This is a genomic window from Staphylococcus sp. AC872, assembly GCF_979255425.1.
Window position 1 is genome coordinate 1 of record NZ_CEEDKW010000010.1, and the last position, 45,024, is coordinate 45,024.

40 protein-coding genes and 7 pseudogenes are annotated in these 45,024 nt (G+C 30.2%); 28 read left to right on the plus strand and 19 right to left on the minus strand.

The features are described 5' to 3' along the window. Positions 1-510 precede the first annotated feature (510 nt). From ACZ267_RS11530 to blaR1, 4 genes are all read right to left on the minus strand, one after another. Positions 511-1,119, minus strand: a complete 609-nt coding sequence (locus tag ACZ267_RS11530; RefSeq protein ID WP_002380765.1) for a recombinase family protein — start codon at positions 1,117-1,119, stop codon at positions 511-513. Between the two features lie 130 nt (positions 1,120-1,249). Next, on the minus strand, positions 1,250-1,828 hold the full coding sequence (locus tag ACZ267_RS11535; protein WP_001829991.1) for a recombinase family protein: 579 nt from the start codon (positions 1,826-1,828) through the stop codon (positions 1,250-1,252). 263 nt (positions 1,829-2,091) lie between these two features. After that, positions 2,092-2,472, minus strand: coding sequence for a penicillinase repressor BlaI (gene blaI / locus ACZ267_RS11540; RefSeq protein ID WP_001284653.1), 381 nt, complete (start codon positions 2,470-2,472; stop codon positions 2,092-2,094). Then, positions 2,462-4,219, minus strand: a complete 1,758-nt coding sequence (gene blaR1, locus ACZ267_RS11545) for a beta-lactam sensor/signal transducer BlaR1 (protein WP_001096386.1) — start codon at positions 4,217-4,219, stop codon at positions 2,462-2,464. Before blaR1 ends, blaI begins: the two co-directional genes overlap by 11 nt. Positions 4,220-4,325: 106 nt before the next feature. On the opposite strand from blaR1, the gene blaZ reads away from it, so the two are divergent. The 3 genes from blaZ (at position 4,326) to ACZ267_RS11560 (ending at position 7,198) form a co-directional block, all read left to right on the plus strand. Beyond that, positions 4,326-5,171, plus strand: coding sequence for a penicillin-hydrolyzing class A beta-lactamase BlaZ (gene blaZ / locus ACZ267_RS11550; RefSeq protein WP_000733274.1), 846 nt, complete (start codon positions 4,326-4,328; stop codon positions 5,169-5,171). A 66-nt stretch (positions 5,172-5,237) separates the two neighbouring features. After that, positions 5,238-5,912 carry an IS6-like element IS257 family transposase gene (locus tag ACZ267_RS11555; protein WP_031792704.1) on the plus strand — a complete coding sequence of 225 codons (675 nt, stop codon included), beginning with the start codon at positions 5,238-5,240 and terminating at the stop codon, positions 5,910-5,912. 344 nt (positions 5,913-6,256) lie between these two features. After that, positions 6,257-7,198, plus strand: a complete 942-nt coding sequence (locus ACZ267_RS11560; RefSeq protein ID WP_001831389.1) for a cation diffusion facilitator family transporter — start codon at positions 6,257-6,259, stop codon at positions 7,196-7,198. 40 nt (positions 7,199-7,238) lie between these two features. Here ACZ267_RS11560 and ACZ267_RS11565 read toward each other — a convergent pair whose 3' ends face one another. Then, positions 7,239-7,514, minus strand: a complete 276-nt coding sequence (locus ACZ267_RS11565) for a glutaredoxin family protein (RefSeq protein WP_001831374.1) — start codon at positions 7,512-7,514, stop codon at positions 7,239-7,241. A 174-nt stretch (positions 7,515-7,688) separates the two neighbouring features. On the opposite strand from ACZ267_RS11565, the gene ACZ267_RS11570 reads away from it, so the two are divergent. The 5 genes from ACZ267_RS11570 (at position 7,689) to ACZ267_RS11590 (ending at position 12,049) form a co-directional block, all read left to right on the plus strand. After that, on the plus strand, positions 7,689-7,964 hold the full coding sequence (locus ACZ267_RS11570) for a metal-sensing transcriptional repressor (protein ID WP_001831396.1): 276 nt from the start codon (positions 7,689-7,691) through the stop codon (positions 7,962-7,964). A 14-nt stretch (positions 7,965-7,978) separates the two neighbouring features. Further along, positions 7,979-10,366 carry a heavy metal translocating P-type ATPase gene (locus tag ACZ267_RS11575; RefSeq protein ID WP_001832797.1) on the plus strand — a complete coding sequence of 796 codons (2,388 nt, stop codon included), beginning with the start codon at positions 7,979-7,981 and terminating at the stop codon, positions 10,364-10,366. A 33-nt stretch (positions 10,367-10,399) separates the two neighbouring features. Further along, entirely contained in the window at positions 10,400-10,609 is a 210-nt protein-coding gene (gene copZ / locus ACZ267_RS11580) for a copper chaperone CopZ (RefSeq protein ID WP_001831373.1), read from the plus strand. A gap of 63 nt (positions 10,610-10,672) precedes the next feature. Next, complete coding sequence (locus ACZ267_RS11585; protein ID WP_001831384.1) at positions 10,673-11,329, plus strand: hypothetical protein; 657 nt, start codon at positions 10,673-10,675, stop codon at positions 11,327-11,329. A gap of 192 nt (positions 11,330-11,521) precedes the next feature. Next, positions 11,522-12,049 carry a GNAT family N-acetyltransferase gene (locus ACZ267_RS11590; RefSeq protein ID WP_001831394.1) on the plus strand — a complete coding sequence of 176 codons (528 nt, stop codon included), beginning with the start codon at positions 11,522-11,524 and terminating at the stop codon, positions 12,047-12,049. A 267-nt stretch (positions 12,050-12,316) separates the two neighbouring features. Here ACZ267_RS11590 and ACZ267_RS11595 read toward each other — a convergent pair whose 3' ends face one another. From ACZ267_RS11595 to ACZ267_RS11625, 7 genes are all read right to left on the minus strand, one after another. Continuing rightward, positions 12,317-12,868 (minus strand): type III toxin-antitoxin system ToxN/AbiQ family toxin, encoded by a 552-nt coding sequence (locus tag ACZ267_RS11595; protein WP_002488419.1) that lies wholly within the window; start codon positions 12,866-12,868, stop codon positions 12,317-12,319. Between the two features lie 549 nt (positions 12,869-13,417). After that, on the minus strand, positions 13,418-14,233 hold the full coding sequence (locus tag ACZ267_RS11600; RefSeq protein ID WP_001832799.1) for a hypothetical protein: 816 nt from the start codon (positions 14,231-14,233) through the stop codon (positions 13,418-13,420). A 41-nt stretch (positions 14,234-14,274) separates the two neighbouring features. After that, a complete protein-coding gene (locus tag ACZ267_RS11605) occupies positions 14,275-14,556 on the minus strand; it encodes a hypothetical protein (RefSeq protein ID WP_237643891.1) in 282 nt (93 codons plus the stop codon). Between the two features lie 282 nt (positions 14,557-14,838). Beyond that, a complete protein-coding gene (locus tag ACZ267_RS11610; protein ID WP_001105987.1) occupies positions 14,839-15,513 on the minus strand; it encodes an IS6-like element IS257 family transposase in 675 nt (224 codons plus the stop codon). Between the two features lie 271 nt (positions 15,514-15,784). Continuing rightward, a complete protein-coding gene (locus tag ACZ267_RS11615; protein WP_100206259.1) occupies positions 15,785-15,886 on the minus strand; it encodes a type I toxin-antitoxin system Fst family toxin in 102 nt (33 codons plus the stop codon). Positions 15,887-16,052: 166 nt separating this feature from the next. Next, complete coding sequence (locus ACZ267_RS11620; RefSeq protein WP_002467551.1) at positions 16,053-16,400, minus strand: ArsR/SmtB family transcription factor; 348 nt, start codon at positions 16,398-16,400, stop codon at positions 16,053-16,055. 18 nt (positions 16,401-16,418) lie between these two features. Then, positions 16,419-17,036: a CadD family cadmium resistance transporter gene (locus tag ACZ267_RS11625; protein ID WP_002467537.1), complete on the minus strand. Its 618-nt coding sequence runs from the start codon at positions 17,034-17,036 to the stop codon at positions 16,419-16,421. A 263-nt stretch (positions 17,037-17,299) separates the two neighbouring features. Between ACZ267_RS11625 and ACZ267_RS11630 the strand changes: the two are divergent. Continuing rightward, positions 17,300-17,974, plus strand: a pseudogene (locus ACZ267_RS11630) (IS6 family transposase). A gap of 255 nt (positions 17,975-18,229) precedes the next feature. On the opposite strand, the gene ACZ267_RS11635 reads toward ACZ267_RS11630, so the two are convergent. After that, a complete protein-coding gene (locus ACZ267_RS11635) occupies positions 18,230-20,005 on the minus strand; it encodes an oleate hydratase (protein ID WP_002467542.1) in 1,776 nt (591 codons plus the stop codon). A gap of 121 nt (positions 20,006-20,126) precedes the next feature. Between ACZ267_RS11635 and ACZ267_RS11640 the strand changes: the two are divergent. Continuing rightward, positions 20,127-20,762, plus strand: a pseudogene (locus tag ACZ267_RS11640) (alpha-amylase family glycosyl hydrolase); the annotation flags it as partial. A 229-nt stretch (positions 20,763-20,991) separates the two neighbouring features. Here ACZ267_RS11640 and ACZ267_RS11645 read toward each other — a convergent pair. Continuing rightward, a complete protein-coding gene (locus ACZ267_RS11645; RefSeq protein WP_017636295.1) occupies positions 20,992-21,327 on the minus strand; it encodes a MerR family transcriptional regulator in 336 nt (111 codons plus the stop codon). A 77-nt stretch (positions 21,328-21,404) separates the two neighbouring features. Here ACZ267_RS11645 and ACZ267_RS11650 point away from each other — a divergent pair, with 77 nt between their 5' ends. The 12 genes and pseudogenes from ACZ267_RS11650 to ACZ267_RS11705 all read left to right on the plus strand — a co-directional run bounded on the left by ACZ267_RS11650 (position 21,405) and on the right by ACZ267_RS11705 (position 32,801). Next, a complete protein-coding gene (locus ACZ267_RS11650) occupies positions 21,405-22,088 on the plus strand; it encodes a type 1 glutamine amidotransferase domain-containing protein (RefSeq protein WP_002467549.1) in 684 nt (227 codons plus the stop codon). Between the two features lie 21 nt (positions 22,089-22,109). Further along, positions 22,110-22,775 (plus strand): NAD(P)-binding oxidoreductase, encoded by a 666-nt coding sequence (locus ACZ267_RS11655; RefSeq protein WP_046464509.1) that lies wholly within the window; start codon positions 22,110-22,112, stop codon positions 22,773-22,775. Positions 22,776-22,778: 3 nt separating this feature from the next. Beyond that, entirely contained in the window at positions 22,779-23,783 is a 1,005-nt protein-coding gene (locus tag ACZ267_RS11660) for an NADP-dependent oxidoreductase (RefSeq protein ID WP_046464510.1), read from the plus strand. Between the two features lie 9 nt (positions 23,784-23,792). After that, the gene (locus ACZ267_RS11665; protein WP_129323311.1) at positions 23,793-24,158 is read left to right on the plus strand and encodes a DoxX family protein; all 366 of its coding nucleotides are present in this window, start codon (positions 23,793-23,795) and stop codon (positions 24,156-24,158) included. Between the two features lie 315 nt (positions 24,159-24,473). Beyond that, positions 24,474-24,858: pseudogene (gene isaB / locus ACZ267_RS11670) on the plus strand (immunodominant staphylococcal antigen IsaB family protein); the annotation flags it as partial. Positions 24,859-25,304: 446 nt separating this feature from the next. Beyond that, positions 25,305-26,804: pseudogene (locus tag ACZ267_RS11675) on the plus strand (NAD-dependent epimerase/dehydratase family protein). Between the two features lie 48 nt (positions 26,805-26,852). Beyond that, positions 26,853-27,353, plus strand: coding sequence for a TspO/MBR family protein (locus ACZ267_RS11680; RefSeq protein WP_002467556.1), 501 nt, complete (start codon positions 26,853-26,855; stop codon positions 27,351-27,353). A gap of 4 nt (positions 27,354-27,357) precedes the next feature. Further along, on the plus strand, positions 27,358-27,831 hold the full coding sequence (locus ACZ267_RS11685; protein WP_002467534.1) for a glycosyl-4,4'-diaponeurosporenoate acyltransferase CrtO family protein: 474 nt from the start codon (positions 27,358-27,360) through the stop codon (positions 27,829-27,831). Continuing rightward, a complete protein-coding gene (locus ACZ267_RS11690) occupies positions 27,832-29,322 on the plus strand; it encodes a phytoene desaturase family protein (protein ID WP_002467544.1) in 1,491 nt (496 codons plus the stop codon). 66 nt (positions 29,323-29,388) lie between these two features. Next, positions 29,389-30,432 (plus strand): glycosyltransferase family 2 protein, encoded by a 1,044-nt coding sequence (locus ACZ267_RS11695; RefSeq protein WP_050969637.1) that lies wholly within the window; start codon positions 29,389-29,391, stop codon positions 30,430-30,432. A 55-nt stretch (positions 30,433-30,487) separates the two neighbouring features. Beyond that, positions 30,488-31,299: pseudogene (locus ACZ267_RS11700) on the plus strand (phytoene/squalene synthase family protein). Next, positions 31,296-32,801, plus strand: a complete 1,506-nt coding sequence (locus ACZ267_RS11705) for a phytoene desaturase family protein (protein ID WP_050969635.1) — start codon at positions 31,296-31,298, stop codon at positions 32,799-32,801. The pseudogene ACZ267_RS11700 and the gene ACZ267_RS11705 overlap by 4 nt, the downstream one beginning before the upstream one ends. Before the next feature lie 175 nt (positions 32,802-32,976). Here ACZ267_RS11705 and ACZ267_RS11710 read toward each other — a convergent pair whose 3' ends face one another. After that, a complete protein-coding gene (locus tag ACZ267_RS11710) occupies positions 32,977-33,402 on the minus strand; it encodes a pyridoxamine 5'-phosphate oxidase family protein (protein WP_002467550.1) in 426 nt (141 codons plus the stop codon). A gap of 183 nt (positions 33,403-33,585) precedes the next feature. Between ACZ267_RS11710 and ACZ267_RS11715 the strand changes: the two are divergent. From ACZ267_RS11715 to ACZ267_RS11730, 4 genes and pseudogenes are all read left to right on the plus strand, one after another. Continuing rightward, positions 33,586-34,958 (plus strand): annotated as a pseudogene (locus tag ACZ267_RS11715) (cryptochrome/photolyase family protein). A gap of 21 nt (positions 34,959-34,979) precedes the next feature. Continuing rightward, positions 34,980-35,420 carry an antibiotic biosynthesis monooxygenase family protein gene (locus tag ACZ267_RS11720; protein ID WP_242446745.1) on the plus strand — a complete coding sequence of 147 codons (441 nt, stop codon included), beginning with the start codon at positions 34,980-34,982 and terminating at the stop codon, positions 35,418-35,420. Positions 35,421-36,053: 633 nt separating this feature from the next. Further along, complete coding sequence (locus ACZ267_RS11725) at positions 36,054-38,117, plus strand: heavy metal translocating P-type ATPase (RefSeq protein WP_002467557.1); 2,064 nt, start codon at positions 36,054-36,056, stop codon at positions 38,115-38,117. A gap of 17 nt (positions 38,118-38,134) precedes the next feature. Then, positions 38,135-38,680 carry a YdhK family protein gene (locus ACZ267_RS11730; RefSeq protein ID WP_002467532.1) on the plus strand — a complete coding sequence of 182 codons (546 nt, stop codon included), beginning with the start codon at positions 38,135-38,137 and terminating at the stop codon, positions 38,678-38,680. Between the two features lie 253 nt (positions 38,681-38,933). On the opposite strand, the gene ACZ267_RS11735 is transcribed toward ACZ267_RS11730, so the two are convergent. The 4 genes and pseudogenes from ACZ267_RS11735 to ACZ267_RS11750 form a co-directional block, all read right to left on the minus strand. Then, positions 38,934-39,800: a replication initiation protein gene (locus ACZ267_RS11735; RefSeq protein ID WP_015387286.1), complete on the minus strand. Its 867-nt coding sequence runs from the start codon at positions 39,798-39,800 to the stop codon at positions 38,934-38,936. A gap of 872 nt (positions 39,801-40,672) precedes the next feature. Then, a pseudogene (locus ACZ267_RS11740) lies at positions 40,673-40,954 on the minus strand (type II toxin-antitoxin system PemK/MazF family toxin); the annotation flags it as partial. 116 nt (positions 40,955-41,070) lie between these two features. Continuing rightward, positions 41,071-41,238, minus strand: a complete 168-nt coding sequence (locus ACZ267_RS11745) for an AbrB/MazE/SpoVT family DNA-binding domain-containing protein (RefSeq protein WP_155399947.1) — start codon at positions 41,236-41,238, stop codon at positions 41,071-41,073. Positions 41,239-43,266: 2,028 nt separating this feature from the next. Next, a complete protein-coding gene (locus ACZ267_RS11750; RefSeq protein WP_015387290.1) occupies positions 43,267-43,449 on the minus strand; it encodes a hypothetical protein in 183 nt (60 codons plus the stop codon). 171 nt (positions 43,450-43,620) lie between these two features. On the opposite strand from ACZ267_RS11750, the gene ACZ267_RS11755 reads away from it, so the two are divergent. Both ACZ267_RS11755 and ACZ267_RS11760 read left to right on the plus strand, forming a co-directional pair. Then, positions 43,621-44,427, plus strand: coding sequence for a ParA family protein (locus tag ACZ267_RS11755; protein WP_015387291.1), 807 nt, complete (start codon positions 43,621-43,623; stop codon positions 44,425-44,427). Between the two features lie 126 nt (positions 44,428-44,553). Beyond that, positions 44,554-44,811: a ribbon-helix-helix domain-containing protein gene (locus tag ACZ267_RS11760; protein WP_015387292.1), complete on the plus strand. Its 258-nt coding sequence runs from the start codon at positions 44,554-44,556 to the stop codon at positions 44,809-44,811. Positions 44,812-45,024: the final 213 nt, after the last annotated feature.

Consider the following 45,024-nt stretch of genomic DNA (forward strand, 5'->3'; position numbering starts at 1 on the left):
GTTTATATCTGAAATAGTTCATACAGAAGACTCCTTTTTGTTAAAATTATACTATAAATTCAACTTTGCAACAGAACGAAGACTCACCTACAAAATCAATTGAACATTTAAAAAATATAGTTACGATAACTATAAAGATACACATTCTAAAAAAATATAAATGTTTTAAATACTTATATAGGTACTATATTGTTTATCTTTACATTAGTTTCAAGTATTGCACTTGCAACTAAATTTATTGTGTTTATCGTGATTTTCGTTTTTCTAGTAGTTAACGCTATAATGTAGTATATGATGACAAGGAAGCGTTGAATATAATTTACTTTTACATATTTATATAAAATTACATCATATTTCCTTATTAAAAATTAATATTATTAAGAAAAAATTATAGGAAAAGCGGTAGCGGATAAGCTCTCTCTTTTTTTATGATTAGAACTTGATAATAGTTTATTAACATGTGTTTTAAGATGCTGTGAGAAACCTTAATTTGCATTAAAAAAGCAATTATTAAGTCAAATTATTATCATGTTTAATTCTATAAACTGTTTGTCTTGTTATATTAACTTCTTTTGAAATCTTAGTAATTGATTCACCTCTTTCTAACATTTCCACAACTCGATGATAAATAATACGCTTTTGAGGATCTTTCGCATTAGGTGAATATAGTAATGGCCGTCCTTTATATACCCCTTTTTCTTTTGCTACTTTAATCCCTTGTGCTTGTCTACGTTTACTTTCATTTCGTTCTTGTTCTGAAACCATTGCTAATATTTGAATGATTAAATCTTTCATAAATTTATCTAATAATGGATTACCAATCACTTCATTCATCATAGGTAAGCTAGTAATCATCAATTGAACTTCTTTGTCTTTTAAATAATTAACTGTGTTAATCACCTCATCATAATTACGACCTAAACGGTCAATAGACTCTACAACAAATCGATCTCCCATTCTCACAAAGTTAAGTGCTTCTTGAAATACAGGTCTATTTTCAACTGATTTGCCTGATTGCTTCTCTGTAAATATTTTCTCTACGCCAAATGTTTTCAAATTATCTAGCTGTCTCTCTAGATTCTGATCTATCGAAGATACTCTCGCATAACCTATAATCATTCATTTTCACTCCATAATTAATATACACCCTAATCATACGTTTAAGTTACTATAAATTCAAGAACTTATTCTGTATGATTAGGGTGTATCCTGTCTAACTTTTATCTTTCTTAAAACTCAGTAATATTTTTTATTTATCTTTATTTTCTTGGTTATTTAACTTATTGAGATAACGATAGATTGTTGTACGTGAAACTTTCCATTGCTCTGCAATAGTTTTAATCGGGGTTCCATTATCATAAAGTGTTTTGAGTAAAGTCAAATCTTGTTTATTTAATTTTTCGGGTCGACCTCCATAGCGTCCTCTAGCACGAGCTGCCATTCGCCCCGCTGAAGAACGTTCTAAAATTAAATTACGTTCAAACTCTGCAAATGCTGCGAATAAATGAAATAACAATTGTCCTGTAGAACTTGATTTATCCATTGTTATATTTTCTTCTAAACTATGAAAACTCACGCCTCGATTATTAAGTTCATTAACTAATGTGATTAAATCTTCCATGTTACGTCCTAATCTATCTAGTCTCCAAACAACAATCGTATCTCCTGACCTCGCAAATTCAATAGCTTTATCTAAACCAGGACGTTTACTTCTTGATCCACTTATATGATCGCTAAATATCTTTTCACAACCATATTGATTTAATCGATCTTCCTGCAAATTCAAATTTTGCAAACCAGTTGAGACTCTTGCATAACCTATTTTCAAAATACAAACCTCCTATGTAGATTTTCATTGTACCATAACTTAATTCTAACCATATTTATGAACATATATTTTCTGTTGGGTTATTGAACACTAAAATATGTATACTAGCTATATATCTAGATATAAAAAGAGAGTGTACAGAAAATGGTTATTTTCTGGACACTCTCATATTTAATAAAATATTTTAAATGTTATTAACAAAACTAATTTAATAAGAGTCAAGCATAGTTTACATATGTATTATGTTTGAAACATATCTCTAATTACTTTTTACTAATATCATTTAAAATGTCTCGCAATTCTTCAATTTCTTTGTTATTTAATTCTTCATTTTTCGCAAAATTCAGCACTAAACTTTTCATGTCCCCTCCATACAGTTTATTAAGAAAGGTTTTAGCAGTTTTCATTTTAATATCGTCTTCTTTAATATTTGATGAGTAAAAATAAATATTCTCTGATTTGTATCGTTTTATAATCTCTTTTTTATATAGTCTTGTGATTAATGTTCTAATCGTTTTATCGCTAACTTCTTTATATTTTTGAATTTCAACTACAATTTCATTAGCTGATACTGATTTTTTATCCCATATTATATTCATAACATCCCATTCAGCCATAGATATTTCAACTTGCTTATTGGCCATTTAAAACACCCATTTCTTTTAATATTTTTTCACTGATTAATTCAGCATTTTTCCCAGACGGCTTTCCATCTGATAAATGTGTAGCAAAATAATACTTATCATGATTTGTAATTACGTAACCTACAAACCACCCATTATTATACTTCCCGTTTACTATACCTGTACCTGTTTTCCCATACAGTTCATACTTTTCATTTTTCTTAATCAATAATGAAGAAGATAATTGATTCTTTGCTTTTTTACTAAAATGGTTATTTTGTTCCATCATATTTTTAAAAACTATTACTTGTTCAAGATTAGATATTTTCAAACTATCTTCCATCCAATAGCTTTTATAACTTCCCAAGTTTTCATTACCATAATTTAATTGCTTGAGTTGAGCCGCAGTATAGTTCTTTGGTATTTGATTACTAATACGTTCGAAGTACCAATTAACTGAATTTTGCATTGCTGTATTTAAATCTTGTTCCTTATTCCAAGACTCGAAAGGATAATGTTTATGATTCCATGACATACGTGAATTTTTATCACTTATGATATGATGGTCAAGTCCAAACATCGCTAAATAAATTTTATAAGTTGAATCAGGAGAATATCTCTTTCTACTTTCTTTTTCATTATAAATATAGTATTTGTCTTTCTTCATGCTGTACATGACGAAAGATCCACTATTTGAACCAAAATTTTTACTTTCATCTAAAATTTGGTGATCGTTCTGTAAGGGCTTTTTATAATTATAATCAGTTATGGATTGCCCCATCAAAAACTGGCTTTGAATTACCATGAGCAAAAAAGTAAAAATACAAATAAAAATTGGAATTAATTTGGACTGTTTTTTCAAATTGGCTTCTTTTATATTAATTAATCTTCTTTTGAGTAATGACTTTTTACCATTAAATGAATGGCTTAATATATTTTTATTAAAAAATGGAATATTTAATACGGAGTCCATAATAGATTCCGCATAAGTTTTAAATTCATTTTTGTTAATATTATTAAGAACAAATCTATCGGCTTCTACTTCATTGTCATGAATTATCTTTCTTTTTACAATATGTATTAATGGATTGTAACTCATAACAATAGAGAAGATATTAAAGATAATTAAATGTAAAGTATCTCTATTTTTAGCATGAGCATATTCATGCAATATTATATATTTTAGTCTTTTGTCAATTACACTTTTAAAATATGAACTAGGAATCAAAATAATATATTTCCCATACCAAAAAGTTATTGGAGATTGAATAGTCTCTGCTTTTCGAATCACAATATTTTTTTTATATTGATGGTTGAAAAGTATCGTATCTATTTTATTTTTTTCATTTTCGTTTAGATAAAGTGACTGTCTCTTTAAATATTTAAGATATAATAAGGATTTCAAAAATTTAAAACTTAAAATAATAACCAAAACTATCCAAATAACTGTGCAGATATTATCAATTGAATCCCAATTAAACTTATGGATATCTGTTGTGAACTCTTGAACAGGTTTGGTGGTATTTATGTTATGGTTCAAGTCGTGTGACCTACTTTCAACTGTGGGCGATTGATTATTCACATTATTAAATTTTATAAAAGAGAATTTAATTGGGATAAAAGGAATTAATCCAGCAAGCACAGTTAGATACCAAACTTTATAATTTAAACTATAATTAAAATAGCGTTTTAATATATACCTAAAAAATACTAACAATAGAAATATAAAACAAAAGCTTACTACGCTCATTATTAGTAATTTAGCCATTTTGACACCTTCTTTCAATTATTTATAATAAACAATTGACACCAATATTACAATTGTAATATTATTAATTTGTAAAAATTACAACTGTAATATTGGAGGGTTTATTTTGAAAAAGTTAATATTTTTAATTGCAATTGCTTTAGTTTTAAGTGCATGTAATTCAAACAGTTCACATGCCAAAGAGTTAAATGATTTAGAAAAAAAATATAATGCTCATATTGGTGTTTATGCTTTAGATACTAAAAGTGGTAAGGAAGTAAAATTTAATTCAGATAAGAGATTTGCCTATGCTTCGACTTCAAAAGCGATAAATAGTGCTATTTTGTTAGAACAAGTACCTTATAATAAGTTAAATAAAAAAATACATATTAACAAAGATGATATAGTTGCTTATTCTCCTATTTTAGAAAAATATGTAGGAAAAGATATCACTTTAAAAGAACTTATTGAGGCTTCAATGGCATATAGTGATAATACAGCAAACAATAAAATTATAAAAGAAATTGGTGGAATCAAAAAAGTTAAACAACGTCTAAAAGAACTAGGAGATAAAGTAACAAATCCAGTTAGATATGAGATAGAATTAAATTACTATTCACCAAAGAGCAAAAAAGATACTTCAACACCTGCTGCTTTCGGTAAGACTTTAAATAAACTTATCGCAAATGGAAAATTAAGCAAAGAAAACAAAAAATTCTTACTTGATTTAATGTTAAATAATAAAAGCGGAGATACTTTAATTAAAGACGGTGTTTCAAAAGACTGTAAGGTTGCTGATAAAAGTGGTCAAGCAATAACATATGCTTCTAGAAATGATGTTGCTTTTGTTTATCCTAAGGGCCAATCTGAACCTATTGTTTTAGTCATTTTTACGAATAAAGACAATAAAAGTGATAAGCCAAATGATAAGTTGATAAGTGAAACCGCCAAGAGTGTAATGAAGGAATTTTAATATTCTAAATGGTTCTGTTGCAAAGTTGAATTTATAATATAATTTTAACAAAAAGGAGTCTTCTGTATGAACTATTTCAGATATAAACAATTTAACAAGGATGTTATCACTGTAGCCGTTGGCTACTATCTAAGATATGCATTGAGTTATCGTGATATATCTGAAATATTAAGGGAACGTGGTGTAAACGTTCATCATTCAACGGTCTACCGTTGGGTTCAAGAATATGCCCCAATTTTATATCAAATTTGGAAGAAAAAGCATAAAAAAGCTTATTACAAATGGCGTATTGATGAGACGTACATCAAAATAAAAGGAAAATGGAGCTATTTATATCGTGCCATTGATGCAGAGGGACATACATTAGATATTTGGTTGCGTAAGCAACGAGATAATCATTCAGCATATGCGTTTATCAAACGTCTCATTAAACAATTTGGTAAGCCTCAAAAGGTAGTTACAGATCAGGCACCTTCAACGAAGGCAGCAATGGCTAAAATAATTAAAGCTTTTAAACTTAAACCTGACTGTCATTGTACATCGAAATATCTGAATAACCTCATTGAGCAAGATCACCGTCATATTAAAGTAAGAAAGACAAGATATCAAAGTATCAATACGGCAAAGAATACTTTAAAAGGTATTGAATGTATTTACGCTCTATATAAAAAGAACCGTAGGTCTCTTCAGATCTACGGATTTTCCCCATGCCACGAAATTAGCATCATGCTAGCAAGTTAAACGAACACTGACATGATATATTAGTGATTAGCTATATTTTTTACTTTGCAACAGAACCATATTTAGCAAGTGAAGTGTGGTTTATCATATGCAAAAATCCCACTACTGTCCAAAGCAAAGTAGGGTTTTTATTTAATATACAAAATACAAAGCATTTCTATATTGACAAAGGATAAAAATCATACTAACTTATGAATATATGAGCATATATTCATAAGTTAGTATGATTTTCTTCGAGTAACAAAACATTAATTGAAATTTTATATTTTTTAACTCTATAGTTATAAAAACAAAAATTCAAATTATAGAAAATATTTTTCATCATTAAAAAGAGGAGGGATTAAATGGAAAACGATCACAATCATAATCATACACATGGCGCGAACAAAAAGACTTTATTAATTAGTTTTATTATTATTACAAGTTACATGATTGTCGAAGGGTTAGGTGGTTTCTTTACTAACAGTCTTGCGTTAATTTCAGATGCTGGTCATATGTTAAGTGATTCTATTTCTTTAGGTATTGCTTTAATTGCATTTACTTTAGGAGCGAAGCAAGCTAATACAAATAAAACTTTTGGCTACAAAAGGTTTGAAATACTAGCAGCTGTACTTAATGGTATTACTTTGATGTTAATAGCTATCTATATTTTTTATGAAGCTATTGAGAGATTTAAAAACCCCCCTGAGGTAGCTTCTACAGGCATGTTAATTATCGCCTTGGTAGGCTTGTTTATTAATATTATTGTGGCTTGGATAATGCTGCGCGGGAGCGATGTAGAAGAAAACTTAAATATGCGTGGAGCATATTTGCATGTAATAAGCGACATGCTTGGATCTATAGGTGCAGTTATAGCAGCCCTTCTCATTATATTTTTTAGATGGGGGTGGGCGGATCCTTTAGCAAGTGTGATTGTAGCAATTTTAGTACTACGTAGCGGCTTTTATGTAACAAAATCAAGTCTTCATGTATTAATGGAGGGAGCACCAAGCAATATAAATACAAAAGACATTATTAAAACTATTAAAAAATTCAAAGAAGTTAAAAATATTCATGACTTTCATGTTTGGTCAGTAACTAGCGGATTAAACGCGTTATCTTGTCATATTGTTGTAGAAGATACAATGACCATTACTGAAAATGAGTTTTTACTTAAACGTATAGAACATGAACTCAATCATCAAAATATTCAACATGTCACAATACAGACTGAAACTTCTAACAATAATCATAGTGAAAAATTGTTTTGTATCGTGAAAGAAGAAGACAGTCAACATCATCATTAAATAAACAGCCATTATTTTTTAATAATGGCTGTTTATTTAATTATTCCAATATATTTAATATATCTTTTTTGTTATTTTCAAATCCCACGTAATATTTAAACAACTTTTTTTTACCCCAAAAAATTTTTTTATAAAAAACAAATAAGGGAACAATTCGGTTGCCTGATATTTTTTTCATTTCTTCTTCTAAGTCCAAATTTTGACTTACATCTTTATGACTATAACTAATCTCTTGAGAGTTTAAATACCTTTTTGATTCTTGGCAATCAGAGCATGTAGGTCTTGTGTAAAGCTCAAGTTGTATATTTTTATCCAAATATATCTCTCCTAATATAAGTTTTAGCATACATTTTATACAAGTGTACCTCTTAAAACAAACTATAAATATTAATTTTTTATATGAAACTTTTGTATTGACTTATACCTACTAGGGGTATAATATAGATTCCAACAAGAGATACCCCGTTAGGGTATATGAGGAGGGGTGAAATTGAACACTACTACTGTTAAAAACAATGACGCATTGCTCAATAGACTCAAAAGATTAGAAGGACAAATGCGCGGTTTACAATCAATGATAGCAGAAGATAGATATTGTATAGATGTACTAGTACAAATAACAGCAATACAATCAGCCCTAAAACAAGTGGGTTTTATAGTAACTGAAGACCATATATCTAATTGTGTAAGTGAAGGTATTAAAAATGGCAACGGAGAAGAAAGTATCAAAGAATTGATGGTTGTATTAAAACAATTTTCAAAATAGGAGGAAAGAAATAATTGAGTGAAAATATTAAAAAAACCTCATTAGGTATCACAGGCATGACATGTGCAGCTTGCTCGAATAAAGTAGAAAAAAATCTAAATAAATTAGATGAAGTTAACGCTAATGTAAATCCTTCTACAGAGAAAGCTACAATTGAATATAACCCCAATGTTACATCATTAGAAGATATTGCAAATACAATTCAAAAAACAGGTTATGGAGTTTTAACCGAAAAAGTGGATCTCGATGTAATGGGAATGACGTGTGCAGCTTGTTCGAATAAAATCGAAAAAGTTTTAAATCGAATCTCAGGTGTAAATAAGGCTACAGTTAATTTAACCACAGAAAGTGCTACTGTAGAATACAACCCTGATATGACGTCTGTAGATGAATTTCAACAACGTATTAAAAACCTAGGGTATGAGGCACAACCTAAAAAAGAAGCATCAGAAAAAAGTTCCCAAAAAGAAAAACAATTAAAACGACAGTTAATTAAATTAGTTGTTTCAGCTGTTTTAGCAGCTCCATTGTTAATGACAATGTTCGTTCATTTATTTGGTATTCAAATACCACATATATTTATGAACCCGTGGTTCCAATTTGTATTAGCAACGCCTGTTCAATTTGTTATTGGTTGGCAATTTTATGTAGGCGCTTATAAAAACCTTCGTAATGGGTCAGCAAATATGGATGTTCTTGTCGCTTTAGGTACAAGCGCAGCCTTCTTTTATAGTATTTATGAATCGATTAAGTGGTTAATTAATACAAATTATGAGCCACACCTATATTTTGAAACAAGTGCTGTATTAATTACTTTAATTCTTTTCGGAAAGTATTTAGAAGCACGTGCTAAAACACAAACAACAAATGCGTTAAGTAAATTGTTGAATTTACAAGCTAAAGAAGCACGTATATTACGCAACGGTGAAGAGACTATGGTTCCTTTAAGTGAGGTAAAAGAAGGAGACTATTTAGTTATCAAACCAGGAGAAAAAATACCAGTAGATGGCAAAATAATTAAAGGTATGACTTCAATTGACGAGTCAATGTTGACAGGTGAATCTATTCCTGTTGAAAAAATGCAAAATGATAATGTTATAGGATCAACAATGAATAAAAATGGAGCAATTACTGTTGAAGCAACAAAAGTTGGTAAAGATACAGCTCTTGCCTCCATTGTTAAAGTTGTCGAAGAAGCGCAAGGTTCTAAAGCGCCAATACAAAGACTAGCAGATATTATTTCTGGATATTTTGTACCTATCGTTGTAGGTATCGCGATTTTCACATTTATTATATGGATTTCATTAGTTCAGCCGGGACAATTTGAACCAGCCTTAGTTGCTGCAATAGCAGTATTAGTTATCGCTTGTCCTTGTGCGTTAGGCTTAGCTACGCCTACTTCTATAATGGTGGGTACCGGAAAAGCTGCTGAAAATGGCATTCTATTTAAAGGTGGAGAACACATTGAAGGTACACACGCTATTAATACAGTTGTTTTAGATAAAACTGGCACTATAACAAATGGCACACCTGAAGTCACTGATTTTAGTGGAGATGATCAAACATTACAATTGTTAGCTAGTGCAGAAAAAGGTTCTGAACACCCACTAGCTGAAGCTATCGTAAGTTATGCTAAAGAAAAATCATTAGAATTTTTAGAAGTAGACCATTTTGAAGCTATACCAGGGCGCGGTATAAATGCAACAATTGATGGTAAAGAACTTTTTGTCGGAAATCGAAAACTAATGAGTGAAAAAGGAATCCAAACTAATGAAGCTGAAACAAATCTCGCTCAATTTGAAAAAGAAGGAAAAACTGCAATGCTTATAAGCGTAGATAACGAATTGAGAGGGGTTGTCGCTGTAGCTGATACAGTTAAAGATACTGCCCAACAAGCTATTCAAAAACTTCATGAATTAGGTATTGAAGTTGCTATGTTAACTGGTGATAACAAACGTACCGCACAAGCAATAGCAAAACAAGTTGGTATAGACACGATTATTGCAGAGGTTTTACCAGAAGAAAAAGCTTCTAAAGTAGCAGAAATTCAATCTGAAGGTAAAAAAGTAGCTATGGTTGGAGATGGTGTCAATGATGCTCCAGCACTAGTTAAAGCAGATATTGGTATTGCCATTGGTACAGGTACAGAAGTTGCAATCGAAGCTGCTGATATAACTATTTTAGGAGGAGACCTTTTATTAATTCCAAAAGCAATAAAAGCAAGTAAATCTACAATTCGTAATATTCGCCAAAATCTATTTTGGGCGTTTGGTTACAATGTTGCAGGTATCCCTATAGCAGCAATTGGTCTGCTAGCACCTTGGGTTGCGGGAGCAGCAATGGCTTTAAGTTCTGTAAGTGTTGTCACAAACGCTTTACGTCTAAAACGTATGAAATTATAAGAATCTTATATTTCTTGAAAGGAGGTGACAACATTGACTAACGAAGTTATTAATGTAGAAGGTATGAGCTGTGACCATTGCAAGCATTCAATTGAAAAAGCATTAAATGGATTAGATGGTGTAACATCTTCAGAAGTAAGCTTGGCGAATGGGAATGTGGAAGTTGAATTTGATGAAAATCAAGTAGCTTTCAACGACTTTAAAGAAGCTATTGAAGATCAAGGTTACGATGTAATTAAATAATTTAAATAGTTGGGCATATCGTTTAATGATATGCCCTTATTAAAAATTAAGGAGGATAAAAATATGAATCATAATCATGAATATCATTCAAACAAACCCGAAATTAAAGCAAATGTTGTATATAGAGATGGTAATATAGAAATTACGTTAGAAGATGAATTTAATAATGCCCCATTATTAGATACTATGCATGAAAAAGAAATGCATTTCGTTTTAGTATCTAATGACATGGAGAAATATTACCACCTACACCCTCAAAAAAAGCATGAAGGTTTATTTATAATTAACCAACAATTAGAGCCAGGAACTTACCAGGCTTTTGTTGATGTTACACCAAAAAACCATGTGTATTCCGTTCATCCTATTGAACTGCAAATTGGAGATAAAATAACCTCTACAACATCTTTAAATTCTGATAAAAATTGGGTAAAAGTTAACAAAGGAGTTCATGTAACTTTAAATTCTATAAGTGCTAAAGAAGATGAACATGTCCCTTTAACTTTCAATACAGAATTAACTCCCCAACCTTATTTAGGAGCTTTAGGACATGTGATTATATTTGATGAGCAATTAACTGATTATATTCATGTTCACCCAGAATCACCTGATTCTACAACCTTTTATGCTCATTTTCCTAAAAAAGGGATGTATAAAATTTGGGCAGAATTTAAATTTAATGATGAAGTGCATAGATTTACTTATAATATTAAAGTTGCATAAATCTATTAGCAAAAGCTTAAAAATCAGTAAATTGTAAAGAGTTATTTAGATAATACAAAACGCTTTATAAAAAATCGAAAATTTAAGATAGAAAGTTGATGAAGAAAGTATCAAAAAATTGTAGTGGTTGTTTATATTGCAACATTCACTGAATTTTTATAGTTAATAACCTATTATTTAAGGAGTAATTTATTGATTAAGTTTGAATATTTTGAGGAGAAAGATTTTGATTTATTAATAAACTGGATAAACTCTCCTGAACTTTTAGTCAAATGGGCAGGTACAGATTTTAATTATCCCCTAGATGAAGAACAATTAAAGGAATATATTAAAGACACAAATAAAGAAAATTCTAGTAAAATAATTTATAAAGTTATCATTGAAGAAAATAATTCAAAAAAAATTATAGGTCATATTGCTTTAAATAATATAGATTTTAAAAATTGTTCCGCCACGTTAAGTAAAGTTTTAGTAGGTGATCCGCAAATGCGTGGCCAAGGATTAGGCCCTAAAATAATAAAGAAATTATTGAAAAAGGCTTTTGAAGATTTGGGACTACACAGAATTGAATTAGGTGTTTTTGCCTTTAATAAATCAGCTATTAAAAGTTACAAAAAGATTGGATTTATAAAAGAAGGAGAAAAAAGAGACTTTAGAAAATTAAATGGAGAATATTATAATTTATGGCAAATGAGTATGTTAGAAAGCGAATGGTCTTGAATAATTTTAAACAAAAATAGTCCTCTTATTTTAATAAGAGGACTATTTTTGTTTATTTAGAGCGTACTCAAAAATGACATTTTGTATATAAAATTTATTTTGATTCATAAGTAATTCAGCTAATGACTTCTATTTTATTAATTTTAGCTATATATTAATATAGAAATAATAGTAAACATCTAATTAACTAAGATAGACAATTACAAAGACTTTACACTAAAATTCTTCTGAGTATGTTGAGGGGAATTATTGACAGAATTATCTTTTTTACTGTTTTAAATCTTTCACATATCTTTCCAATGCTAAATAATCTACACACATTGATTCAAAAAATGAAACTTTTTTTATCACAGCATTTTTATATACTTTTTGGGCTTTATTTACGATTCTTTGATTTTCTTGCCTAATAAAAATTAATTGGTTAGTTAATAAGTTATAATATTCTAAATCTTGCTCCTTTATGTATTGCATATCTATTTTAGAAAGATATTTATCAGGAACAGGTATCATATTTAAAAATAATAGATATCCTAATCTATTTTGAATATTATTAACCTCAAACAATTTTATTGATAGTTGATTATTTAGTTTTTTATTTTCTTTAGGGGAACTTAAGGGGACAAAATAATTAAGATCATTAATAGATAATACAACTCCTAAATAAGGACGAGTGGATTTATTTAATAATACTCTCTCATCTACATTTCTTAATTCATTAATATAATCTTCATCAACATAGTATAATTTCATAATTTCTCCTACAGTATAAAAATAAAGCGACCAAATATTTGGTCGCTTTTCAATGTCTACTTGTGGCAAGACCTCTCCATTTTTTCAATTCCAACTTTTAGCATGGACTCTCTATTTTTTCAATGTCTACTTGTGGCAAGACCTCTCCTATATACATTTTAAATTTTAGCACTGTATAAATCATATGTCAATTTTTTATCTTTATATTATATTTCTCAGAACCGTTCAAATTGGTTTTCTAAGAGAAAAATGATTAAAGATTTACTAACTGATTTTTCATTAGAAATAAAGCAGGTAGACGCTTGGTACAAAATACTTTCTACACCGATACAAATCCACAATTGATTGGAAAGAGTAAAATCCTTTGACAAGCTAATTACCGTATTGTTGATAGTATAAGAAAAGACTTATTAACCAAAAAAATCCTACAAAATCAATAATAATAGTCTTTTACATTTCTCCACCAACCAATGTTATAGTCCAATTAACGAAAATGATTAGCAAAGTAATGATCCCTCTCTGCGACTAGATTGATTCTTGATAGATAGGCGAACTATATATATCATGTTCTAATATACGACCTTTGATAAGTTATTTTCTCTTAATCTAAATTTGTTATCATTTTTTCTTTTTAAATAAATTTTTGGTAATAATAAATGCAACTACATATAACTCAACTGTTACCATTAATGGTAACGTGAAAAGACCCATATACATAAATATATCATTTGCGTGCATTATTCTATCCCAATCATCAACGACACTGATGAAGTTCCACACAAAATACCCTGTAGGGACCCCAAATATTATTAAACCTATAATCATTTTTAACAGTAATTGTTTATCTCTTAGACTCATCGTAGCTATTTTAATGTCTTCTAACGTTAACCAAGATTTTTTTTGAGATGTACTAATTTTTAAATCCTTTATTCCTGTTATATCTTTTTCTGTCTGATATCCTAAGGCATCTTTTAGAATTAATTTATCTCTACCATTAATACTCACTCTATCTATAATTTCTCTTTCAATAATACAATTATTTACATTTTCTGCAAAATAGTTTTTTCTACGTCGTTTTCCTACAAATGGAAATATAAAAATAGGGAATAATAACGAATAAAGAACAAGTAATATAGCTGGCAAACTAATTTTATCCCAATCTGTTATATATTTAATCACTTCTTCTTTAGGATATGCACTGAGTGAATAAAAAATCATTGCTAACAAGTACATTAATGCTACTAGTGTTATAAATATGTATAAAATTATATTGATTATCAGTGTTTTTACTCTTTCCATCTTTTGTCTTTTATATAAAATATTTTGACTTAGAATTTGAATAAGCGCATATATAATATATATTACTGCAAAAATCCCTACTTCGTTAAAATTCTTGTATAGGTCAATCAAGAAATCCATATTTTTGAAATACACGTTAACTCCTCCAATTAAAGTGTATAACAGGTTACTAAGACTTATAAATTTTTGCTTAAGTTATGCCATATTCTCATATAGCCCATAAGTTCTGTGTATTCAGACTTCAACATACCGTTAAGTAAATCATAAACATCATCAAATTCTTTATTTATAATTTCATAAACAACTTTTGTTTTATTTCTATACATCCACTCTGCCACGCGTTCTGTTTCACTAGTACCATCTTTTAAAGTAACGGGTTTAACTTCAATTTCATTTAATTGTTTAAGTATCTTATTTTTACTCCAATGTACATTATTTAAATACTTCTTCTTTTTCAAATCAACAAACTTTTGTAAATTATTATTTATCGGTTGTTCATTATTAATATCAGGAACCTCCCACATTTTCGTATAATAAGACAGATTTAAAACAATTTTCTTAGTATCAAAAATATTAAAAATATTTTTGATATCTAGTATATCTAAATATTCATTAGAAAAACGTATACAGTTTTCTAAAAAATTACTATATTCTTTTTTCAGAAGTTCATATTTTTCTTTAGGTTCTGTTGCAAAGTAAAAAAATATAGCTAACCACTAATTTATCATGTCAGTGTTCGATTAACTTGCTAGCATGATGCTAATTTCGTGGCATGGCGAAAATCCGTAGATCTGAAGAGACCTGCGGTTCTTTTTATATAGAGCGTAAATACATTCAATACCTTTTAAAGTATTCTTTGCTGTATTGATACTTTGATACCTTGTCTTTCTTACTTTAATATGACGGTGATCTTGCTCAATGAGGTTATTCAGATATTTCGATGTACAATGACAGTCCGGTTTAAGTTTAAAAGCTTTAATTACTTTAGCCATTGCTACCTTCGTTGAAGGTGCCTGATCTGTAATTACCTTTTGAGGTTTACCAAATTGTTTAATGAGACGTTTGATAAACGCATATGCTGAATGATTATCTCGTTGCTTACGCAACCAAATATCTAATGTATGTCCCTCTGCATCAATGGCACGATATAAATAGCTCCATTTTCCTTTTATTTTGATGTACGTCTCATCAATACGCCATTTGTAATAAGCTTTTTTATGCTTTTTCTTCCAAATTTGATATAAAATTGGGGCATATTCTTGAACCCAACGGTAGACCGTTGAATGATGAACGTTTACACCACGTTCCCTTAATATTTCAGATATATCACGATAACTCAATGCATATCTTAGATAGTAGCCAACGGCTACAGTGATAACATCCTTGTTAAATTGTTTATATCTGAAATAGTTCATACAGAAGACTCCTTTTTGTTAAAATTATACTATAAATTCAACTTTGCAACAGAACCAATAATATTTAGAACAATTTAGACATTAAGTCATAATTCTAATATTTATAGAAATAACGAATACTTTGAATCATGATAAAATATTTATTATATACATTTTTGCATTCCTCTACTAACCAGTGTTATAATCTAATTAACAAAGTTATTAAGCATAATACACCAATCCCCTCACTATCGGAAGTAGTGAGGGGATTTTTAGGTGTGACTATAGTCGCCTATTTTTTCCTATCGTTGCGATTGCGTAGCCAATGCGCAAATAATGCGACGATACAACCACTCGTTGCTGTGGTCATGATGTGAACAAAGTTATCAAGCATAATTACACCTCCTCTCTACGTCTAGATTGACGCCTGAGAGTTAAGCGACTCATATATTATATCATCTCTGAATATTCGATAGTAGATAACTCCCGATAAGTCATTTTATGTTATATCTTTGCTTATTTTATAGTATCAAGACAAGAAGAAACTCGTTTCACTCGTTTCAAAAACCCTCCTGATTTTTAGAGAAAAACTCTCTTATTTCATCGTCTTTAATAAAATAATATGCCATCTTTCCCTTTTTATAAAAATCAAGCACATCATTTTTATATAAAAGTCTTAAATGATGTGAAGTTGAAGCAACACTCATTTTCAATATCAAAGAAATATCACAAACACACAACTCATCTTCTTTAATCAAAGATAATATAATTTTCAATTTCTTCTCATCACAAATCTTTTCTAAAATGTTAAGTAATTTCTTAGATTTATCATCTTCTAAAAAACTTAAGGCATTGTTAACTTTATCCTCATGTACACAGATCACATCACAAGCATTTTTATAGCTCATATAAAATCACACCCTAAATTAAAATATAAATCCTAAAATTGTTTGAATAGTGTCATTTTCTATAATGATAAATAAACCTAAAGCTATATAAATAACAGCCATAATCCAACGACCAAATTTCTCAACAATTTCTCCAACTCCTGGAATATTAGCTAATTTTTGTGCAGTAAATACCAAGAAGAAAATTAAAATTAAAAAGACAAACAAAGTAATTAATAAATTAGTAACACTTAATGTCACAAAATAGGGAACAAATACACCAATATTATCAGCGCCACAACTTGCTATCGTAATAATTGCAATCGTACCAACTAGTTTAGACAATCCTTTTTCATTCAATTCTTTTTTAGCTCTCTCTTCTCCGTCACTATCACCATAAATAGCCACTTTAATTCCTAAATAAATCGGTATTAACCCTAATAATCCTAATATCCATTTTTCAGGAACATAATTTAAGACAAAGGCAAAGAATAAACTTATGACAATCAATGCCACAGATCCTACATATTGACCAATATAAATATCTCGATATTCTTTCCTAGTCTTTGCTCTAGCAAAGAACATTAATAAAATCACTAATAAGTCTAATGCTGTCACAATATAAAGAATAGCAGCAGTTACAATAGTCTGAATCATAATTACACCTCATTCAAAAATATTTTTGAATATATTATAACTTATTTTTTTTAATAATCATAGGTGCTTTATTCCAATTGCTTTATTGACGTTGAGCCTCGGAACTTTTAACAAACTCAAAAAATAGTCGAATGGTTGGCATATAATCATGAATTTTAAATGTTTTCTTTAAACCAAAGATAATATGGAATCAATATGTTCACTCCGGTTCTGTTGCAAAGTTAATTTTATAGTATAATTTTAACAAAAAAGGAGCGTTCTCTATGAATTATTTTAGATATAAGCAATTTAATAAAGATGTAATAACTGTAGCCGTTGGCTATTACTTAAGATACGCGCTTAGTTATCGTGATATATCTGAAATACTAAGAGAACGCGGCGTTAACGTTCATCATTCAACGATCTACCGTTGGGTTCAAGAATATGCTCCTATTTTGTATCAAATTTGAAAGAAAAAGCATAAAAAAGCTTATTATAAATGGCGCGTTGATGAGACATACATTAAAATAAAAGGAAAATGGTGCTATTTATATCGTGCCATTGATGCAGATGGTCATACATTGGATATTTGGTTACGTAAGAAACGAGATAATCATTCAGCATATGCGTTTATTAAGCGACTTATTAAACAATTTGGTAAACCTCAAATGATAATTACAGACCAGGCACCTTCGACGAAGGTGGCAATGTCTAAGTTGATTAAAGATTTTAAACTTAATCCCGACTGTCATTGTATATCTAAATATCTTAATAACCTCATTGAGCAGGATCACCGTCATATTAAAGTGAGAAAGACGAGATATCAAAGCGTCAATACGGCAAAGAATACACTCAAAGGTATTGAATGTATTTATGGTCTATATAAAAAGAACCGTAGGTCTCTTCAGATCTACGGATTTTCGCCGTGCTACGAAATTAATCACATGTTGGCCAGTTAAGGGAATACTACCATGTTAAAATGATAATTAGTTATATTTTTTCTGACTTTGCAACAGAACCAAATATATTTTATAATAAAAAACGTTATCTAGCTTGGTATGCTAGATAACGTTAGGACTCAAGAGTTAGTAGATTGTGATTTCAACACCAGTGTGTGTCGAAACAATTAAATATATAAAGATATGTTTATAACTCTATAATATTTATTGTTTTTATGCAATGTTTTTGGTTTTTTGAGACTCACCGTGTAATTTTTATAACAACTTATGTTTGCGTAATAATTCTTCAATGAAAGTACCTTGTATTTTTTTCATCGCATTTTTCAAAACTGAACGTTTAAGGAAGTTATTATTAACTAATTCAGGTAATGATTTACGATCATTTAATTGATAATAAGCATCCATAAGTACACGTGCATCAAATTCAGAAGCATACACTTCAGGTACACCCCTATCTATTTCTAATAATTGATATACAGCTTCCATAGCTGTACGTACAGAATATTCAGTTGTGAATACTGTATCACGTTCTGTTTCAGCAAAGTTACCTATAAAGGCTAAGTTTTTAGAACCATTAGGAACAACCAGTGGACGATCTTTATATGCTCTCGGCATAAAGTACGCTGTCACATAAGGCATATAAACAGGGATCGTATTGCATTCTGTTTGTGCTAATTCAACTAACTCATCTTTTGGCACTCCCATATGATATAACCACTCTTGACAGATTTCACTACCTGTACACTCAGTAATTGGTTTTTTAATGAAATCTCCTTTAACATTAGAATATAGTGCATATATCCATACACTTACCTGATCTTTAGGTTGCTCCTTAAATTGTTGTTGACGATTGACTGTAAAACTAAGTTGCCAACTTGAATCTACTACCGTTACAATACCCCCAGTAACAGTACGTCCAGATAACACATCACGTTTACTTAATTTTTCAATATAAGAAATTACTTTTTTATTATTTGTTGTTGTTGTTGCAGATACGAGCCAACTTTTATCTGGAATATGATCACAGAATTTTTCAGGTCTTCCAAATTCTGGACTTTGATTAGCTAAATTTTTCCATAATGTCCAACTACCTCCCAATGCTTTCGTTGGTGGAGCAGGATGGTCATTATCCCCATAAGTTGAACTTTCTGTTATACTGCCGTTCGTTACAAAAACAAGATCGTCTAATGTTAAAGGTATAGATTCTGTTTTACCATTTTTGTTTACAAGAATCTCTCGTGCAATTTTCGTAGATGATGTTGAATCAACCAATATATTGTCAACTTGAACACCATATTCAAAATGCACGCCATGTGACTTAAGATATTCTACCATTGGCAATACTAAAGACTCATATTGGTTATATTTAGTGAATTTTAAAGCACTAAAATCTGCCAAACCACCAATATGGTGAACAAAACGCATAAGATACCGACGCATTTCCATTGCTGAATGCCAAGGTTCGAAAGCAAACATTGTTTTCCAATATAACCAAAAATTAGAAGTTAAAAAATCTTCAGTGAAAACTTCGCAAATTTTAACATTTTCTAAATCTTCTTCTTTTTTCATACATAAACTTAAAATTTCTTTAATAGCTTTTTTAGACAAGGTAAAATTGCCATCAGTATCAATACGTTTACCGCCACTATAAATGGCTCTGCATTTAGAATAGTTAGGATCTTCCTTATTCAACCAATAAAATTCATCTAAAACGGATGCATCAGGTTGTTCTAATGATGGAATACTTCTAAATAAATCCCATAAACATTCAAAATGATTTTCCATTTCTCTACCACCACGTACGACAAAGCCATGATGCTGCATATTAATACCGTCTAAACTTCCCCCTGAGATGTCTAATTCTTCTAAAATATGGATATTTTTACCTTTCATTTGACCGTCACGAATTAAAAAACATGCTGCTGCTAGTGAAGCTAAACCTGATCCAATTAAATATGCTGATTTTTTATCAACATTTTCAGGTTTTTTTGGACGTGCAAAAGCTTCATAATTGCTATTAGTATAGTACATAAAAAAACTCCTTCTTACATAAGTAAAAGTTCTCAATGCTCTAACTTGCTATATTTTCATTATACACTTTTTTATACATATTTCCAAATATATATTAGTTTTATTTATATTTATTATCTATAATAAATATTGGTATGAATCAGCTACAAATCATGCGGTTGTTTACTTTCTACAACAAGGCACACCATTTATTTATCAAGGACAAGAAATTGGAATGACGAACTTTCCGTTTACAAATATAGAGCAATTTAACGATGTATCTGTTAAAAATGAATACCTTATGGTTAAAGAAGAAGGCGGAAACACTGATGCATTATTAGAGAAACACCGCATGGAAAACAGAGATAATTCTCGAACTCCAATGCAATGGAATAATGAAGATTATGCTGGTTTCTCTAATGTTGAACCTTGGTTCCCAGTCAACCCTAACTACGTTTCAATTAATGTCGAACAACAAGAAGCGGATGATCATTCTATATTGCAATTTTACAAAGATTTAATTCAACTTAAAAAATCAGATGACACCTTTACGTATGGAGAATTCAACTTAATTGATTCAGAAAATTCCAGTATCTTTGCATATACTCGCACATTAAGTAATAAAACAGCAGTCATTGTCGGTAATCTAACAAATCAAACAGCAAGTCTAAAAACTGATCTTAAATTAAACAAGGGCGATTTAAAATTGCATAACTATGATACTGAAATTAATACAGATAATATAAAACCCTATGAAGCATTTGTTACTATTATTTAGTTAATAAATTTATTCAGTTGACAATTATCCAAAATCCAAACCCACTCATAACGATATAAATTTTAATTTGAGTGGGTTTGGATTTTTTTAATTATATATTATTCACCTTTTTTGTCTAACTTTTAAATTGAGTATTAATAAAATCTCCTATATTATGTGAATAATCATATTTTTATTCTTAATTAATCTTTATATCAAGAAAATCATACAATTGATAGCTCTAAGCATTCTATATTTTCAATTTTTTTCTAATTAGAGAAATATGTTCACTTATCATATTTCTTTGTTTATTCAAGAATTCGAGGTGTGCTCCAAGTATACTTTGTATGTCTATTTTATTTTGATAGAGCATGTCAGTGTTTTTTTGAATTTCTTTTAATGGCATATTTAAATTCCTTAGACACTGGATAAATTTAATCATTTCGATATCGTCGTCTGTGTATAAACGCTGGTTATTGCTGTCTCTATGGATGTGTTTCAATATATTCTTTTTCTCGTAATAACGTAGTTTGCTTTTAGGTATTTTGCAATAATCTGAAACATATTCAATATAGTATTGGGTCATGTAAGCATATCCTTTCTCTTAAACCAAGGTTTAATTGATATTGTATTATATATAAACATGAATAAGGAGGAAAGACAATGAAAAAATCTTTAATTGTTGTCACAAACATTGCGAAATACGATAATTTAGAAAGGCCTACAGGTGCGTGGTTCTCAGAGGTTACGCACTTTGCAAAAGATTTCTATGACGCAGGTTATGAGGTTGACTTCGTAAGTCCCAATGGTGGATATGTACCTCTTGATCCAGTTAGTCTTAGTCCTGAAATGATGAGTACTGAGGACTGGAAATACTATACGAATCATGAGTACATGAATAAATTTGGACAAACGCTATCTCCGAAAGAGGTTAATCCTAATGACTATCAAGCCATTTACTTCGCAGGTGGACATGGTGCGATTTGGGATTTAAGAAATAACAAAGAACTCAATGACATTGCTTTAAGTATTTACAATAATCAAGGCGTTCTTTCATCTGTATGTCATGGTGCTGTTGGTTTACTAGACATTAAAGAAAATGGCGATTACCTCGTTCATCATAAAGACGTGACTGGTTTTACAAATAGTGAAGAACAAGCAAATGGTACAACTGAATACATGCCATATTTATTAGAAGACGAATTTATTAGTAACGGTGCACATTTTAAAAAAGAGGATGACTGGAGTAATTTCGCAGTCGTAGATGGTCGCATTGTCACTGGTCAAAATCCTCAATCAGGACATGCAGTTGCTGAACACGCTTTAAAAATCTTAGCTAATCAATAATTTTAAAAAGGAGCGATACACATGAAATCATTAATTATTGGCGCTAATGGTGGCGTCGGTCAACATCTCGTACGTAAACTAAATGCACGAGATGTTGATTTTACGGCCGGTGTTAGAAAAGAAGAACAAGTTGAAGCTTTAAAAGCAGATGGTATCGATGCAACTTACATTGATGTTGCAAAACAATCTATTGATGAATTAATAGAATTATTTAAACCGTATGACCAAATCCTTTTTTCTGTCGGTTCTGGTGGAAGCACAGGTGACGATCAAACAATCATAGTAGATTTAGACGGTTCAGTGAAAGCAATTAAAGCAAGTGAACACGTCGGTCGTCAACACTTTGTTATGGTATCAACGTACGATTCACGTCGAGAAGCTTTTGATGCGTCAGGCGACTTGAAACCATACACCATTGCTAAACATTATGCGGATGACTACTTAAGACATGCAAATTTAAAATATACCATCGTGCATCCAGGCGCATTAACTAACAATCATGAAACGCAACAATTCAATATGAGTGCTCAATTTGAAAATGTACAAAATCCGTCTATCACGAGAGAAGATGTAGCAGAAGTGCTTGTTTCTGTGTTAACTGATGAAACATTACAAGGTCACGAATTCCAAATCATCAATGGTGATTTGTCATTATCAGACGCTACTACTAAATATCTGGAGGAATAATCAATGAATAATCAACAAGTTGTACTTGCAAAACGACCACAAAGTATCCCTCAAGACGATGTATTTAGATTTGAAACAATAGAAACTCGAGAACCACATGCAGGTGAGGTTCAAGTAGAATCCATTTATGTATCTGTAGATCCTTACATGAGAGGCAGAATGAATGATACAAAAAGTTATGTTCAACCTTTCCAAGTGAATGAGCCATTACAAGGTCATATTGTTGGAAAAGTCACACAATCGAACGATGAACGTCTATCTGTTGGCGATTATGTCACAGGCATATTACCATGGAAAAAGATAAATACAGTGAATGGAGACGATGTGACCCCTGTGCCATCAAAAGATGTACCATTACATTTATATTTGAGTGTTTTAGGCATGCCGGGAATGACGGCCTATACAGGATTGCTTCAAATTGGTCAACCAAAATCTGGCGAGACGGTTGTCGTGTCAGCTGCATCAGGTGCAGTAGGATCTGTCGTAGGACAAATTGCTAAGATTAAAGGCGCAAAAGTTGTCGGTATTGCTGGTGGTAAGCAGAAAACAACATATTTAACAGATGAATTAGGATTTGATGCGGCCATTGACTATAAACAAGATGATTTCGCACAGCAACTCGAAGCGGCTGTACCAGATGGTATTGATGTGTATTTTGAAAATGTAGGCGGCGTAATTTCTGATGAAGTGTTTAAACACTTAAATCGATTTGCACGCGTTCCGGTATGTGGTGCAATTTCAGCATATAATAATGAAAAAGACGATATTGGACCACGTATCCAAGGAACGTTGATTAAAAATCAAGCATTGATGCAAGGTTTTGTAGTAGCACAATTCGCTGATCATTTTAAAGAAGCAAGCGAACAACTCGCACAATGGGTGTCTGAAGGTAAAATTAAATTTGAAGTGACGATAGATGAAGGTTTTGACAATTTACCTTCTGCATTTAGAAAGTTATTCACAGGAGAGAATTTTGGTAAACAAGTTGTCAAAGTCGCTGAAGAATAGGAGAAGACTATGAAAAATATCATAGTAAGATTCATATTTAGTTTAATGTTTTATAAAAGTGGTGTTGCACACTTTAAAAATAAAGATATGTTTTTAAAAATCGTGCCGTCCTATTTACCTTTCAAACACGCAATAGTTAAGTATTCGGGCATATTAGAATTTATAATTGCTTTTTATGTACTCGGTGCTAAAAATAGAGCACGCGTAAGAAAAGTAGTACAAGGATTCCTTTGGCTCGTATTTCCTGCAAATATTTACGCTGCACGTAAGAACATCTCTTACAAAGATGAAAGAGATGAAACAGATAGTGTTAAGCAGCATGTCATTCGTTTACCATTACAATTTGTCATGCTCGCACTTGCGAAACTATTATAAGACTTATCATAGCCACGCCTGGAACATTACTTTTGTTCCAGGCGATTTTTTAATATTTACACTTAAAATTGACGTATATCAAATGATTCTCTTGAAAACGCTTATGTGCTCTTTGTTTAAATAAGTTCATATCAGACATTTACTTTTCAATTTTTCTATAGTGATAAGCTTCTAAATTAAGAAAAGCATAAGTTAATTTGCTTGTATGAGTGTAAGAAGAAATAAAAAATGTATTTTATCATGTGATGCTATCGCAACATTGTAACATTAATGTAATAACGTGACCTGTAAGACAAATATGAGGGAAGGGTTTTTATGAAAAAAGTTTCTAACTTTATTTTAGCGAGTAGTTTAGTTTTGGGCTTTTTCGTAACGCCCGAATTATTTAATATCACTCAAGCACATGCGAAAGAATCTGTGAAACCTTATTATATTTACAGTGGTTATACAGCAAATCAAAGTAATTTTATTCTAGATAAGAATTTTAAAACATCTCAAAAAGCTGATAACTTCAAGATTAATAATCACAAGATTACTAAAAATGCATTAGCTAAAAATAATAAAGATTTACACGATCCAACATATTACGAGGTTTCTAATCATAAAACGAATGGTGTTTTCTTCTTATTAGACGGTAAGTCAGTGAGCAAAAAAATTATTGAATCGTTACGGTGAACCAAAGTATACATCTACATCAGCCTAAGCCAAAGAATATATGTATAAAATAGAAAATGATGACTTTTAAAATATAAAGTTGTAGTAGATACATTGTAAAAATAAACTTAAATTGCTCAAATACTTTTCAATAATATCAAGATATATATTAAATCGAAAGTGATTATATAGTACCAAAGCAAATATTGTACTAATTCCAGATTATACAGGAAAAGATAAAGAATTTTTTATACTAGTGACATCATTAAAGCAAGTAAGATTATTCCTTTTTTAGTCAAATTCTTGTGGTTTGATAAATTTATTGATTAATTATTATAAATAAAGATTGAAAAGCTTTAAGAAAGGTAAAATTTTAAATAAGAGACTTGGAGCTCTTGTCAATTAAGATAATGAGCAAGTGAGCTCGTTAAGTTAAAGATGAGCTGAGGTAAAGTTTACCTGCTCATCTTTTTCTATTTGGAGTCTAAATATATGAAAAAAATATTATTAACAGGCGCTTCGGGATATATCGGTAGTCATTTAATGAATAAATTAAAAGATAACTATGAAATTATAGCTATTTCTAGAAATATAGAAAATAAATCAAATGAACAAAATGTTACTTGGAAGGCAGCTGACTTGTTTGATTTAAATGAAATCACTGAGGTAATGGAGGATATTGATATCGCTATATATCTTGTCCATTCTATGATGCCTTCAGCTAAGTTGACGCAGGCGAGCTTTGAAGATATGGATGCATTATTAGCTGATAATTTTGCTAAAGCCGCAAGTTATAACAAAGTTCAGCATATTGTATTTATGAGTGGTTTGATACCTAATACAAATGAATTATCACCACATTTAAGAAGCCGTTTAGAATGCGAACAGATTTTAGGATCATATGGTGTACCAGTAAGTACTTTAAGAGCTGGTTTGATTATAGGTTCTAAAGGAAGTTCTTACCCTATATTAAAAAAATTAGTAGAAAGATTACCTGGCCTGTTACTACCAAAATGGGCTTATAATATAACATTGCCAGTTGCAATAGACGACGTGATTGACGGTTTATATAAAATTGTAGAGCGTAATCCAAATGAGAACGAATCGATAGATATTGGTGGACCTAGTCATATGACTTATAAAGATCTATTCAAGCAAACTGCAGAGGTACTAGATAAACGATTACCTACGATAGATTTGCCTATTATTCCCATTTAGCTAAGTAAATATTGGGTGAAACTTATTTCAGGTGTTCCAAAAGAAATGGTCTATCCGTTAATGGATAGCTTAATTCATGATATGATTAGAAATGATGAAAATATTGTGAAAGACATTTCTATAGGCAAGATTGAGTATAAGGAAAGTGTGCGTAATGCCTTGGAAGAAGAAACTAAGACACAAAAGAAAGGGAAGTCATCACGTAAGAGCGATATTAAAGATGTTAGAGCAATATCAAGGGTAGTCTTACCTAAAGATGTAAATATGATTCAATTGGCAGAATCATATGCAAATTTTTTAAATAGAATTACATTAAATGTCGTTAATAGTGATTTTAACGAAGATAACTTTACGATTAGTGTGCCGTGTTTAAATAAGGACTTACTATTATTAAGTAAAGATTTTAAAGCTTCTAATAATGAGAGAATTTTATATCGAATTGTTGGTGGAGATTTCGCTTCAGATTCAGATGGTGGTAATGCGAGATTAGAGTTTAGAAGATTACCTAATAGTGACGCATGTATCATAGCGTTACAAGAATATGAACCGACGTTACCTTGGTGGGTATATAAGTATACCCAAGCAAAAGTACATAAAAGTGTAATGAATCTTTTTAAATTCAAGATTAATAGCCAAAAAACTAATAAAGGAGAATACTTTAATATGAAGAAGTTTATTTTGCCAATTGTTATTACAGGTGCAATTGTTTTGAAAGTATATGGAGTGAAAAAGTATTTAGCTAGAAAAAATAACATGTCCAATGCCGAATTGTAACGGCTAAAATAAAGGCTAGTTACTTTTACAAAAAAGAGGGGATCAACTATGAAAGCAAACGAGATAATTAAAACAATTATAAAAGTTATAACACCAATTACAGGTGGTAAATTTATAGGGAAATTTGCAGTGAAAAATGCGAGAAAAGATTATAAAAATAATGTTAAACCACCTTTTTCACCACCCGGCTATGTCTTTCCAATTGTGTGGCCAATACTTTATACAACGATGGGCGTAGCTTATGCATTAGTGACTAATAAATCTACTAGTAAGGCTTTGAAAGGTGCTTATTACTCACAATTAAGCCTGAATTATCTATGGTCGATATTATACTTCAAATATAAATTACGCTTTAGTGCGTTGATAGAGAGTGTTGTATTACTGGGCGCAGTAGTTACAACAACTGTAAAATTTTTCAATGTAAAAAAAGTTGCTGGCATTTTACTAGTTCCATATATGCTTTGGAGCGCTTTTGCTACTTATTTAACAGCTGGTAATTGGTATTTAAATAAAGATAACCCAAGCTATACAGCGAAATCTGAGCATTAAATTGATGAAAAAGATTATATATATTGCGCTATATTGGTTTATAGTTCAAATGATTATTGCTCAACTTGGTACTCGTATTAGTTATAAGTTCTTAGAAAAAGATAATAAGTATTTTCGAAGTTGGAATATTGAACAAGAAGGTCAATTATGGCAACAATTAGTTAAAGTGCAATATTGGAAAGATCATTTGCCAGACGGTCAAAATCTTAACCCTAATATCAGTAGTAAAGCGACTTTCGATCTATCTAAAAATATGAATGATATACAGCGATTTATATTAGAAACTAGACGTGCAGAGGTGGTTCATCTGCTATCCATATTTCCTGTTATTGCGTTTTTTAAAGCGTCAAAAAGTGTTAAAATAATTAATTTTATATATGTCATTATAGCTAATGTGCCTTGTATGATTGTTCAGCGCTATAATCGCCCTAAGTTAATACGTATTTATAATAAATTACAAAAAAGAAAAGGTGATTAAATGGGAAATAAGAAAGTGGTTGTCATAGGAGGTGGCTTGGGAGGGATTGCTAGCGCAATTTGTATGGCTCAAGCAGGCTATCAAGTGGATTTATATGAACAAAATAAGCATATCGGTGGAAAGGTAAATAGGTTAGACATAGATGACTATGGATTTGATCTCGGTCCATCAATTTTAACCATGCCTAAAGTATTTCAACGCTTATTTCAACGATGTGATGAAAGGCTAGAAGATTATGTTAGCATTCGTAAGTTAAGTTTACAGATTAGAAACGTTTACCCAGATGGCCAAATTTTAGATTTATATGAATCCATGGAAGATATGTTAACAAATAATGAATCGTTAACAAATAAAGATATAGAGCAACTTTCTTCGTTTTTTAGTTACGCACAAAAGATACATCAAGTTGCTGAAAAAAGCTACTTTGATAAGGGATTAGATACGATGTTTGCAATTATTCGTTATCATGGTCCATTTTCAGCTTTAAAGCAATTCGATTATTTTCATACAATGCAACAAGCCATTAATAAAAGGGTAGATAACCCATATTTAAGAGAAATGCTAGGTTATTTCATAAAATATGTCGGCTCCTCATCTTATGATGCTCCGGCTGTATTGAGTTTATTACCTCAAATGCAACATGAGGAAGGTTTGTGGTACGTAGATGGTGGCATTCATAAGTTAGCGGAAGCGATGGAACAATTAGCGAGAAAATTAGGTGTGGGCATACATTTTAACACCCCTGTAAAACGTATCAATTATAATAGTCAAAATAAGGTGACAGGGATAACAATAGAAAGTAATAAGGAAATATATGCAGATTACATTATATCTAATATGGAAGTAATCCCTGTTTATAAGTATTTATTGAATTTTGATGCAAACCAAATAAACAAATTGGAACGTAAATTTGAGCCAGCTAGTTCAGGTTATGTCATGCATCTTGGTGTGAACAAAAGTTATCCAGAGCTTCAACATCATAACTTTTTCTTTTCAAGTAATTCTAAAGTTAATTATGATCAAGTTTTTCACCAGTATGTTTTGCCTGAAGATCCGACTATTTATGTAGTGAATACAAATAAAACAGATAAGACACAGGCGCCAGAGAGACACGAGAATATAAAAATATTGCCACACATACCGTACATTCAGAGTAAGTCATTTAGTGAAGCAGAATATCTGCAATTCAAAGAACGTATATTGGATAAATTAGAGTCCATGGGATTGAAAGATTTGAGAAAGCACATTGTATATGAAGACGTATGGACACCACATGATATAGAAAATACATACAATTCTAATAAAGGAGCTATATATGGCGTAGTATCCAATAAGAAGAAAAATAAAGGTTTTAAATTTCCTAAAAAAAGTCAGTACTTCAAAAATTTGTACTTTGTAGGTGGTTCTGTAAATCCTGGCGCTGGTATGCCTATGGTTACTTTGAGTGGTATGCAAGTAGCAGAAGCTATTATTAATGGAGAAAGTAGTTGAGGCTGAATGATACTTTATATAATAGCAATAGTATTGACGATACTATCACTAATAAGTGGAATGTGTATGTATGCGCGTCGAGCGATTATAAATAACTCCGGAAAAGGAAGAGGTCAGACAGCCCTCAGTGTTATTGTACCTGCTAGAAATGAAGTGGAGAACTTACCTAAATTACTTAACAGTATAAGTAAAAAGCAAGAAATAGAAGTAATTGTTATGGATGATGGTTCAACTGATGAGACACAAGTTGTCGCTAGATATTATGGTGCGAGCGTATATACTGTTGAAAATGATACTACATGGCAAGGTAAGTCACATGCTTGTTGGCAAGGTAGCAAATATGCAACGCATGATTTATTAATGTTTGTTGATGCTGATGTTCAGTTTGCTTGTGATGATAGTATTCAAAATATAGCCAATCAATATGATTTACAAGGTGGTAAAGGTTTGTTGTCAATACAACCTTATCACAAGATAAAAAAGCTATATGAAAATATATCGGCGATTTTTAATTTAATGACAATCGTAGGTATGAATCAATTTTCAATCACGAAATCAGCAAATAATGAGCAAGGCGCGTTTGGACCAGTCCTTGTGACAAATAAGCAAGATTATAAATTGACACAAGGACATTTGAAAGCTAAAAATCAAATCATTGAAGGCTTTGCAATAAGTAAAGCATATAATCAGCAAGGTTTGCCAGTTAGTTTGCATGAAGGCCAAGGCGTAGTGAATTTTAGAATGTATTCTCAAGGATATAAATCGCTATTAGAGGGTTGGAGTAAACACTTTGCACTTGGCTCTCAAGTAACTAAAAAGTCTACGCTTACGTTTGTATTTTTATGGCTATTTGGTTCACTTACAACAGTTTTAGCGATAATTTTTTCAATTAATTTAGGCTCGTTATATATATTATTAGCTATTACTCTATATTTTATATATGCGATACAATTTCATATATTTATTCGAAGAACAGGAAATTTTAATATTGTTGCGAGTTTATGTCATCCACTGCTCTTCATATGCTTTGTCGTGATATTTTTTAAATCATGGTTAGATATCAATGTATTCAAACGTATATATTGGAAAGGCCGTAGAATAGATTTATAGCTTATTTTTTTATACAAATGTCAAGAAGTTCTAGGCTTACTGAGGAGGCCAATAAATGAATCAATTAGAGAGAGATTATAACCATTGTCACAATATAATGAAAGAACATTCAAAAACGTTCTCATATGCCTTTGATTTTTTGGATTTAAAAAGGAAAAAAGCAATTTGGGCTATTTATGCAGTTTGCAGAATTATAGATGATAGTATTGATAAATACAAAGACCTTGAGCAATTAAACGGCATAGCTAGAGATTTAGATGTGATTTATAGCGATTGTGATTATATTCAAGCGTATCAAAGTGATGCAGCTATTATGAATGCTTTAAGTAATACATTGAATACATATTCAATACCTAAAAAACCTTTTGAATCTTTAATTCAATATGTGAAGGAAGATTTAGTTTTAAAAGAAATGAAAACTGATTCAGATTTATATGAATATTGCTATGGTGTGGCAGGTACTGTCGGTGAATTGTTAACTCCTATATTAACTTCATCAAATGAAAATAATTTCGAGCAAGCTGAAGAAGCTGCGATTGCTTTAGGCAAGGCAATGCAAATAACTAATATTTTAAGAGATGTCGGCGAAGATTTTCAAAATGGAAGAATTTATCTAAGTGTAGAAAAATTAGCTCAATATCGAGTTAATCTACATTCTATATATTATGAAGGAGTTACGCCAAATTATATAAAACTTTGGGAAAGTTACGCTACAGAGGCAGTTAGGTTATATGATATTGCATTAAACGGTATTAATTATTTTGACGAAGAGGTACGTTGCATAAGAAAGTATATGTAAGCAAATTGAAAAAAAAGAAAATTTATCGTGAACTTAGTGCGAAATATAATAGGAGTGAAACATTATGAAGATTGCAGTTATAGGCGGCGGTGTTTCAGGTTTAGCTGCAGCTTCAAGATTAGCAGCAAACGGTCACCAAGTAGATTTATATGAAAAGAACCAACAAATAGGTGGCAGGATGAATCAGATCAAGCAAGATGGATTTACATTTGATATGGGACCAACCATCGTAATGATGCCTGAGATTTATCGAGACGTTTTTAATTACGCTCAAAAAAATATGAATGATTACTTGGAAATTAAACAATTATCACATATATATGATGTTTATTTTAGTGAAACAGATCAAATTCGCGTTCCTACAGATCTTGCTCAATTAAGAGATATGCTTGAAAGTATTGAACCTAACTCTACACATGGTTTTATGTCCTTTTTAACAGATATATACGAAAGATACGAAATAGCACGAAAATATTTTCTAGAACGTACGTTTAGGAAACCTACAGATTTTTATAATCCTTTTACTATATATCAAGGTATGAAACTCAAAACATTTGATAAAGCAGATAATTTAATTGAAAAATATATTGATAATGAAAAAATCCAAAAGATTTTAGCGTTTCAAACATTATATATAGGTATCGACCCTAAACGAAGCCCGTCATTGTATTCAATTATACCCATGATAGAGTTAATGTTTGGTGTTCACTTTATAAAAGGTGGTATGTATAGCTTTGTCAGAGCACTTCAAACACTAAATGAAGAATTAGGTACTCAAATTTATACCAACGCAAACGTTGAAGAAATTATCATTGATGGTAGGTATAAGTGTGCGGAGGGACTAAAAGTAAACGGACATATAGAAAAGTATGACAAAATAATTTGTACTGCTGATTTCCCATATGCTACTTCATCTTTAATTAAAAATGAACATCATCCTAAGAAGTATACGACACAGAAAATTGATAATATGGACTATTCTTGCTCAGCCTTTTTAATGTACATAGGGGTTGATAAAGATTTATCTGAAGATATCTTGTTACATAATGTTATATTTTCAAAGGATTTTGATAATAATATCAATGAAATATTTTCCGGAGAAATATCCCAAGATCCATCAATATATGTATACGCTCCTAGTGTGGAAGATCAGTCGTTAGCGCCAGAAGGTCAAACAGGTATTTATGTGCTGATGCCCGTTTCAGAATTGAAAACAGGTGATACGGATTGGTCTGATGAGTCAACAATCACACAAGTGAAAGATATTATTTACAATAAGCTTTCTACGATTAAAGCGTTAGAAGATTTGAAAAAGCAAGTTGTGACAGAAATTATTTATACACCTAAGGATTTTGAAGGAGATTATAATGCTAAATTTGGAGCAGCCTTTGGTTTAATGCCTACTTTAGCGCAAAGTAACTATTACAGACCGCCTAATGTGAGCAGAGATTACAAAAATTTGTATTTTGCTGGAGCTAGTGTTCATCCAGGGGCAGGAGTGCCAATTGTACTGACGAGTGCTAAAATTACAGTTGATGCTATGTTAGAAGATATTAATAATGGTATATAAAAAACGGGGTGGGACAGAAATCAAATTTTCTAATATAGATTTCGTAGTCCCACTCCGGCAAGGGTGACTAGGATTGAAAAAAGCTTGATATAGTCGCATTTTCAATTCAGTCACCTACTGCCAAATTGAAAACAAGCCTGAGACATCTATTTATGTCCCTGGCTCGCCTTTTTAACTAATCGAACGTAATGGTTTGTGGTGTGTCTAATTTTTTATCGTTCATAATTTTTATGGATTTTGGTATTACTTTAATTACACACAAGTTTGGATCATCTTTAGAGTCAAAAAAGGACTTATCTTGTTTGTTCCAAATCCAATCAATAGTCTCTTGATCTTTCAGTATTTCAACATTAGCATCAATTTCTAGAAAACTACGATTATTCGTTTCATCGTAACCTATAAGTACATGAGCTTTGGGATTATCTTTCAATTCAGCAATTTTTTTAGACTCAATGCTTGTCTTAGTATAAAGTGTGTGCCCATCATTATAAAATATCATGTATCTACTATTAGGTGTATTGTTATGTGCAGTAGATAGGACACCTATTTTTGATGTATTTAATATATTTTCAATTTCATTTTGTAATTGTTCGTTATTCATAATTTAATCACCTCTGATAATAATATACACTGAAGTTGCCTATAATATGTAAGGTATTAAAATTTATTTTATTTTTTAGTGAATTATACAAAAGTTAAAACGGGTATATGATTGAAAACACAATCTTAAGTTAAAGGACAATTATAAAGTGAATTTGTATGAAACAAGCTGGGAAGCAATAAAATCCATTTAGGAGTCATACTTAACAGAGTTTTTAGAACGAAAGATAATCCACTTTTTAAATATATAGTGAAGCATCAAAATGAGATAAATAAATTGTATTTTATCTTACCTTTAGAAGATTTAACTGACGCATCAGAAGTAAAACGTGAATATTACTATAAAGTTATAAAAGGATTTGTAAATGCTTTAGATAAGCATGATATACAACCTCATATTGTCACATATGAAAAGCTAGGTGAATTAGCCGAAACATTGACGTTATCTAACGTATTAGTAGCAAAAGATATTATGAGTTATCACAAAGAAATATATGACTATCCTCATGTAAAAAAGACTTTTGAAAATCATCAAGTTACAGTAATTGGACAGCGCGTGAATCATTATTTTGAGCCAACAAAGATTTTTAATAAAAAGCAACAGCTTTATAAAGTATTTACTAGTTTTTATAAAGCAAATCGTCAGGATTTAGTATACATCCCTAAAAAAGTTATCAATTTAAGCAGTTGTCTCAAATTGCAGAAAAGGGTTCAAATCAAAGTGACTTAAAATTTGAAAATAATAAAGATATAGAAAAGTTAGCGCGTAAAGCTTGGGATGATTTTTTAAATAGTAACATAGCTCATTATGATAAATTGACTGACGATGTGTCGCAGGATTTTGTAAGTGGATTAGGTAAATATTTAGCATATGGACTACTCGATATTCGTGAAATTATAAATGATTTACTTGAAGATTATGAGAGCGATGAAAAAAATTATGAAGCTTTTATAAGAGATGTTATATTCCGTGAATTTTATTATGTGTTAATGATGCAGTATCCAGAAACGGCAACTAAATCTTTTTCTGAAAAATATCGAAACATGCAATGGTCTTATAATAAAACACATTTTGAAGTATGGAAAAAAGGTCAAACTGGCTACCCAATCGTTGATGCTGCAATGAAGAAGCTGAATCGTACAGGATATATGCATAATCGCTTACGAATGGTCGTATCACAATTTTTAACGAAAAATTTATTTATTGATTGGACTTGGGGTGAGGAGTACTTTAGACAGTATTTGATAGATTATGATAATGCATCTAATGTACATGGATGGCAGTGGTCAGCATCAACAGGAACAGATGAAGTGCCTTATTTCAGAATGTTTAATCCTATACGTCAAAGTGAGCGCTTTGATAAGTAAGGGTATTTTATTAAAACACAACTAAAAATATTTAATGATGTGAGTAGAAAATACATTCATGATCCAACTAAATATAAAGACAAGTTACAAGAAATTTATCATATTGAAATTGGACAAGATTATCCAAAGACTATCGTGAATCATAAAAATAGTAGAGATTATGTTATGGATAAATTTAAGCAATTTTGACATGTCATCCAATAAAAAGGAGTGATTTATTTGTTAAAAAATGAAATACATCGTATTTATTTAGACAAAAATAATAATGAGGTAACTATTAATAGATTTAATGTGACATACCACTATACTATATTAGAACAAATTAATGATTTGCCACAATATGGTTATGCAGTTTTAAACCATTTATATGCTAATCCTGGTTTAGAGGCAGACTTCGAGCGTGTGTTTTTAAATAGAGATAAACATCTAGAGAATACTGAAGGGTTTGAAAATCTATTATTTCTAAAGCCACATAGTACACATGAACATCATGTTATCATTACGTTTTGGCAAGACGAAGCAGCTTACAAACATTGGCAAGAGTCTCAGGAATATAAAACATCCCATAAAAATAGAGGAACCAAACAAGGTGTTGATAAATCTATTGTAAACAGAAACCTATCATTTAATATTAGTTTAGAATTTAAATAACATAATTTTTGAATTAAATGATATTTCTGAAAACATATAGGCGAGTTATTTAAATACTAACTTGCCTATTTTTTAAGCGATATAAAATTTTTAGCAAAATCACTGATAAGCAGACTCATACTATAAATGAGGTTGTATATAACTCACTCTGAAATTGATTGAATATATAGTATCTTTAATAAAATGCAGCTATTGTGGCGTAAAATTTAAGAATTAAAAAATGATTAATATAGTTTGAAAAGACTGAATATAAATACTAGAAAAATAGCCAGTAAATGAGTTTATTATGAATTCATTTACTGGCTTCTTTAAATAATGATCTAGACAATTTGCTTTTCTAGACCTACTTTGAAATGTGTTATTTTCTTTAAGCATATTAATATATGACTTGTGTTGATAATGCTAACCTTGGTCAGAGTGTATTGTCATGCGATAATTCAGATGAGATTTTTTAATTAAAACCTTATTTTAAACATCGATGACAAGGTCTAATGTAGGACGTGTAGACATCATTTTCAGAATGATATAAATAAATCCATAAATGGAGATAAATCGAAACTATTTATACCCCATATGGGTATATGTTATATTATAAGTAGCTTTACTATAACATTTTCATTAGGAGGGGTTAATTTGAATAATAATGGTGAAGCGCATAATCACCAAAATCACATGAATCACTCTAATCAAATGCATCATGATAACCATGCCTCACATCATCATCATAGTGGCCATGCACATCATCATGGAAATTTTAAAGTTAAGTTTTTTGTTTCATTAATTTTTGCAATACCTATCATTCTTTTATCGCCATTGATGGGTGTTAACTTACCTTTTCAATTCACATTTCCAGGTTCTGAATGGGTAGTGTTAATATTAAGTACAATTTTATTCTTTTATGGTGGTAAACCGTTCTTGTCTGGTGGTAAAGATGAAATTGCTACAAAAAAACCAGGCATGATGACCTTAGTTGCTCTAGGTATTTCAGTAGCTTATATTTATAGCTTGTATGCTTTTTATATGAATAACTTTAGTAGTGCAACTGGTCATACAATGGACTTTTTTTGGGAATTAGCAACCTTAATTTTAATTATGCTATTAGGACATTGGATAGAAATGAATGCTGTCGGAAATGCTGGAGATGCTTTAAAGAAAATGGCAGAACTATTACCTAATAGTGCTATTAAAGTTATGGATAATGGCCAACGCGAAGAAGTTAAAATATCAGACATCATGACTGATGATATCGTCGAAGTAAAAGCCGGAGAAAGCATTCCAACAGATGGTATTATCGTTCAAGGACAAACATCTATAGATGAATCCCTAGTCACTGGAGAATCTAAAAAAGTACAAAAAAATCAAAATGACAACGTCATCGGGGGTTCTATTAATGGGTCTGGAACAATACAAGTCAAGGTTACAGCTGTTGGAGAAGATGGATATCTTTCTCAAGTTATGGGACTTGTTAATCAAGCACAAAATGATAAATCTAGTGCTGAATTGTTATCTGATAAAGTAGCGGGTTATTTATTCTACTTTGCTGTAAGTGTTGGCGTGATTTCTTTTATTGTCTGGATGCTCATTCAAAATGATGTTGATTTTGCATTAGAACGTCTTGTAACTGTGTTAGTCATTGCTTGTCCACATGCTTTAGGCTTGGCAATACCTTTAGTCACTGCACGTTCTACTTCAATTGGTGCACATAATGGTTTAATTATTAAAAATAGAGAGTCTGTAGAAATAGCTCAACATATCGATTATGTAATGATGGATAAAACTGGTACTTTAACTGAGGGTAACTTTTCTGTGAATCATTATGAGAGCTTTAAAAATGATTTGAGTAATGATACAATATTAAGCCTTTTCGCCTCATTAGAAAGTCAATCTAATCACCCATTAGCTATAAGTATTGTTGATTTTGCGAAAAGTAAAAATGTTTCATTTACTAATCCACAAGACGTTAATAATATTCCAGGTGTCGGATTAGAAGGTCTAATTGATAATAAAACATATAAAATAACAAATGTCTCTTATCTTGATAAACATAAACTTAATTATGACGATGACTTGTTTACTAAATTAGCTCAACAAGGTAATTCAATCAGTTATTTAATTGAGGATCAACAAGTCATTGGCATGATTGCTCAAGGAGATCAAATTAAAGAAAGCTCAAAACAAATGGTAGCTGATTTACTATCAAGAAATATTACACCAGTCATGCTTACAGGTGACAATAATGAAGTGGCACACGCTGTCGCAAAAGAATTAGGTATTAGTGATGTTCACGCACAACTCATGCCAGAAGATAAGGAAAGCATTATAAAAGATTATCAAAGTGACGGTAATAAAGTCATGATGGTCGGAGACGGTATCAACGATGCGCCGAGTCTTATAAGAGCCGATATTGGTATAGCAATTGGTGCAGGCACAGATGTTGCAGTGGATTCAGGTGATATCATACTTGTTAAAAGTAATCCATCAGATATCATTCATTTCTTGACTCTTTCAAATAATACTATGAGAAAAATGGTGCAAAACTTATGGTGGGGTGCAGGTTATAATATTGTTGCTGTACCTTTAGCAGCTGGTATTTTAGCATTTATCGGCTTGATTTTATCACCTGCAATAGGTGCTATTTTAATGTCATTAAGTACGATTATCGTTGCAATTAATGCTTTTACATTAAAATTAAAATAAAAAATAGGAGTTTTATTATGATTAAAAAATTATTTTTTATGATATTAGGGTCATTACTAATATTATCAGCTTGCTCCAATAATGATGAAAAAGATAAAGATACTAAAGATCAAAAAAGTGAGACCCATATGAAGCATAATGATGAAAGTAAAGTTCCTGAAGATATGACATCGACTAATGAAGGTGAATTTAAAGCGGGAGATAAAGTAACGATTACAGCAGGGCATATGCCAGGTATGAAAGGTGCAGAAGCTACTGTAAAAGGTGCGTATAAAACATATGCCTATGTTGTAAGTTATAAACCCACAAATGGAAATGAAAAAGTAAACAATCATAAATGGGTCGTAAACGAAGAGATCAAAGATGCACCTAAAGATGGATTTAATAAGGGCGATACTGTTAAATTAGAAGCAAGTCATATGTCTGGTATGAAAGGTGCTACAGCCAATATAGATAACGTGAAAAAGACTACTGTTTACGTGGTTGATTACAAATCCAAAGATAATGGTAAAATCATTAAAAATCATAAATGGATGACAGGAAATGAACTGGAAGCACGCTAAAAATCTAGTTCTAAATTGAGAAATAAATAGATAAAAAAATATTCTCCTTAACAATAATAAGTTATTTAAATTATTGATTAAGGAGAATATTTTTTTATCGTTGCGATTGCGTATGCATTTATTCGATAACTTTGACAAAAAGATGCAAAATCAATTTACCTCTTTTACTTTTACCATTGACTAATCATAGATAGCCCATAAAAGCGCCACACCTTTAACACATTGTATAGCTCTACAGTAGCTATCATAAATGTTACTCATCCCAATCAATTTGTAGTTGCTTTAAGAAAGCTTCACGCTCTTTCTCAAGTTCAGGATCATGTTCCTCTGAGATAGGTGTTTTTTCATAAGAACGTTCTTCTAACCATTGTGGTGTTTTTTCTCTACTAATATATTGTTTTGAACCCACTGTATTTTTACTTTTAGCGTACTTTTTATTATATATACGATTTTCAGGTTCGAATATAAATTCTAGATATTCTATTTTGCGTCCCTTTTTTGCTCTAACTTTATGTATCTTTAACGCTTTAAAAATATGACTGAGTTCGTTAATAATAGGTTTTAATACATTCTTATTAATATCGGTCATTCTATACGATGTTGGAATATCTAATCGCTCTCTAAAATCATTTATTTTTATTTTTAAATAACCTGTATGTTTAAACTGCTTAAGTATTCTAAACATGTTTTTAGAATACGTTGATTTAAGCGTCGTCATTTCTTCTAGTTCAAATTTTGTAAAATTATTCGTAATTGAATTAAGTATATGCTTTAGATTAGGAGATGTTGAAATCTCTAAATATTGTTCTTTTTTATGAATTCTATAATGATTAAACAATACAAATCGCTCTATGATATCGTCATCTTCATACTTAATTGTTAATTCCAACATTTTTTTATATACATCATCCAAATCTTTCACAAATCTACTAATATTACGCGTTTTAGGATTATAATTACTTAATTCTTTTAATTCATCAAAAGTCAGATGTAACGTGTAGGTGTCTTGTTCTTTTAACTTATTGCACATCGCAAAAAACAAATTAATTTCTATGCTTGTAAATTTTCTTAATGGGACGAGGTTTAGATCGTTTTTATATACAACTGTTTCACCAGACATTTTATTATCACTCCATCATTAACTACATCATATAAAGGAGTACTAAAAAAATTAATACTCCTTTATACCAATTGAATATAAGCATAAAACACTTTTATAGCGGCGTCAATGAATAAAAGGAGTGATTATATTTAAACTACTCCCTTTATGTGGCAAAACTACTCCCTTTATGTGGCAAAACTACTCCCTTTATGTGGCAAAACTACTCCTTTTATGTGGCAAAACTACTCCCTCTAATACCTTGAATCCATTGTCTCTCTAGGTATAAAACAATCCCTAAAAAGGTTTTAAAAATATTTATAAAAATATATTAAAAAGGGCGACGTTTATAAGACAGTAGTCACGATGAAAAAAGATTTGTAAATACCATGTTACATACATTTATACTTATACTGTTATTTATATGTGTATCATTACATCGCTATTGTACAATTTAAATTACGTTATAATGCTTAAAGCTTTATGTAAAATAGGTATATTAATGATTTTAAAATTATTTTCGATACACAGAAATTGATTAAAACGTTAAAACAAACCAAACATGAGGTAGTACAGTTTGGATTAATAAAAAACATCAACTCGAAGTATAGACGTATCTCCTAAGCATACATCTATAGAAAAATATAAGTCTTATGATTATATTAGTGGATTTGAAAATTTATTCATGAAAATAGAAAGGGAATAACTTTCTAAAAGTGGACTAGTCCACTTTTATGCATTCATCTTAATAAATACATAAATGAAGCAATTATTATTGCCCTCGTACCTATAAACGAGGGCTTATTTTTTGACTTTGAATCATTAGAGAATCTAAAACACAAAAATGATGATCCCTTCATCAATAATGATTAGAGGGATTATCATTTTTAATTTCATAGATTTAATAAACTTTTCAATCTATTATTTACTTCTATTACCTTTTCAGTTGTCAATATATCAAAATGTCGATATGGACGAGCATGTATATCAACAGATTTAATTTGTGTGCAGTCGATAACACCATTTATACGTTGATTTTTAGTCTTCACTAATACATCTGTTGGGTATCGCTCATCGTATCTTTTTATAACCCAAGCAAAATCGGAAACCTTATTAAATTCAGTATCACTTATGAATAAACAAGGACGATAGTTTTCTTTTTCATTACCAATGACTGGATTAAAATCTCATTTAATTAAATCATATTGATTTACCATAATTCACGTCCAACTGGTTGACCCCAATCATACTCGTTATGATCATATTTACCACCACTTTCAACAAAATCTCTTCATTTTTCTTTAAAGGAATCGGATTTAGTTAAAACAATTTGTCCTGATTTGACTTTTACTTCTATATCATCGCCAACTTTTAATCCTGCTTCCTGTAATGTATTTTTCTTTAAGCTAATTGCTTGTCCGTTTCCGCTTTTATATATTTTCACATATGTTGTTTGCACAAAATAAGCCTCCGTTAGTAATTTACGTGTCTTTACATAAATTATAATATGTTTACATCGATTTACCATTATCCTATCCTGCTTCAACTTCAATATACGACACAATGCATCAGTGTTCATTGTTAACCTCTCCGTAATTTTTTTGATTTTGTTCTAACTCTAATTGAAATCAATATAATTTTTCGGTACTATCTAACATTAATTTGTTCAGTTGGCGTTCGCCACTTCGTAAACGTTGAATACTTGATGCCGTCACACCTGTTTTTTGATGAATATAATACGCAGATAAATCGCTATTTAGGAGTCTTTCAATTGTTTCGATAATCATATTAAATGAGTGAAACGTTTAGAAAATACTAAAAGTAAAAGATTATGAATAAGGCTAGGGCGATAACAGAAACACCTATCATATAGTTACAGAATGTTTTGATTTTGATTCGAGTAATTTTTGTCATTTTTATCACCTCATTTTATAGTTGAGGTAAGGGAGGAGAATATCCCCCGATTACCTAATGAATATAACTTAATATTAGTTTGAATGTCAGTTGGCATGCAGTAAAGGAGATAGTGCTTTTTTATTGATTTTGAACATAAAAAAGATGACCATCGCAACAATCATCTCAAGTACACTCTTCAGATATGTACCGCAATTTGATATTTATCTCCATACATCCAATTCATACTTAACGGACTTATATGGACGGCTGAGAGGGCTTAAAATTCAAATTCATTGTGGTTTTTTCTGCCATCAACAATTTTATATATTTTAAACCGTGATTCGATGTTTCTGATGTCCTCAACCACATATTTGAGTATCTTTTCATTGATAGCTTTCATGTATACGTTTAACAAATATTAAATATCAGTATGAACGCAGTCACTAAATTCAAAAAGAATTAATAAAATAGGGACTTATTGATGTTACTTCAAAAATGGATAAATAACGTCTTTACATCTACATGCCTAAAATCAAGGATCAACAATTCTATTATTATAATAAAGAAAAGAAATTCAACAAATACACATATGACAGTTTCATAGACGTATTGAACATCAAATCAAAGCATACACTAAAAAACATATTAATACCCTAATGAAACACAAGCTATTAATCGTGAGCAATGTAGGAACTACAACTTAAGATATAAATGTTGAACAAAATGAGTCAAAGAATGTAGATACTAAATTACACAATAATAAGAATAATTCATCTGATTCACACAATATGCATTTAGTAATACTATAAACATAATCAACTCTACGGAACAAATTATTGCCTTGAAGATTTGAAGAGTGAAATTGAAGAAATCTTAATCCGTGTAAATCGAAAATAGAAAATACACAATAAAACGATTACCAAAGTATATAATTATCTATTTATAAGTATCAAAGGAGCATTTACTCAAAGATACGAAGAAGATTATAACAGAGGTGTTATTACAAAAAGTCCAAAAATGGCTTTATTTGGAGATCCACAAAATATTGTGACTACGCTAATTAAATCTATGATTAATAGATGATACAAGTTTTATATAAGACCTTGAGTTGCAGAAATAAAATGATTTATCTAAATTAATAATTTTTAATTGGAATATAGATGAGCACAAACATACACATCAGCATATTGATGTGTATGTTTGTGCGCTATCCTTATTACTTTATTTAAAGAAAAACAGTATATAGTATTACTGAAACTAAGTAATAATAAAATATAAAGCCTTATATTTTGTTTACTGCTCTAATTATTTCTTCTTCTGTTAGATCAATAATAGACTGATATTTTTCTTTATTAAGATCTAGTTTGCTTATTTCAATTTCAATTTTTTCTAATTCTTCAATTATATACTCTCCTTGAGACAGTATTTTAGAGTATATAGCTATTTCAGATGATTCTTTTTGTGTTTTAAAGGCGGATGCATCTTCATTTAATTCTTTTTCTAAAGTAGTTGAAATATCATCGGTAATATAAATTTGCTGACTATTCTATTTCTGTAATCTGCCCTCTATGTAATTTTCCTTACGATATTGTCAAAGAATATTTACATCTATTCCAGTATCCCTAAATATATCTTCGGGTTCTTTGCCATGATTATATTCTTCTACAGCTTTAAGTTTGAAATCATCTGTATAATATATGTTCTTACTAGTTACTTTATAAATATGAATATTAGACTCCAATTTTTGTCTAACCTCTTTGGGTAAAGTTGCCATTTTTTTCTCCTCTTCTTTCTTTTTTATTTTATTACTATAAATTGGTTACAGTTAAAAGCCAAAATATATATTTATATCATGAATAAAGAGAAGCGGATTTTCGATATATACTTATACATATGTGTATACATGTGTGTATGTTTATGTTAAAGTGGAAAAGGAGGTGTCTAAATGGAAATAATAACATTCGCAGCCGTTAAAGGTGGAGTAGGAAAAACAACATTATCCTATAATTTTTCCGCATATTTAGCTGACTTGGGGTACAAAGTATTAATGATAGATTTTGATCATCAATGCAATTTATCTCAAATCTTAGGAATTTATGATCAAAAAAATACTGTTTTATCTATATTTGAAAAAATAGATGCACTACATATTGAAGAAAAAGTTAAGATACACCGTATTAATAACAATATAGATCTTATCAGTGGATTTTTACGTTTAGATGAGTATGAGAAGCATATGAGTACGACAGATGGAAAAGACATGCAATTATATATGTGGCTGGATGATTACTATGAAGAATATAATATTGGTCAATATGACTATATTATTATTGATACACATCCTGATTTCAGTACATCAACAAGAAATGCAATTGTGGTAAGCCATAAAGTAATTTCTCCTAATAAGCCAAGTGGATTTAGTGATGATTCGAATGCAAACATTTCATATCGTATTAATAAATTAAAGAAGGATTTAATTGACTTTAGGACACGAGAAAGTTACGTAACAGCTAAACTTTTTTTCGTTGGAAATATGGTCAAACATAATACTAAATCATCAATCAATTTTAAAAAAAGCATTGAAAATCAAGAAGATTATATAACTTATTTTCCTGATAAGGAATTAATTACACGCAGTGTTTTAGAAAAAAAGCCCATTGTATCATTTAAACAAGAACCTACAATATACTTAAAGGAAAAAAGTTTTTTTCAGCAATTTATAAATAGTTGTAAAGCTATTAAAGATGCTTGATTAATACAAATTAAAATGAGTACTTTAATTTGTATTTACATCAATATATGTATTTACATCAATATATGTATGTACATTAACATGTGTATGCTTATACATATAATACATTATGAAAGGTGTTTTAAAATGGCGTTTAATAAAAAAATAGATAGTAACAATCAAGAAAAGAATATAGAAAAAGCTTTAGAGAATGCAGTATCACCTAATACATCATATAAAAAAATAGAGATTAAAAAGGATAAAATTAAAGAAAAGAAAAAAAGATATCAATTTATGTTACAGCCTTCAGTTAGAAAAAAACTAGATGAGTTAGTTGAAGAAAATAATTATTCATCATCTTCAGAATTTTTAAACGAGATTATAAAACAATTATATGTAAACTAGTTTTACATATAATATTTCAGATAAATGAAGGGAAAGTTAAGAAAACCCTATTAACAAAGAATTTGATTTGTTAATAGGGTTTATTTTTGTGTTTACACAAAAATAAACTTGTAAGTATATATATAAATAAGAACGTAAATAAACTTGTAAGTATATATATAAATAAGAACGTAAATAAACTTGTAAGTATATATATAAATAAGAACGTAAATA

Coding starts and splice junctions, on each gene's coding strand:
- ACZ267_RS11530 (WP_002380765.1), bottom strand. CDS start 1,119: ATGATTATAGGTTATGCGAGAGTATCTTCGATAGATCAGAATCTAGAG.
- blaI (WP_001284653.1), bottom strand. CDS start 2,472: ATGGCCAATAAGCAAGTTGAAATATCTATGGCTGAATGGGATGTTATG.
- blaR1 (WP_001096386.1), bottom strand. CDS start 4,219: ATGGCTAAATTACTAATAATGAGCGTAGTAAGCTTTTGTTTTATATTT.
- ACZ267_RS11555 (WP_031792704.1), top strand. CDS start 5,238: ATGAACTATTTCAGATATAAACAATTTAACAAGGATGTTATCACTGTA.
- ACZ267_RS11560 (WP_001831389.1), top strand. CDS start 6,257: ATGGAAAACGATCACAATCATAATCATACACATGGCGCGAACAAAAAG.
- ACZ267_RS11585 (WP_001831384.1), top strand. CDS start 10,673: ATGAATCATAATCATGAATATCATTCAAACAAACCCGAAATTAAAGCA.
- ACZ267_RS11610 (WP_001105987.1), bottom strand. CDS start 15,513: ATGAACTATTTCAGATATAAACAATTTAACAAGGATGTTATCACTGTA.
- ACZ267_RS11615 (WP_100206259.1), bottom strand. CDS start 15,886: ATGCTTGATAACTTTGTTCACATCATGACCACAGCAACGAGTGGTTGT.
- ACZ267_RS11620 (WP_002467551.1), bottom strand. CDS start 16,400: ATGAGCTATAAAAATGCTTGTGATGTGATCTGTGTACATGAGGATAAA.
- ACZ267_RS11625 (WP_002467537.1), bottom strand. CDS start 17,036: ATGATTCAGACTATTGTAACTGCTGCTATTCTTTATATTGTGACAGCA.
- ACZ267_RS11635 (WP_002467542.1), bottom strand. CDS start 20,005: ATGTACTATACTAATAGCAATTATGAAGCTTTTGCACGTCCAAAAAAA.
- ACZ267_RS11645 (WP_017636295.1), bottom strand. CDS start 21,327: ATGACCCAATACTATATTGAATATGTTTCAGATTATTGCAAAATACCT.
- ACZ267_RS11650 (WP_002467549.1), top strand. CDS start 21,405: ATGAAAAAATCTTTAATTGTTGTCACAAACATTGCGAAATACGATAAT.
- ACZ267_RS11655 (WP_046464509.1), top strand. CDS start 22,110: ATGAAATCATTAATTATTGGCGCTAATGGTGGCGTCGGTCAACATCTC.
- ACZ267_RS11660 (WP_046464510.1), top strand. CDS start 22,779: ATGAATAATCAACAAGTTGTACTTGCAAAACGACCACAAAGTATCCCT.
- ACZ267_RS11665 (WP_129323311.1), top strand. CDS start 23,793: ATGAAAAATATCATAGTAAGATTCATATTTAGTTTAATGTTTTATAAA.
- ACZ267_RS11680 (WP_002467556.1), top strand. CDS start 26,853: ATGAAAGCAAACGAGATAATTAAAACAATTATAAAAGTTATAACACCA.
- ACZ267_RS11685 (WP_002467534.1), top strand. CDS start 27,358: ATGAAAAAGATTATATATATTGCGCTATATTGGTTTATAGTTCAAATG.
- ACZ267_RS11690 (WP_002467544.1), top strand. CDS start 27,832: ATGGGAAATAAGAAAGTGGTTGTCATAGGAGGTGGCTTGGGAGGGATT.
- ACZ267_RS11695 (WP_050969637.1), top strand. CDS start 29,389: ATGTATGCGCGTCGAGCGATTATAAATAACTCCGGAAAAGGAAGAGGT.
- ACZ267_RS11705 (WP_050969635.1), top strand. CDS start 31,296: ATGAAGATTGCAGTTATAGGCGGCGGTGTTTCAGGTTTAGCTGCAGCT.
- ACZ267_RS11710 (WP_002467550.1), bottom strand. CDS start 33,402: ATGAATAACGAACAATTACAAAATGAAATTGAAAATATATTAAATACA.
- ACZ267_RS11730 (WP_002467532.1), top strand. CDS start 38,135: ATGATTAAAAAATTATTTTTTATGATATTAGGGTCATTACTAATATTA.
- ACZ267_RS11735 (WP_015387286.1), bottom strand. CDS start 39,800: ATGTCTGGTGAAACAGTTGTATATAAAAACGATCTAAACCTCGTCCCA.
- ACZ267_RS11750 (WP_015387290.1), bottom strand. CDS start 43,449: ATGGCAACTTTACCCAAAGAGGTTAGACAAAAATTGGAGTCTAATATT.
- ACZ267_RS11755 (WP_015387291.1), top strand. CDS start 43,621: ATGGAAATAATAACATTCGCAGCCGTTAAAGGTGGAGTAGGAAAAACA.
- ACZ267_RS11760 (WP_015387292.1), top strand. CDS start 44,554: ATGGCGTTTAATAAAAAAATAGATAGTAACAATCAAGAAAAGAATATA.